Source organism: Pseudarthrobacter sp. CC4 (genome assembly GCF_048957775.1).
Classification (GTDB): domain Bacteria; phylum Actinomycetota; class Actinomycetes; order Actinomycetales; family Micrococcaceae; genus Arthrobacter.
The window spans coordinates 169516-214961 of record NZ_JARCCZ010000004.1; the positions used below are offsets into that span (position 1 = coordinate 169516).

The 45446-nt window shown below is 67.1% G+C and carries 46 protein-coding genes, 2 tRNA genes and 1 pseudogene (1 of these 49 running past the window's edge); 27 read left to right on the forward strand and 22 right to left on the reverse strand.

Going from position 1 to position 45446, the window contains the following annotated elements:
• The 3 genes in view from PV768_RS05200 to PV768_RS05210 are tightly spaced (at most 34 nt apart) and all read left to right on the forward strand, a layout consistent with a single transcriptional unit that may run on beyond the window.
• Positions 1–35: the end of a winged helix-turn-helix transcriptional regulator gene (locus tag PV768_RS05200; protein WP_421092447.1), read on the forward strand. It extends 457 nt beyond the left edge of the window; the window shows 35 of its 492 coding nt (coding positions 458–492); its start codon lies off the left edge, out of view; the stop codon is at positions 33–35.
• A complete protein-coding gene (locus PV768_RS05205; RefSeq protein ID WP_421092448.1) occupies positions 32–1339 on the forward strand; it encodes an MFS transporter in 1308 nt (435 codons plus the stop codon). Before PV768_RS05200 ends, PV768_RS05205 begins: the two co-directional genes overlap by 4 nt.
• 34 nt (positions 1340–1373) lie before the next feature.
• Positions 1374–2144 carry an SDR family oxidoreductase gene (locus PV768_RS05210; protein WP_421092449.1) on the forward strand — a complete coding sequence of 257 codons (771 nt, stop codon included), beginning with the start codon at positions 1374–1376 and terminating at the stop codon, positions 2142–2144.
• Positions 2145–2218: 74 nt separating this feature from the next.
• Here PV768_RS05210 and PV768_RS05215 read toward each other — a convergent pair whose 3' ends face one another.
• Genes PV768_RS05215 through PV768_RS05225 form a run of 3 tightly spaced genes read right to left on the reverse strand, consistent with a single transcriptional unit; the run spans position 2219 to position 5605 of the window.
• Positions 2219–3757, reverse strand: coding sequence for an APC family permease (locus PV768_RS05215; protein ID WP_421092450.1), 1539 nt, complete (start codon positions 3755–3757; stop codon positions 2219–2221).
• 13 nt (positions 3758–3770) lie between these two features.
• Complete coding sequence (locus PV768_RS05220) at positions 3771–4982, reverse strand: glutathionylspermidine synthase family protein (RefSeq protein ID WP_421092451.1); 1212 nt, start codon at positions 4980–4982, stop codon at positions 3771–3773.
• A gap of 2 nt (positions 4983–4984) precedes the next feature.
• On the reverse strand, positions 4985–5605 hold the full coding sequence (locus PV768_RS05225) for a Tat pathway signal protein (protein WP_421092452.1): 621 nt from the start codon (positions 5603–5605) through the stop codon (positions 4985–4987).
• A 195-nt stretch (positions 5606–5800) separates the two neighbouring features.
• On the opposite strand from PV768_RS05225, the gene PV768_RS05230 reads away from it, so the two are divergent.
• From PV768_RS05230 to PV768_RS05265, 8 genes are all read left to right on the forward strand, one after another.
• The gene (locus PV768_RS05230) at positions 5801–6457 is read left to right on the forward strand and encodes an MOSC domain-containing protein (protein ID WP_157241570.1); all 657 of its coding nucleotides are present in this window, start codon (positions 5801–5803) and stop codon (positions 6455–6457) included.
• A gap of 405 nt (positions 6458–6862) precedes the next feature.
• Positions 6863–9007 carry a DEAD/DEAH box helicase gene (locus PV768_RS05235; RefSeq protein ID WP_157241571.1) on the forward strand — a complete coding sequence of 715 codons (2145 nt, stop codon included), beginning with the start codon at positions 6863–6865 and terminating at the stop codon, positions 9005–9007.
• 248 nt (positions 9008–9255) lie between these two features.
• Positions 9256–9327, forward strand: a tRNA-Thr gene (locus PV768_RS05240).
• A 61-nt stretch (positions 9328–9388) separates the two neighbouring features.
• Positions 9389–9462, forward strand: a tRNA-Met gene (locus PV768_RS05245).
• 153 nt (positions 9463–9615) lie between these two features.
• Positions 9616–10209 (forward strand): acyltransferase family protein, encoded by a 594-nt coding sequence (locus tag PV768_RS05250; RefSeq protein WP_421092453.1) that lies wholly within the window; start codon positions 9616–9618, stop codon positions 10207–10209.
• 2 nt (positions 10210–10211) lie between these two features.
• Positions 10212–10811 carry an acyltransferase family protein gene (locus PV768_RS05255; RefSeq protein WP_421092454.1) on the forward strand — a complete coding sequence of 200 codons (600 nt, stop codon included), beginning with the start codon at positions 10212–10214 and terminating at the stop codon, positions 10809–10811.
• A gap of 70 nt (positions 10812–10881) precedes the next feature.
• A complete protein-coding gene (locus PV768_RS05260) occupies positions 10882–11439 on the forward strand; it encodes a dihydrofolate reductase family protein (protein WP_157241573.1) in 558 nt (185 codons plus the stop codon).
• A gap of 16 nt (positions 11440–11455) precedes the next feature.
• Positions 11456–12106 (forward strand): NAD(P)H-binding protein, encoded by a 651-nt coding sequence (locus tag PV768_RS05265; protein WP_157241574.1) that lies wholly within the window; start codon positions 11456–11458, stop codon positions 12104–12106.
• Between the two features lie 6 nt (positions 12107–12112).
• Here PV768_RS05265 and PV768_RS05270 read toward each other — a convergent pair whose 3' ends face one another.
• Positions 12113–13318, reverse strand: a complete 1206-nt coding sequence (locus PV768_RS05270; protein ID WP_421092455.1) for an ROK family protein — start codon at positions 13316–13318, stop codon at positions 12113–12115.
• 96 nt (positions 13319–13414) lie between these two features.
• Here PV768_RS05270 and PV768_RS05275 point away from each other — a divergent pair, with 96 nt between their 5' ends.
• From PV768_RS05275 to PV768_RS05290, 4 genes are all read left to right on the forward strand, one after another.
• Positions 13415–15127, forward strand: coding sequence for a glycoside hydrolase family 13 protein (locus tag PV768_RS05275; protein WP_421092456.1), 1713 nt, complete (start codon positions 13415–13417; stop codon positions 15125–15127).
• On the forward strand, positions 15127–16068 hold the full coding sequence (locus PV768_RS05280) for an aldo/keto reductase (protein WP_421092457.1): 942 nt from the start codon (positions 15127–15129) through the stop codon (positions 16066–16068). The genes PV768_RS05275 and PV768_RS05280 overlap by 1 nt, the downstream gene beginning before the upstream one ends.
• Before the next feature lie 167 nt (positions 16069–16235).
• A complete protein-coding gene (locus PV768_RS05285) occupies positions 16236–17099 on the forward strand; it encodes a CoA ester lyase (RefSeq protein ID WP_323056974.1) in 864 nt (287 codons plus the stop codon).
• A gap of 103 nt (positions 17100–17202) precedes the next feature.
• Positions 17203–17427 carry a DUF3188 domain-containing protein gene (locus PV768_RS05290; RefSeq protein ID WP_370460627.1) on the forward strand — a complete coding sequence of 75 codons (225 nt, stop codon included), beginning with the start codon at positions 17203–17205 and terminating at the stop codon, positions 17425–17427.
• On the opposite strand, the gene PV768_RS05295 is transcribed toward PV768_RS05290, so the two are convergent.
• The gene (locus PV768_RS05295; RefSeq protein ID WP_421092458.1) at positions 17415–19088 is read right to left on the reverse strand and encodes a SulP family inorganic anion transporter; all 1674 of its coding nucleotides are present in this window, start codon (positions 19086–19088) and stop codon (positions 17415–17417) included. The two genes, PV768_RS05290 and PV768_RS05295, sit on opposite strands and share 13 nt — an antisense overlap.
• Positions 19085–19465, reverse strand: a complete 381-nt coding sequence (locus tag PV768_RS05300) for an ArsR/SmtB family transcription factor (RefSeq protein ID WP_321214103.1) — start codon at positions 19463–19465, stop codon at positions 19085–19087. Before PV768_RS05300 ends, PV768_RS05295 begins: the two co-directional genes overlap by 4 nt.
• Positions 19466–19585: 120 nt before the next feature.
• On the opposite strand from PV768_RS05300, the gene PV768_RS05305 reads away from it, so the two are divergent.
• The 5 genes and pseudogenes from PV768_RS05305 (at position 19586) to PV768_RS05325 (ending at position 23910) form a co-directional block, all read left to right on the forward strand.
• Positions 19586–20047: an FAS1-like dehydratase domain-containing protein gene (locus tag PV768_RS05305; RefSeq protein WP_321214102.1), complete on the forward strand. Its 462-nt coding sequence runs from the start codon at positions 19586–19588 to the stop codon at positions 20045–20047.
• 2 nt (positions 20048–20049) lie between these two features.
• The gene (locus PV768_RS05310; protein WP_421092459.1) at positions 20050–20487 is read left to right on the forward strand and encodes a MaoC family dehydratase; all 438 of its coding nucleotides are present in this window, start codon (positions 20050–20052) and stop codon (positions 20485–20487) included.
• A 39-nt stretch (positions 20488–20526) separates the two neighbouring features.
• A complete protein-coding gene (locus PV768_RS05315; protein ID WP_321214100.1) occupies positions 20527–21594 on the forward strand; it encodes a UDP-N-acetylmuramate dehydrogenase in 1068 nt (355 codons plus the stop codon).
• 233 nt (positions 21595–21827) lie between these two features.
• Positions 21828–22783 (forward strand): annotated as a pseudogene (locus tag PV768_RS05320) (winged helix DNA-binding domain-containing protein).
• 164 nt (positions 22784–22947) lie between these two features.
• On the forward strand, positions 22948–23910 hold the full coding sequence (locus PV768_RS05325) for a hypothetical protein (RefSeq protein ID WP_421092460.1): 963 nt from the start codon (positions 22948–22950) through the stop codon (positions 23908–23910).
• Positions 23911–23994: 84 nt separating this feature from the next.
• Here the strand turns inward: PV768_RS05325 and asd are convergent, their stop codons facing one another.
• From asd to PV768_RS05380, 11 genes are all read right to left on the reverse strand, one after another.
• Positions 23995–25137 (reverse strand): aspartate-semialdehyde dehydrogenase, encoded by a 1143-nt coding sequence (gene asd, locus PV768_RS05330; protein ID WP_421092461.1) that lies wholly within the window; start codon positions 25135–25137, stop codon positions 23995–23997.
• Positions 25138–25218: 81 nt separating this feature from the next.
• Positions 25219–25656, reverse strand: coding sequence for a hypothetical protein (locus PV768_RS05335; RefSeq protein ID WP_323056982.1), 438 nt, complete (start codon positions 25654–25656; stop codon positions 25219–25221).
• A gap of 1 nt (position 25657) precedes the next feature.
• A complete protein-coding gene (locus PV768_RS05340) occupies positions 25658–26320 on the reverse strand; it encodes a hypothetical protein (RefSeq protein ID WP_421092462.1) in 663 nt (220 codons plus the stop codon).
• A gap of 19 nt (positions 26321–26339) precedes the next feature.
• Entirely contained in the window at positions 26340–27296 is a 957-nt protein-coding gene (locus tag PV768_RS05345) for a hypothetical protein (RefSeq protein WP_323056984.1), read from the reverse strand.
• Between the two features lie 114 nt (positions 27297–27410).
• Positions 27411–27629, reverse strand: a complete 219-nt coding sequence (locus PV768_RS05350) for an NF038396 family protein (protein WP_421092463.1) — start codon at positions 27627–27629, stop codon at positions 27411–27413.
• Positions 27630–27632: 3 nt separating this feature from the next.
• Positions 27633–28217, reverse strand: a complete 585-nt coding sequence (locus PV768_RS05355; RefSeq protein ID WP_421092464.1) for a dihydrofolate reductase — start codon at positions 28215–28217, stop codon at positions 27633–27635.
• Positions 28214–29017: a thymidylate synthase gene (locus PV768_RS05360; protein WP_421092465.1), complete on the reverse strand. Its 804-nt coding sequence runs from the start codon at positions 29015–29017 to the stop codon at positions 28214–28216. The genes PV768_RS05355 and PV768_RS05360 overlap by 4 nt, the downstream gene beginning before the upstream one ends.
• Before the next feature lie 44 nt (positions 29018–29061).
• Complete coding sequence (locus tag PV768_RS05365) at positions 29062–30030, reverse strand: NUDIX hydrolase (RefSeq protein ID WP_321214093.1); 969 nt, start codon at positions 30028–30030, stop codon at positions 29062–29064.
• Positions 30031–30041: 11 nt separating this feature from the next.
• Positions 30042–32291 (reverse strand): RNA degradosome polyphosphate kinase, encoded by a 2250-nt coding sequence (locus PV768_RS05370; protein WP_321214092.1) that lies wholly within the window; start codon positions 32289–32291, stop codon positions 30042–30044.
• A gap of 128 nt (positions 32292–32419) precedes the next feature.
• Complete coding sequence (mshD, locus tag PV768_RS05375) at positions 32420–33391, reverse strand: mycothiol synthase (protein ID WP_157241587.1); 972 nt, start codon at positions 33389–33391, stop codon at positions 32420–32422.
• 33 nt (positions 33392–33424) lie between these two features.
• Entirely contained in the window at positions 33425–34123 is a 699-nt protein-coding gene (locus tag PV768_RS05380; RefSeq protein WP_157241588.1) for a winged helix-turn-helix transcriptional regulator, read from the reverse strand.
• A gap of 339 nt (positions 34124–34462) precedes the next feature.
• Here PV768_RS05380 and PV768_RS05385 point away from each other — a divergent pair, with 339 nt between their 5' ends.
• The 5 genes from PV768_RS05385 to PV768_RS05405 all read left to right on the forward strand — a co-directional run bounded on the left by PV768_RS05385 (position 34463) and on the right by PV768_RS05405 (position 39201).
• Positions 34463–35230, forward strand: a complete 768-nt coding sequence (locus tag PV768_RS05385) for a permease (RefSeq protein ID WP_370460630.1) — start codon at positions 34463–34465, stop codon at positions 35228–35230.
• A gap of 172 nt (positions 35231–35402) precedes the next feature.
• The gene (locus PV768_RS05390) at positions 35403–36011 is read left to right on the forward strand and encodes an FABP family protein (RefSeq protein ID WP_321214090.1); all 609 of its coding nucleotides are present in this window, start codon (positions 35403–35405) and stop codon (positions 36009–36011) included.
• Positions 36012–36111: 100 nt separating this feature from the next.
• Positions 36112–37197 carry a YgfZ/GcvT domain-containing protein gene (locus tag PV768_RS05395; RefSeq protein ID WP_421092466.1) on the forward strand — a complete coding sequence of 362 codons (1086 nt, stop codon included), beginning with the start codon at positions 36112–36114 and terminating at the stop codon, positions 37195–37197.
• The gene (locus PV768_RS05400) at positions 37194–37628 is read left to right on the forward strand and encodes an ankyrin repeat domain-containing protein (RefSeq protein WP_157241589.1); all 435 of its coding nucleotides are present in this window, start codon (positions 37194–37196) and stop codon (positions 37626–37628) included. The genes PV768_RS05395 and PV768_RS05400 overlap by 4 nt, the downstream gene beginning before the upstream one ends.
• 49 nt (positions 37629–37677) lie before the next feature.
• Positions 37678–39201, forward strand: coding sequence for a DHA2 family efflux MFS transporter permease subunit (locus PV768_RS05405; protein ID WP_421092467.1), 1524 nt, complete (start codon positions 37678–37680; stop codon positions 39199–39201).
• On the opposite strand, the gene PV768_RS05410 is transcribed toward PV768_RS05405, so the two are convergent.
• From PV768_RS05410 to PV768_RS05430, 5 genes are all read right to left on the reverse strand, one after another.
• A complete protein-coding gene (locus PV768_RS05410; RefSeq protein ID WP_157241590.1) occupies positions 39163–39879 on the reverse strand; it encodes a GNAT family N-acetyltransferase in 717 nt (238 codons plus the stop codon). The two genes, PV768_RS05405 and PV768_RS05410, sit on opposite strands and share 39 nt — an antisense overlap.
• Before the next feature lie 82 nt (positions 39880–39961).
• The gene (locus PV768_RS05415; protein ID WP_104998653.1) at positions 39962–40987 is read right to left on the reverse strand and encodes an ATP-dependent 6-phosphofructokinase; all 1026 of its coding nucleotides are present in this window, start codon (positions 40985–40987) and stop codon (positions 39962–39964) included.
• Positions 40988–41148: 161 nt separating this feature from the next.
• Positions 41149–41406, reverse strand: coding sequence for a PspC domain-containing protein (locus PV768_RS05420; RefSeq protein WP_104998652.1), 258 nt, complete (start codon positions 41404–41406; stop codon positions 41149–41151).
• 3 nt (positions 41407–41409) lie between these two features.
• Entirely contained in the window at positions 41410–41709 is a 300-nt protein-coding gene (locus tag PV768_RS05425) for a hypothetical protein (protein WP_421092468.1), read from the reverse strand.
• 1 nt (position 41710) lies between these two features.
• Positions 41711–43216: a PspC domain-containing protein gene (locus PV768_RS05430; RefSeq protein ID WP_421092469.1), complete on the reverse strand. Its 1506-nt coding sequence runs from the start codon at positions 43214–43216 to the stop codon at positions 41711–41713.
• Between the two features lie 124 nt (positions 43217–43340).
• Here PV768_RS05430 and PV768_RS05435 point away from each other — a divergent pair, with 124 nt between their 5' ends.
• Together PV768_RS05435 and PV768_RS05440 are read left to right on the forward strand one after the other, a co-directional pair.
• Complete coding sequence (locus PV768_RS05435) at positions 43341–44690, forward strand: ATP-binding protein (protein ID WP_157241593.1); 1350 nt, start codon at positions 43341–43343, stop codon at positions 44688–44690.
• Complete coding sequence (locus tag PV768_RS05440; protein WP_157241594.1) at positions 44687–45376, forward strand: LuxR C-terminal-related transcriptional regulator; 690 nt, start codon at positions 44687–44689, stop codon at positions 45374–45376. The genes PV768_RS05435 and PV768_RS05440 overlap by 4 nt, the downstream gene beginning before the upstream one ends.
• Positions 45377–45446: the final 70 nt, after the last annotated feature.

Genomic DNA, 45446 nt, shown 5'->3' on the forward strand with positions numbered 1-45446 from the left:
CGGAACCGGTCCGGCTCGCCACGGCCGCCGCATGAGGGAAACCAACAGCCGCCGCCTGCACCCCGCGTGGATCGTGGCCGCCGTCGCCTTCCTTGCGCTGGTGGGAGCCGCCGGATTCCGCGCCGCCCCCGGTGTCCTGATTGTTCCGCTGCAGCAGGAGTTCGGCTGGTCCACCACGGTGTTGTCCGCGGCCGTGAGCATCAACCTCGTCCTGTTCGGGCTGACGGCACCGTTCGCGGCCGCGCTGATGGAGCGGTTCGGCGTCCGGGCAGTAACAGCCACCGCGCTGGTGCTGATCGGCACCGGCAGCGCCCTGACGGTGCTGGTGAACCAGTCCTGGCAGATCCTGCTGACCTGGGGCCTGCTCATCGGGCTTGGCACCGGATCCATGGCGCTGGTGTTCGCTGCCACGATTGCCAACACCTGGTTCGTCAGGAGCCGCGGGCTGGTGATCGGCATCCTTACCGCCGGCAGTGCGGCCGGCCAGCTGGTCTTCCTCCCGTTCATCGCCTTGCTGGCGCAGGATCCGGGCTGGCGCCAGGCATCATTGCTGATCGCCGCCGGTGCGCTGGCTGTGGTCCCGCTGGTGCTGAAGTTCCTCAAAAACTCGCCGGCCGACGTCGGGGTCCTTCCGTACGGCGAACCCGCGCTGGCAGGGGGAGTCCCCGCACCGGAGCCTCCCTCGCACAGCGGCCCTCGCAGCAATGCCGCCGTGCGTGCCCTCCAAGTCCTCCGGCGGGCCAGCCGCGTCCGGACCTTCTGGGCCCTCGTGGCCGGTTTCGCGATCTGCGGCGCCACCACCAACGGGCTGATCGGCACCCACTTCATCCCCTCCGCCCACGACCACGGCATGGCCGAAACCACCGCCGCCGGCCTGCTTGCCGTCGTCGGAATTTTCGACATTGTGGGCACCATCGCCTCGGGCTGGCTGACCGACCGGTTCAACCCCCGCATCCTGCTGGCCGTGTACTACCAGTTCCGCGGGATCGGCCTGCTGGTGCTGCCCCTGTTGCTGAGTGCCGAAGTCCAGCCGAGCATGATCGTTTTCGTCGTGATCTACGGGCTTGACTGGGTGGCCACCGTGCCGCCAACAGCAGCCATCTGCCGGGAAACGTTCGGCGGGGACGGCAGCGTGGTCTTCGGATGGGTGTTCGCCGCACACCAGCTCGGCGCGGCCGCCGCCGCCCTGGGCGCCGGTGCCATCCGGGACGCCACCGGCCAGTACACCTACGCCTGGTTCGGCGCCGCCGCGATGTGCACCGTCGCGGCGGTCATCAGCGCCACTATCCACAGGCACGCGGTCGCCCGCGAGCCCGCCCCGGCCGGAGCGCCTTCCTGACAGCGCCCCGGGACGCCGCCGCTAGGCTGGTCCCATGGAGACCCCACCCGAAGTTCCCGTCCGAAACGTAGCCCTCGTGACGGGCGCGGGCCGCCTTGCCTCCATCGGCGCGGGTATTGCCCGGCAGCTGGCGGCGGAGGGCTGGGACCTGGTGCTGGCCTACTGGCAGGACTACGACGCCCGCATGCCGTGGGGAACTGAACCGGACGACGTCGTCCGCCTGACAGCCGAACTGGAAGCCATCGGAGCCCGGGTCCACACCCTGCCGGCGGACCTGGAGGACCCTGCCACGGCGGAGAAGCTGGTGGCTGACGCCGTTCAGCTCGCGGGCCCGCTGCACGGCATGGTGCTGAGCCACGCAGAGTCAGTCGATTCAGGGATCCTGGATACCAGCCTTGAATCGTTCGAGCGGCACTTCGCCGTCAACACCCGTGCCAGCTGGCAGCTGATTGCCGCCTTCGCGCGGCAGGCAACGGACGACGGCGGCGCGATCGTTGCGCTGACCAGTGACCACACAGCGTTCAACCTGCCGTACGGCGCCTCGAAGGGTGCGCTGGACAGGATCGTGATTGCCGCCGCCCGGGAGCTCGGGCCGCTGGGCATCTCGGCGAACGTGCTGAACCCGGGGCCGGTGGACACCGGCTGGATGGACGACGCGGTCCGCTCGGCTGTCCTGTCCCGGCAGCCCACGGGCCGCCTCGGCACACCGGCCGACGTCGCCGGCACTGTGGCGTTCCTGCTCTCACCCGCCGGCCGCTGGGTCTCCGGCCAGCTCATCAAATCCGACGGCGGCTTCTCGGCATGACCCCTCTGCGCCCTTGGCCCAACTAGGTAGCGCTAAGTGTCGTTTTGACCCCTCAAAACGACACTTAGCGCTACTTACTTGGGGGAGGGGGCGGCGGTTTGGCCTGGGACGTTGGTCCCGGTGAAGTAGCCGCGGGTGGACGGCAGGAAACGGCAGACGACGGCGAGCACCACGCCCAGGGCCAGCAGCAGCACCCCGCTGACGAACGCGCCGCCGACGCCGAAGATCTGGGTGTCGCCGTACGCGGGGTCCCACATCTGGACGGCCGAGACGAAGAAGGCGGCGGTCAGCAGCAGGGCGCCAACGAGCGGAAGGATGCCCCGGAACCACAGATTCCGCCCCGACTGCCGAAGGGTGCTGCGGAAGTACCAGAAGCAGGCAAAACCGGTCAGGGCGTAATAGAACGCGATGAACAGGCTGATGGCGCTGATGGAGTCGGAGAGCAGGTTTTCGCTCAGGAAGCTCATGGCCACGTAGTACGCGATGGCCGCCGCCCCCATGACCTGGGTGGAAAAGCCGGGCGTCTGGTTCTTCGGGTGCACCTCGCCGAACTTGGCCGGCAGTGCGCCGTGGACCCCCATGGAGAGGGTGCCGCGGGCGGTGGGCAGGATGGTGGTCTGGGTGGAGGACAGAACGGAGGCCAGGACCGCGACGACGATCAGCCAGCCCCACGGGCCCAGCACCACGTCCCGCATGGCCAGGAAGACGTCGTCCTGGTTGGCCTCGTTGCCCAAACCGATGCCTTCGGTGCCCACGGTGGCGTACATCATCACCAGCAGCGCGACGGACACATAGATGGCCACCAGGATGAACGCGGAAATCACGGCACCGCGGCCGGGGGTGGTGGAGGGGTTCTCGGTTTCCTCATTCACTGCAAGGCAGGTGTCCCAGCCCCAATAGATGAACAGGGCAAGGAGCACGCCGTGGACCACTGCTCCCGGATCCGCGAACGCACCTGCCGGGCTGAACCACTCGAAATCGAAGGGCTGGATGGTGGTCTCGCCGCCCGCCGAGCCCCGGACAATCCCGACGACGATGGCCAGGGCGAAGATGCCCAGCGCAATGTACTGCACATACGTCAGGACCCGCTGGACGTGCTCGCCCAGCCGGATGCCGCGGTAGTTGACCAGGGTCATGACGGCGATGAACAGCACGCCCGTGGCCGTGACCACTGCCTTGTTCTCTGCCAGGGAACCGTCGCCCACCAGGAGCCATAGATACTGTCCGGCCACCTGTGCAAGGTTTGCCAGGACCACAATGCCCGCGAGCGCCACGCCCCAGCCGCCCAGCCAGCCCGCCCAGGGGCCGAAGGTGCGGCGTGACCACGTAAAGGTGGTTCCGCAGTCCGGGATGGCACTGTTCAGCTCGCGGAACGCATAGGCGATGAACAGGACGGGGATGAAGCCCAGCAGCAGGATCAGGGGAGTGTAGTTCCCGTTGACGGCCACGATCAGGCCTAGTGTTGCCGCCAGTGAGTACACCGGCGCCGTGGAGGCAAGGCCAATCATCACGGAGTCGCCGAGATCCAGGATGCCGGCCCGGAGTCCCTTGGCCGGAACTGTGGTCCCGTGCGCGCCGCCCGGGCCTCCCGTCGTCGTAATCTCCGTGCTCATGCTGTCACCGGGTTCATAGTGCGATACCTGCCTTGCTGGAGGATGCCCCGGCCGAAAGCGGCGCCGGCGCGTCGATGGTGTTGGGCACGAAGCGGCAAAAATAATCCGTGACCGGCCCGTCCGATTCCCGGATGCCGCAGCCCACGGACTCCCCGTCCACCACCCACAGGCCGAGGACGGGATGGTTGCCGTCGAAGTCGGGCAGTTCCTGGTACTGCTGGTAGCACCAGCCTTCACGGCCGTAGCCGCCGGGCTGCTCCAGGCTGATGCCCTGCGCATGGATCTTGATGTTGTCGCCTTCGCGGCCGTGCAGGGGCTTGGCCACCCATTCCTTCAGCGGCCCCGGCTCGTTGAGGTACGCGGGCAGCAGGTTGGGGTGCTCGGGGTAGAGGTGCCACAGCGCGGCCAGCAGGGCCTTGTTGGAGAGCAGCATCTTCCAGGCCGGCTCGATCCAGCGGGGGTTGTGGGCGCGTTCCAGCAGCCGGTGCCCGAACGGTTCCTTCATCATCAGCTCCCACGGGTAGAGCTTGAAGATGGTGCTGATCATGAAGTTGTCCAGGTCCACGAAGCGGTTGAGGTTGGGGTCCCAGCCGATATCGGACATGTTGATGCCGATGGTGGTCCAGCCCGCCTGGCTGGCCACGTCCCGCATGTAGGCCGCCGTCATCCAGTCCTCGCCGGACTCCTCGACCTCCGAGTGGGCAACGTGCAGGGTGCTCATCCCGGTGCGGTACTGCACCTTCTTCCACTGCCGGATCAGGGCTTCGTGGATGCCGTTCCACTGGTCCTTTTCCGGAAAGACGTCCTGCAGCCAGAACCACTGCGCCACCGCCGCTTCGATCAGGCCCGTGGGGGTGTCCGCGTTGTATTCGAGCATCCTGGCCGGGCCGCCCTGCCCGTCATAGATGAAGTCGAACCGGCCGTAGACGTCCACGTCCCCGGCCTGGAGGGATTCCGCGGCCAGTTCGAGAGCCTGCGGGCCGATGCCGATGTGGCCCATGGCGCCGGTGGCCAGGAACTTGGCCGCTTCCAGGCACATCTTGTGCACGTTTTCGGCCGTCGCCTCGAGGGTTTCCACCTCCTCCATGGTGAATTCGTAGTACGCAGACTCGTTCCAGTACTCGATCCGGCGCCCGTCCTCCATGGTGGTGGTGGAGAACACCAGGCCCTGCTCTTCGATTTTCTGCTTCCAGCCGGGACGGGGCTCAGACGTCAACCGCTTCACGCTCAGCCCCCCGAGACCTTGCTGCCGCCACCGCTGGTGCCGCTTTTGGCGCTGGTGCCGAAGCCGCCGCGGCTGACCGTTCCGCCCTTGGTGCTGTACCCCGTGGACGCTTTCGCGCCGCTGGGAACAGTTTTGGTGTAGCTGGGGGCTGTGGAGCGGTTCTGGCCGATGGCGGGGACGTACGCGCCTCGGGAAAAGAAGTACCAGGCATAGAGGCCGCCGCCCCTGCCGGCGGAGCTGTTGCAGTTCGTGTCTTCCACGCGCTCGCCAGTTTCGTCGTTGAAACACACCTGCGCGTACTCGGGATCATCCTGGTTGCTGGCCACCACGGCGGTGATGGTGCCGGCGAGCAGCGCCGTCACACCCAAACCCACGACGACGGTGCGCCGCTGGGAGCGCTTCTTCCGGGAGGCTTCCTCGTTGAGCTGCCGTTCGCGGTCCCGGGCGAACGGGTCCACGGGGGTAACCGGCTCGTTGAGCAGTTCGGGGCGGAGCTCCGGCTTGGGTACCTGCCAGGGAGGAGGCTTGGCGCCGCTGTGCCCGTCTCCGGCCGGCGGGACGCCCTCGCCCGCAGGCCGGTCGCTGCCGGGTCGCCCGGGGTCCGGGTCCTTGTTCGGGTCCATGGTGTCCCCCTCCGTTGTCCACGTGAATTGGGCACAGCGCTGCACCCCCATTGCAATCCTTAAATCAGCGTAGTCCCTGCCGGTGCCCGCTGGCCGAAGCAGCTCGCATTAAACGTCGCGAAACCGCTGTTTGGCGCCATTAAATGCGAGCCGGTTGGGTGTGGGAGCTGGGAAGGGGAGCCATACACTGGAGCCATGGAAACCGCCTCCGTCCTCGCCGTGTGCCGCGTCCACCAGCTCCTGCCGGATGCCTCGAACGTGGGCGTCACCGCCATCGACAAGCGCCCCGTCGAGGGCCCGGTCAAGGTGCACCGGCTGGGCCTCCAGGGCGACATCCAGGCGAACCGCGTCCACCACGGGGGACCGGACCAGGCCCTGTACGCCTACTCCCAGCAGGATGCGGACTACTGGTCCCGTGAACTCGGGCGGGACCTGCCCCCGGGGAGCTTTGGCGAAAACCTGCGGGTGGCCGGGATCGATGTCACCGGCGCCGTGATTGGTGAGCGCTGGCGGATCGGCCTGGACGTCGAAGTGGAGGTGACCTCGCCCCGTACCCCCTGCGCCACCTTCCAACGCCGGATGCGGGAGCCCCACTTCGTCAAGAGGTTCACGGAGGAGGGCCGGGTGGGAGCCTATCTCCGCGTCATCAGGACCGGGAGCATCCAGGCGGGAGACCATATCCACCGGCTGTATGTCCCGAAGCACGGCATCACCGTGGGCAAGTGGTTCAGCGAGCCGGACCTGGAGGCAATGGAAGCACTGCGCGACGCCGACGCCGACGGGGAGATCCGCCTGCAGCAGCCGGAGTTCGAGCAGAAGTTCGAGGCGCTGGAACGGCAGCTGGGCCGGTAGCCGCAGGCTGAAGCGGTCGGCAGGGGAGCGGTGTGCGCAAGCTCACCGCCGCCGTCGTGCCCTCAATTTCCGCTGGAGCGGGCGCGTGCCCTACACTGGAGATATCCCCCACTCCGGAAATCCCTTATTCCTGCCCAATTTTTGAGGCAGGACTGGCAAGTGTTGGGGCCCGCGCAAGCGATGCGGGCATTTTCATAGGGAGAGCCGGCTAAAGAAAACGCTGTACAGACTGCTGGGATAGCAGCCAAGAGATGCAGCGGGAAGTCCTGCCACGGGATTGCGAAAGCGCCGGACTTCTGTGACCGGCCGGTCAACGTTTGCCCGGCACCTTTGGTCACACGTACTGCGGCTCCGCTCACCTCGGGTAGTGCCGCCTGGCCCCCTATGGATGAGGAATATTCCCCTATGCCCGAAAATCACAACGACGCCGCCGCTGACGCAGCAACAGCCAGCATCGAATTCACCGAGCCCGCTGCTCCCGCAGCCGAGGCCGCAACGGTTCCCGCCGAAGCCCCTGCTGAAGCGCCGGCCGCTCCCGCCGCCCAGGCTGACGAAGCTCCCGCCCCCAAAGCTGAAGATGCTCCCGCTGCCAAGGCTGAGGAAGACGAAGAAGAAGGCGTCAAGTTCGCCGACCTCGGCATCGACGGCCGCGTCCTCGCCGCCCTCCAGGACGTCGGCTACGAGAAGCCGTCCCCCATCCAGGCAGCAACCATCCCGCTGCTGCTCGAAGGCCGCGACGTCGTGGGCCTCGCCCAGACCGGCACCGGTAAGACTGCAGCATTCGCAGTACCGGCACTGTCCCGCCTGGCCGAGCTCCACGACCTCAACGGCCCGTCCCGGAAGACCCAGGCACTGGTCCTGGCTCCCACCCGCGAACTGGCGCTCCAGGTTGCCGAGGCCTTCACCTCGTACGCCAAGCACATTGACGATTTCACCGTCCTCCCCGTCTACGGCGGTTCCGCCTACGGCCCGCAGCTCGCCGGCCTGCGCCGCGGCGCCCAGGTTGTTGTCGGTACCCCCGGCCGCGTGATCGACCACATCTCCAAGGGTTCCCTGGACCTGTCCGAACTCCAGTACCTGGTGCTGGACGAGGCCGACGAAATGCTGCGCATGGGCTTCGCCGAAGACGTGGAGCAGATCTTCCAGCAGACCCCGTCGGACCGCCAGGTGGCACTGTTCTCCGCCACCATGCCGAGCCAGATCCGCCGCATGTCCAAGCAGTACCTGAACAACCCGGCCGAGATCTCCGTCAAGTCCAAGACCACCACCGGCGCCAACACCCGCCAGCGGTACCTGCAGGTCATGGGCCCGCACAAGCTTGATGCCATGACCCGCATCCTCGAGGTCGAAGAGTTCGACGGCGTCATCGCCTTCGTGCGCACCAAGATGGCTACCGAGGACCTGGCTGACAAGCTGAAGTCCCGCGGTTTCCAGGCCGCCGCGATCAACGGTGACATCCCGCAGCAGCAGCGCGAGCGCACCGTTGACGCCCTGAAGGAAGGCCGCATCGACATCCTCGTGGCCACCGACGTCGCCGCCCGTGGCCTTGACGTGGAGCGCATCAGCCACGTCATCAACTACGACATCCCGCACGACACCGAGTCCTACGTGCACCGCATCGGCCGCACCGGCCGTGCAGGCCGTTCCGGCGATGCCATCCTGTTCATGACGCCGCGGGAGAAGTACCTGCTGCGTTCCATCGAGAAGGCCACCCGCCAGCCCGTGGAGCAGATGCACCTGCCCACCGCGGAGACCGTGAACACCCTCCGCCTGGGCAAGTTCGCAGAGCGCATCACGGAGACCCTCGCCTCGGAGGACGTGGCGCCCTTCCGCGACCTCATCGCTTCCTACGAGGAAGAGCACAATGTTCCGGCGTCGGAGATCGCTGCAGCCCTTGCCGTAATGGCCCAGGGCGGACAGCCGCTGCTGGTGAAGGAACTGCCCGCAGCGCCGGAGTTCCAGAAGCGCGAGCGCTCCAAGGACGGCTTCGGTTCCCGCGGACCGACCCGCACGCTCACCGAGGGAAATGCCACCTACCGGATCGCCGTGGGACGCCGCCAGCGCGTCATGCCCGGTTCCATCGTGGGCGCCATTGCCAACGAGGGCGGCATCTCCTCGGCACAGATCGGCGGCATCGACATCCGCTCGGACCACTCCCTGGTGGAACTCCCGGCGGACCTGAGCCCCGAGCAGCTGCGTGCGCTGTCCCGCACCCGGATCGGCGGCGAGCTGATCCACCTCGAGCTGGACAACGGCCGCAAGCCTGCCGGCGACCGCGGCTCCTACCAGGGCAACCGCGGCGGTGACCGGGGAGGCAACTTCAAGGGCAACGGCGGCTTCAAGAAGGAATTCCGCAAGAACGACGGCGAGCGATCCTCCGCTGACCGCGGCGGCCGCTCCTACAGCGAGCGTTCCTTCAGCGCTGACAGCGGTGCCAACCGCGGCCAGGCCAGCGACTCCCGCTTCGGCGGCCACGGTGACGGCTCCCGCAAGCCCCGCCACGGCAACGAGGGCGGCCAGCGCGACTTCAACCGCAAGGGCAAGTGGTAACCGTCAGCTACCCTGACGCAGTTCCCCCGGTGGGCCGGCTTTCGAGCCGGCCCACCGGCGTTTAACGCACGACGGCGGGACCGGCGTGTTCGCTTCGTCACACCTGTTTCACTGCGGGCCCTGCCGGCCCTGCATCGGCGCACCGAAGGCTCATTGAAGCCCGGTTTTCTGCGCTTTTAAGGGGCCAGGGCTGCGCTGGAGCGCCGATTTGTTGGTGGGAAAATCTTCCGGTAGAGTATTTACTCGTTGCCCCCCTAGCTCAGTGGTAGAGCGCGTTCTTGGTAAGAACGAGGTCACCGGATCGATTCCGGTGGGGGGCTCTGGATGAGGGCCTGTGTCAAGGCGGTTTTGACCGGCTTGGCGCAGGTTTTTCTCATTCGTGGCGGTGTAGCTCAGTTGGTTAGAGCGCACGACTCATAATCGTGAGGTCGGGAGATCGAGCCTCCCCACCGCTACAGGCTAAGCCCCTGGAATCCCCAAGATTCCGGGGGCTTTTCTGTGCCCTTTTTGCGTGGCACCCACGGAAGGTCCTTTGGCTCTGGTGCCGTGGGTGAGACGGGCCACGATGGAGTCAGAAGCAGCAACGGTGGCGGCAGGGAGGGTTCAGGATGTCCCGAGCAGCAGGGTCCGGCGGGCCCGCCGCTGTGTCCGCCGGGACAGGGCGGCTGGCCTTCGTGGATGTCCTGAGGGTGCTGATTATCTCCATGGTGATCATCCACCATGCAGCCCAGGCGTACGGACCCACCGGCGGCTTCTGGCCGGTGGAAGACCAGGCCACCAGCGACTGGTTCGTGCCGTTCTACACGGTGAACGCGGCCGTGGGCCTGGGCCTGTTGTTCCTGGTGGCCGGCTATTTCCTGCCCGGATCCTATGAGCGCAAAGGTCCGCGCCGGTTCCTCAAGGAACGGTGGGCCCGCATCGGGGTGCCGCTCGTGGTCTTCGTCGCGGCGGTCAACGTTCCACTCGCCTATCTGGCATCCGGAAGTCCCGAGCCGGGGGAGTTCGTCAGGTCGCTGTATGACGACGCCTGGCAGGGCGCCTACTTCCACCTCTGGTTCCTGGCACACCTCCTCCTTTATACGGCCGCCTATGTCCTGCTTGCGGAGCGGGTCCGCTGGTTGCGCCCGGCCTCACCAGGGACCCCGCGGCAGATGCTGCCGCCGCCCGGCCACGGCGCATCCTGTCTTACGCAGCTGCCCTGATCGTGGTTACGTGGGTTGTCCGGTGGTGGTTTCCCGTCGATGACTGGGTACCACTCTTCTTTGTCATGCCGGCAGAACCCGCAAACCTCACCCAGTATGTGAGCCTGTTTGCCTTGGGCATCCTCGCCTACCGGAACGACTGGTTCCGGCGGATTCAGCGCCGCGTCGGCTTCACCTGGCTGGCTGTGGGCCTTGTGGCGTCCGCGGCCATCTTCTCCCTGCAGGCACTGGGACTCTGGGGCGCTGCCACGGCGACGGGCGGAGTGGACTGGCGTTCGCTGGTGCGGGTCGCCCTGGAGACGTTGGTCTGCGCCGGCCTGGGAGTGGGCCTGCTGGTCACGTTGCGCGAGCTCTTCCGCCGGCCGGTGCGGCTGGTGTCAGCGATGGCCACGGCCAGCTATGCCGCCTACATCCTGCACATCTTCGTCGTCGTGGGCCTCCAGGTGGCGATCCTGCAGGTTGCCTGGCCCGCCGGGGCCAAATTCCTCCTGGTCGCCGTGCTCGGGCTCCTCCTTTCCTTTGGCCTTGGCCACGTTTCCCGCACGGTGCCGGGACTGCGGGTGCTCCTCGGCACGGGCCCGGACCACCGGCGGACAGCCTGACCGCGCCGGGGAACTGCGCGCGGCCCCTGGCGGCTTCCAACTGCCTGCCTTCGCGGCCACAATAGGGACCATGGGCCAGCTCATTTACACCTGCATCACCTCCCTGGACGGATACGTGGCGGACCGCAACGGCAATTTCGACTGGAGCGCCCCCGACGAGGAAGTCCACGCCTTCGTCAACGACCTCGAACGGGACGTCGGGACGTTCCTGCTCGGCCGCAGGATGTACGACGTTATGGCGGTCTGGGAAACCATGGGCGGCCCCGGAGACCCGCCGGTGATCCAGGACTATGCCCGGATCTGGCAGGGGGCCGACAAGGTTGTCTACTCCTCTTCGCTTGCTGTCGCTGAGACGCCCCGGACCCGGATCGAGCGCACCTTCGACCCGGCTGCCGTCCGGGCGATGAAGGACGCAACGGACGGGACGATGAGCATCGGCGGTGCCAACCTGGCAGGACTGGCATTCGCGGCAGGACTGGTGGACGAGTGCGGATTCCTGATCAATCCGGTGGTGGTCGGGGGAGGCCTGCGGGCCCTGCCGGACGGCCTGGAATCAAAGCTTGAGCTCCTCGACCTGCGCCGTTTCGGCAACGGCGTGGCCTACCTGCGCTACCGCGTCCTGCGGTGAAGGGCAGAATGGGGGCATGACGCGAATCGCAATCATCGGCGGCCACGGCAAAGTGGCCCTTCACCTGTCCGCCCTGCTCACGGAAGAAGGCCACAGCGTTACCTCGTTCATCCGCAACCCGGACCATGCAGCCGACGTCGCCGCTACGGGGGCGGTGCCGTCGGTCCTGGACGTTGAGAATGCGACGACGGCGGCACTCGCCGAAGCGTTGAAGGGCCATGACGCGGTGGTCTGGTCCGCCGGTGCGGGCGGCGGCAACCCGGCACGCACCTATGCGGTGGACCGGGACGCGGCCATCCGTTCGATGGATGCGGCCGCCGAAGCCAATGTGGGCCGCTACGTGATGGTGTCCTACCTGGGCGCCGGCAAGGACCACGGCGTGCCGGAGGACCACTCCTTCTTTGCGTACGCCGAGGCGAAGGCCGCCGCCGACGAGTACCTGCGCGGCACCGGCCTTGCCTGGACCATCCTGGGCCCGGGGGCGTTGACGGACAGGCCGGGAACCGGGCTGATCGACGTCGATCCCGCTCCCGGGGGCAGCCGGGAAACCTCGCGGAGCAACACGGCAAGCGTCGCGGCCGCCGTGCTGGACCTGCCGGAAACCGCGGGCAGGACCATCGAATTCTGTGACGGCACACTGCCCATCGCCGCCGCCCTGCAGCCCTAGCGCGGACTAAGCGCGGGGGACCAGCTGCAAGTCGAGGGAATGCTTCTCCACGTAGTCCAGCGCGCCCCGGACGGCCCCAACGGTCACGATCGAGTCGCCCAGCGGCGAGACCGCAATCCGCGGGGGAGTGGCGGTGAAATCCTTCAGCCGCCGTTTGATCGGTTCGAGCAGGACGCCTGCGGAGTTGGCCACTGCACCGCCGATCACCACAAGCTCCGGGTTGAACACCGTCGCCACCGCGCCAATGACCCGGGCCAGCCGGTCCGCCAGGCGTTCAAGAATGCGCAGGGCCACGGCGTCGCCTTCAGCAGCGGCCGCGAAGACGTGCTCAGCCTCCGCCCCGCCTTGGGCTGCATGATCCCGGAGGGATGTCCGGGTTTTGCCGGCCAGCGCCTCGGCCGCCCACGTCCTGGCGAGGCTTGCAATGCCGAAGGTGTCCCCCACACCCTCGACCTGGTCCAGGAAGGCGAGTTCACCGGCGCCGCCGCGGCTCCCGTGCAGCAGCCGCCCGCCGTCGATCACCCCTGAACCGAAACGCTCACTGGCAAGGATCACCACGACGTCGTCCACTCCCGCCGCCGCACCCCGCCAGCGGTCGCCGAGGGCGGCAAGGTTGGCGTCGTTTTCCAGCAGGACCGTCCAGCCGTGCCGGTCCCGCATGGCTGCCTTCAGGCCGACGTCGAACAATCCCCAGAAATGCTGGGCCACCAGCACGTCACCGTTGCGGTCCACCGGGGCGGCAATGCCGGCGCAGACGGCGAGGACCGACTCCGGGGCGGCGCCCACGCTGCGAAGTGCCGTCATCGCAGCCCGGTCGATGACGGAGATGCGTTCCCCGGCCGAAATTTCGGCTTCCGCGAAGGGCAGCGTGGACCGCCCCAGCACCTGCCCGCGAAGGTCCGACACCACCACCGTGGCCTTGGAAACCCCCACGTCCATGCCCAGTACGTAGCCGGCACGCTCGTTGAGTTGGAAGCGGCGGGCGGGCCGGCCCTTCCGGTACCCGCCGGATGCACGCTGGTTCTCCAGTTCGCGGAGCCAGCCCCGCTCCTTGAGGTCCTCGCAGACGGAGATGGCGGTGGCGCGGGTGAGGCCGGTGGCTTCCATGACTTCGGTGACGGTGACGACGCCGGAGGAGCGCATGAAGTCCAGTACGGCGCCGGCGCTGACACGGCGCAGCAGTTGGGGGGTGGCGGCGGTGGTTTCAGCCATGCTGTTGACCTTTCCGTGCAACGCGCCAGATAATGATCGGGCAGCTAAATTTAGAACCAAAATAAATATAGTCGACAAGCAGCAAAGGATCACCCCTTGTCCACCACCGCCACTCTGGCAACCCTTTCCGATTCCGACCGCCTGGCCGATCCGAACTGGTGGCGCCAAGCCTCTGTGTACCAGATCTATCCGCGCAGCTTCGCGGACTCCAACGGCGACGGCATCGGCGATCTCAAGGGCATCACCGCCAAGGTCCCGTACCTGAAGTCGCTCGGGATCGACGCCGTCTGGCTGAGCCCGTTCTACCCCTCGGCGCTTGCCGACGGCGGCTACGACGTGGACGACTACCGCGACGTTGACCCCAAGCTGGGCACGCTGGCCGATTTTGACGAGATGGCCAGGGCGCTGCACCAGGCCGGCATCAAGCTCATCGCCGACATCGTCCCCAACCACTCCTCCAACCGGCACGAATGGTTCAAGGAAGCGCTCGCCTCGCCCAAGGGATCCCCCGCACGGGACCGGTACATCTTCCGTGACGGCAAGGGCCCCAACGGCGAGTTTCCGCCGTCGGACTGGGACTCCGTCTTTGGTGGGCCCGCCTGGGAACGCATCACCGAGCCGGACGGCACCCCGGGCCAGTGGTACATGCACATCTTCGCCAAGGAGCAGCCGGACCTGAACTGGTCCAACCGGGAAATCCGCGAGGACTTCCTGAAGACCCTGCGCTTCTGGTCCGACCGCGGCGTGGACGGCTTCCGGGTGGACGTGGCGCACGCGCTCACCAAGGACCTCACCGAACCGCTGCTGTCCAAGCTGGAACTGAGCGCGGCCAACACCGGCGTGGACGGTTTCGACGACGGCACGCACCCCTTCTGGGACCGCGACGAAGTGCATGAGATCTACGCCGAGTGGCGCGAGGTGTTCAACGAGTACAACCCGCCGCGCACCGCCGTCGCCGAGGCGTGGGTCCACGCGACCCGCCGGGCCCGCTATGCCAGCCCCGAGGGCCTCGGCCAGGCCTTCAACTTCGACCTCCTGCAGGCCGACTTCGATGCGGCGGAGTTCCGCGAAATCATCACGCGCAACCTTGCCGAGGCAGCTGCCACGGGGGCCTCCTCCACCTGGGTCTTCTCAAACCATGACGTTGTCCGCCACGCCACCCGGTACGGCCTGCCGCAGGTCTCCAAGGGCAAAGAGCGCACCAAGGGCCAGGACGGCAAGGACTGGCTGCTGGCCGGCGGCCCCAAGGAGGAGCTGGACGTGGAGCTCGGCGAACGCCGTGCCCGCGCCGCCACCCTGCTGATGCTCGCCGTCCCGGGCTCCGCCTACCTGTACCAGGGTGAGGAGCTGGGACTCCAGGAAGTGGCGGAGATCCCGGAGTCCGAACGCCAGGACCCCTCGTTCTTCCGCAACAAGGGTGTCGAAATCGGCCGGGACGGCTGCCGGGTGCCCCTGCCCTGGAAGGTCGAGGGAACCTCCTTCGGCTTCGGCGACGGCGGCGCGCACCTGCCGCAGCCTGACTGGTTCAGCAAGTACGCCGTCGAGGCGCAGGACGGGACCGAGGGTTCCACGCTGGAGCTCTACCGCAAGGCCCTGAAGCTCCGCCGCGAGCTGCAGACGGACGAAGCGCTGGAATGGGTGGAAACCGGCAACCCGGAGGTCCTCCACTTCCGCCGCCCCAACGGCTGGCAGTCCGTGACCAACTTCGGGGACACCGCCGTCGACCTCCCGGCAGGCACCGTCCTGGTCAGCAGCGACGTCCTGGAGGACGGCAAGCTGCCCGCCAACACCACGGCATGGCTGCGCTGATGCAGGAACTGATTTATGGCTGCATGGGCCTGGGCGGCAGCTGGTCCGACGAGCCGCATGCCACCGAGCATGTTGACGAGGCCGCTGCCGCCGTCGAGGCTGCCCTGGGCGCGGGAATCACCCTGTTCGACCACGCGGACATCTACCGCAGGGGCAAGTCCGAGGCAGTCTTCGGCGAGGTGCTGGCGTCCACTCCCGGGCTGCGTGACCGCATCCGGCTGCAGACCAAGTGCGGCATCAGGCTCGGCGAACCCGGGCTGCCCGGGCACTACGACCTCAGCCGCGAGGCCATCCTGGAGCGCGTCAACGAAAGCCTGAAGCGGCTGCGGACAGACTACGTGGACATCCTCCTGCTGCACCGCCCGGATCCCTTGGCGGACCCGGCGGACGTGGCCGCCGCCGTCGGGCAGCTGATGGCCGAAGGCAAGGTGCGGCAGCTGGGTGTTTCCAACATGTCCGGGGCGCAGATCGAGGCGCTGCAGGACCGGCTGGAAACCCCGGTGGTGGCGAACCAGCTGGAAATGAGCCTGCTCAAGCGGGCGTGGCTGGAGAGCCAGGTGCTGGTCAACCACGCCGAGCACCTGGACTACAGTTTCCCGCACGGCACCCTGGAGTACTGCGTCCGGAACTCCATCACGCTCCAGGCCTACGGCTCGCTCGCCAGGGGCCTGTACACGGGCGCGGAACCGGAGAGCCCGACGTCGGCGGAGGCAGCCACCGTCGAGCTCGTGGCGCAGCTGGCGGGGGAGTACGGCAGCTCCGGGGAATCGGTCCTGCTCGGGTGGCTGATGAAGCACCCGGCCGGCATCGCGCCGGTGATCGGGACCGTCAACCCGGGCCGGATCCGGGCCTGTGCCGACGCCGCCCGCGTGGCCCAGGCGATGACCCGGACGGACTGGTACCGACTCTGGGTGACTGCGCGCGGCAGCAACATCCCCTGACCCACCCCAACTGACTGGCAGCAGGTGTCGTTTTGGCGCCCCGAAACGACACCTGCTGCTACCTACTTTCGCTGCCCGGCCGTCATATCCCGTTTAGTTCGTATTGAACCTCCCGTGCTGGCCGTTTTTGTGCCCCGTGCCCCTGCCCGGGCGGATACGGTAGATACATGACGTCTACCATCGCCACCGAGACCGTAAGGCCGGAACGCAATATCCCAGCAGAGATCGCCCGCTCATGGCTCCTCGTGAATGCCATGAAGACGGAGCTCTTCGACCAGTCGGCAATGTCCCGCGCCGATTCGATCATCCTGGATATTGAAGATGCCGTGGACCCCTCCCAGAAGGACCAGGCCCGGAACAACGTCATTGACTGGCTGACCGCCGGCGGCAAGGCCTGGGTCCGCATCAATGACGCCACCAGCCCGTTCTGGGCAGCGGACCTGGCCGGACTCCGCGGCACGCCGGGCCTGCTCGGCATCATGCTGGCGAAGACCGAATCCGCGGACCAGGTCACTGAGAGCTTCCACCGCATGGACGGCAATACGCCCGTGATCCCGCTGGTGGAATCCGCCGTCGGCATCGAGGAAGCCAACAACATCGCCAAGGCGCAGGGCGCCTTCCGGCTGGCCTTCGGTTCCGGCGACTTCCGCCGCGACACCGGCATGGCCGCCACCCCGGAAGCCATGGCCTACCCGCGCGCCAAGCTCGTTGTCGCCAGCCGCGTCGGCAACCTGCCCGGGCCCATCGACGGCCCCACCGTCGGCACCAACCACCCCATCCTGCGGGAGCAGACCGGCATCACCGTGATGATGGGCATGACCGGCAAGCTCTGCCTGGCCATCGACCAGACCCCCGTCATCAACGAGGTCATCAGCCCCACACCGTCGGACGTCGCCTGGGCCACCGACTTCATGGCCGACTTCGAAGCCAACGGCCGCGTGATCCGTGACGGTTCCGACCTGCCCCGCCTGGGCCGCGCCGAAAAGATCATGAAGCTCGCGGTAGCCTTCGGGGTGCAGCCCGCCCTGTAGGACCTTGCAACGCGCGACGGCGGGCTTCCGCAACAGGTGCGGTCAGCCGCCAAGGCATGGCGCCCCGGGCTGAGCGGCTGAGGTTGCCCGGTAGACTTTCAGGGTGCTGAACGAATTCTGGGCCACCGCGCCCACCCGCTACAAAGTCCTGGTTTTCAGTGCGATGGGACTGATCGCCGTCGGAATTATCCTCAACCTGGTAGGCAACACCAGCGGCAACTCCGGCCTGGTCACGGCCTCCCTCCCGCTGATCGGGCTGGGCCTGGTCCTGCACATCGCCGGGATTGTGGTCCGCGGCCAGGCGATCCGGAAGGGCTACAAGCGGTAGGCGGTGTTACGGCGGACGTGGCTGCGGGCGTGTTCCACTGCGTCCCCGAGGTGCCCGAACAGGTGCTTGTGGTGCCGCAGGGACCGGATCACTCCCACGTTCGTCACCAGCCGCAGGTGGTCCGGCCGGACGCCTTTGAGTAGAACGGTGATTCCCCGGAGCTCAAGCGCGGAGACCACCTCCACCAGTGCATGCGCGCCCGTGGCGTCCAGCATCCTCAGCTGGGAAAGTCTGATGATGGCCACCTGGACGTCCTTGACCTGGCTGATCTCCTGCAGGATCCGTTCGGCGGCGCCGAAGAACATGGCCCCGTCCAGCCGGAGGACGGCGATGTGCTCGTCACCCTCGGCGCGCGGACCGGGGATCTCCTCCCGCTGCACGCTGCTCAGCGAGGCGAACGTGCGCAGGGCAAAGAGGGCTGCCGCCGCGAGCCCTATCTGGATGGCAACGATCAGGTCGAACGCCACCGTGATGATCGCCGTCAGGATGAAGACGGCGGCGTCGGACCTGGTGGAGCGGAGGATCGCCGCAACGGTCCGCCGGGACACCATCCGCACCGCAGTGACCATCAGGACTCCGCCGAGGGCTGCCAGCGGAATCCGGCTGACCATGCCTGAGGCGAGGTAGACAATCGCGAGCAGCACCACGGCGTGGACAGCGGCAGCCAGGCGGGTTTTTGCACCTGAGCGGACGTTCACAGCCGTCCGTGCGATGGCCCCGGTGGCGGGCATGCCGCCGAAGAGGCCCGCAGCGATTGACGCCAGGCCCTGGCCTGTCAGTTCCCGGTCCGGGCTGTACGGTCCACTCGGTCTGCCGTCCGGCCCGGTCATTCCTGCCGCAACCCGGGCGGACAGCAACGACTCGATGGCCGCAAGGCAGGCGATGGCCACCGCGGGCATGGCCAGGCTGCCCAGCAGATCCAGGTCAAAGACGGGAACCGCGGGGGCGGGCAGGGAATGCGGCAGGGGGCCGATCCTGGGGATGTCCAGCCGGAACAGCTCGGCGGCCGCCGTGGCGAGGAGCACCGCGATCAGGCTGGCGGGCAGGGCCTTGAGCAGCTTCTGCACCAGGACCATCACGACGGCGATTCCCGCCACGACCGCGAGGGTCAGCAGGGCAGCCGGAACCGTTGCGGCGGATGCGGCTTCCACTGCAGCGATGAGGGTGTTGTGGCCCGGGACGCCGGATGTTCCGGTGGCGGGCGGAACCTGCTGGAGGAAGATAATGGCGGCGATCCCCAGGGTGAAGCCTTCCACCACGGGCCAGGGGATGAAAGCGACCGCCCGGCCCAGGCCGCTGAATCCCAGGACGCAGACCAGGAGCCCCGCCATGAGTGACAACGGGGCCACGCTGCCGGCGCCGTGGACTGCCACCACAGGGGCCAGCACCACAACCATGGCACCGGTCGGGCCGGACACCTGGACGGGTGATCCGCCCATCACGGCTGCCACCAGGCCGGCGACGATCGCCGTGATGAGCCCGGCCTCCGCACCCACTCCCGAGCTGACGCCGAACGCCAGGGCCAGCGGCAAAGCAACAATGCCCACCGTGATGCCGGCCAGCAGGTCAGTCCGCCACGATGCTCCAAGTCCCGCGTAATCCAGTTTTGAGGGCAGGAACCGGCCGGGGTGCCGCCTGTCAGTGCTTACGCCCGGCTTCACGAGGCGGGCCCGGCAGCGAGGTGCCCCGCAGGCAACTGCTGCGCCAGCCGGAGCTGTTCGTTTGAATCGGCAAGGTTGTCCAGGAGGAATGTCCGCGCGATGGCAAGCAGTTGGGAAATCCCGGGGTGCGCCAGCCGGTAGGTCACGGCATTGGCGGTGCGCACAGAGGTGACCACCTTGTGCTTGCGCAATGTGGCCAGGTGCTGGGAGAGGTGCGAGGCTTCAAGCCCGGTCTCCGCCAGGAGGTAGCTCACTGCTGCGGTCTCCTGCGGCGACGCTGCCAGCAGCTCAAGGATGCGGATCCTTGCAGGGTGCGCCAGCCCCTTGAAGAGGTTGGCCTTGATTTCGTACAGCGGAGCCTGGGCGGAAGGCAGCACGGGAAGCTCCTCGACGTGACACTGACGGCCAATGCGCCAGCGAATTGATGGATTGATAAATTCATCATATCAAGGTGGTGCAAGTCCCCTGCCGGGCGGGGCAACGATAGGCTGGAACCCATGACTATCAATCCGGACCTGCAGGGCCGAAGCTACCCTGCCGCAGAGGTGTACGACGTTGGCCGTGAGAAAATCCGCGAGTTCGCCCGCGCCGTGAAGGCCACCCATCCCGCGCACTTCGACGTCGACGCCGCCAAGGCCCTGGGCCACGCGGATCTTGTTGCCCCTCCGACGTTTGCCATCATCATCGCCCAGCGCGCCGACGCCCAGCTCATCGAGGATCCGGAAGCGGGCATCGACTTCTCCCGCGTGGTCCATGCAGACCAGCGCTTCACCCACCACCGGCCGATTTTCGCCGGAGACCGCCTCGTGGCGGAACTCCACGTCGACGGCGTCCGGGCCATGGGCGGCGGGGCAATGATCACCACGCGTTCGGAGATCTTTGCCCTCGGCACGGATGATTCCCGTGACCCCGTCACCACCACCACGTCGTCCATCCTGGTCCGAGGAGAGGGACAGTAACCATGAGCCACAGCATTCACGACCTCAGTGCCGGCCAGGAGATCGGCAGCCGCACCATCGAGGTCAGCCGCACCGACCTGGTCAAGTACGCCGGCGCATCCGGCGACTTCAACCCCATCCACTGGAACGAAGCCTTCGCCACCAGCGTGGAACTGCCCGGCGTCATCGCCCACGGCATGTTCACCATGGGCTCGGCCGTGCAGCTGGTCACTGACTGGGCAGGCGACCCGGCCGCCGTCGTCGACTTCCAGACCCGCTTCACCAAGCCCGTCCTGGTCACGGACACCACGGGCACCGACCAGCCCGGCGCCACCATCGAAGTCAGCGGCATCGTTGGCAAGCTCGACGCCGAGGCGAACACCGCACGGGTTGACCTCACCGTTGTTTCCGCGGGACAAAAGGTCCTGATGAAGGCCCAGGCCGTCGTCCGGCTCAGCTGAGCCGGGAAGCGTGTCCCACTTTGCCGATAGGGTTGTCTGGTGACTTCCACCCTGCTTTCCCAGCTCACAACGGCCGCCGTCGGGGGCCCCGCCGGCACCTACATCGAGGCCCGCACCGAGGCTGAGATCATCGAGGCCGTCCGGTCAGCCGACGCTGCCGGGGAGCCCCTGCTGATCATCAGCGGAGGCTCCAACCTGCTGGTTTCCGACGACGGGTTCCCGGGTACGGTGGTGAAGATCGCCTCGGAAGGCTTCACGGTCAACGCGGAGGATTCCTGCGGCGGCGTGGCCGTGGTGGTGCAGGCCGGCCACAACTGGGACAGGCTGGTGGAATACGCTGTTCTGCACGCGTGGTCCGGGATTGAGGCCCTCGCCGGCATCCCGGGCTCCACGGGGGCCACCCCGGTGCAAAACGTCGGCGCCTACGGCTCCGACGTGTCCCAGACCATCGCCGCCGTCCGGACCTGGGACCGCGAGCGGAACGCCGTCAAGACTTTCACGAACTCGGAGCTGAAGTTCGGCTACCGGGACTCCATCCTCAAACAGACCACCACCAATGGCTCGCCGCGTTACGTGGTGCTGACCGTGGAGTTCCAGCTGCCCATCGGCCGGATGAGCGCTCCCATCCGGTATGCGGAGCTGGCCCGCTCGCTGGGCGTGGAGCAGGGCAAGCGGGCCTACTCCACGGACGTGCGCCGGGAAGTGCTGCGGCTGCGGGCATCAAAGGGAATGGTGCTGGACCCGGCGGACAGGGACACCTATTCCACGGGGTCGTTTTTCACCAATCCGATCGTCCCCGCTGAAATCGCCGCAGCCCTTCCGGAAAAGGCACCCCGCTACCCGGCGGGCCATGACGGGATGGTGAAGTTGTCCGCGGCGTGGCTCATCGACCAGGCGGGCTTCGGCAAGGGCTTTGGGCTGGAGCCGGGCAGTGTGAGCGGGGGCCGGGCGTCCCTGTCCACCAAGCACACCCTCGCCATTACCAACCGCGGCTCTGCCAGCGCTCAGGACGTGCTGGCGGTGGCGCGGGAGGTGCGCGCCGGCGTCGAAAGGCGCTTTGGCATCCGGCTGCACCCGGAACCACTGCTTATCGGCTTGGAGCTTTAGCCCGGGCGGTGTCAGGGTCATCCACCACCCCGGGCCAGGCGCGCGGGCGGGCGGCCCGGAACCGGGCCTAAGATGGGCACATGGCTGTCGACCTGCACCGGCGCAACCCCAAAATCCTGGGCCGCCTGAGGATGGTTTCGCAGGGCCTCGCAGGGGGAACCCACGCGTTCGGCGCGGTCGCCGAAGCGGTGCGTTGGATGACCGCCATGCAGGCCCAGGACCTCCAGGCAGCCATGTGGGCTGTGGGCGCCAGGGTGTCCGGATGCGGCCTCACCGATGTCCGGTCCGCCATTGATTCAGGTGCCGTGGTGCGGTCCTGGCCGATGCGCGGAACGTTGCACCTAGTGGCTCCGGAGGACCTGCGGTGGATGCTTGACCTCACAGCGGACCGGCTCACAAGGAGTATTGCCGCGCGGCACCGGGAACTGGAGATCACGTGGGCGGACATCGAGAAGTGCCGGGACATCGCGCTGGAGCATATTGCCGGGGCCGGTCCCGCCAGCCGCACCGAACTGTTCGCCGCCTTCGACGCAGCGGGGCAGCCGACCCGGGGCCAACGGGGCATCCACATCCTGGGGCCCTGTGCCGGCACGCGTGGCTGGTTCAGGGGCCGCTGGCCAAGAACCAGCAGTTGCTGGTGCCCTTCGAGGAATGGATACCCGTTTCGCGCAGCCTGGAGCGGCAGGAAGCCGTCGCGGAGTTACTGCTGCGGTACCTCCGAAGCCACGGCCCTGCCACCCTTCGTGACTTCGCCTGGTGGACCCAGCTTCCCCTCACCGAGGTTCGCGCCGCCTTTGAGGACGCCAAGCATGAGTTGGTTGAACTGGAATTCCGGGGCACAACCTATTGGCTGTCGGCTGAGACAGCATCTCTCCTTGACGGCGGCCTGCCCGGACAACGGTCCGTCCTCCTGCTGCCCGGCTTCGACGAGTTCCTGCTGGGCTATGCTGACCGGCGCGCGGTCCTGCCGCCCGAGCATTCCGACAGGATCGTGCCCGGCGGCAATGGCGTCTTCAAGAAGACACTGGTGGCCGGGGGAGAGGTGATCGGCACATGGTCCCGCGACGGCGCCGGCCCGCATGCCGCCGTCGTGCCCGAACTCTTCGACGCCACCAAGCCGCTGGGGCCGGCCGCCAGGGCAGCGTTCGCCAAAGCCGCCCAACGCTACCTCACGTTCCTGGGCAACTGACTCTGCGGCCCTGCTCGCACGAGCGGTGCTGCCCCGCACAAGCGGTGCTGTGCAAGACCGCTCGTGCGGGGCAGAGCCGCTGTCGGGTATCAGGTCGTGGCGACTGTCCACATCCTGCTGCGGCCTGCTTCCGCCAGTGCGCCATGGCGGACCACTCTTGGACCATGAAACCTGACAAGATCCGGGAACTGCTGGACGAGCGCTGGCCCGAGTTCCCTGTGGCAGCAACTCAGCAGTTGTCGCGCGCGGGCCTCGAAGACAGGATACTGACGGCGGCAGTGCGCACGGGACTGGTCATCCGGCTGCGTCGGGGTGCGTACGTCCGAAGCACCTACTGGCACGGTTTGAAGCCATGGGTTCGGGATGGCCTGCTGGTGCACGCCCACCACTTGTCCACGGGCGGGGCGTCACGGTACAGCCACGTGAGCGCAGCCAGGTTGCATGAATGCCAGGTCTGGGGCGCGGGGCCACGGGTGCATGTCACCACGGGCTACGCCAACTCGCGAAAGAGTGCCGGCGAAGACGTCAGGACGCATCGGGCACGCCTCGGCAGCACGGATCTCACGTCGTTCCTGACCAGTGACGGAAGGGAAATTCTCGCAACCAGCCTTGCGAGGACCGTCCTGGACTGTGCCCGGACCCTGCCACTTGAGCAGGCCGCCGTCATAGGCGACCACGCTCTCCGGAAAGGAGCCGACCTGCCTACGTTGCGCCGGCTCCTCGACGAAGGGCCGGAAAAGCGGGGGAGCCGGCGCGCGCGTCTTCTCCTCGACTCGCTTGACGGACGCTCAGAATCGGCAGGCGAAACGCGAACCAGGCTACTGCTGCATTCCCTTGGCAGACGAAACTTCACACCCCAGGTCGAAATACTAACGTCCGTCGGGCTCTTCCGCGCTGATTTTGCCGACCCTGGATCGAAGATCATCATCGAGTTTGACGGCGCCGGCAAGTACACGGACTACCGGTCCACGGACGAGGTGTTGCTGGCCGAGCGTGGGCGGGAGACCGCGCTGATCGAGGAGGGGTGGTTGGTTCTTCGGCAGGTGTGGACGCACCTTGATCGCCCTGCCGAGCTCAACCGTCGCATCCAGGCCATGGCAGAGCGCTCCCGGAGAAGGTCCGCCTGACAACGTGGACGGCCCTGCCCCGCAGGAACGGTGCCGGTCAACACCGTTTGTGCGGGGCAGGGCCGCTCGAGGGCAGCGGAAGCGTTACAGGTTTCCGGTGGCGATGTTGAGCATGCGGCGGAGCGGCTCGGCGGCGCCCCAGAGGAGCTGGTCGCCCACGGTGAAGGCGCTGATGTACTGCGGGCCCATTTCCATCTTGCGGATGCGGCCCACCGGGATGTCCAGGGTGCCGGAGGCGGCGACGGGGGTCAGGTCGGCCATGGAGGCTTCCTTGGTGTTCGGAACCACCTTGGCCCACTGGTTGTCCTCGTCGAGCAGCTTCTCGATCTCGGCGACGGACAGGTCCTCGCGGAGCTTCAACGTCAGGGCCTGGGAGTGGGAGCGCATGGCACCGATCCGGACACAAAGGCCGTCCATGATCACGCGGTTTTCCTCGGAGGTGCCCAGGATCTTGTTGGTCTCCACCCCGGCCTTCCACTCTTCCTTGGACTGGCCGTTGCCCAGGTCCGCGTCGATCCAGGGGATCAGGGAGCCGGCCAGCGGCACGCCGAACTGGGTGGCATCAATGTCAGTCCGCTGGTGGGCCAGGACCTTGCGGTCAATGTCCAGGATGGCCGACGCCGGATCGTCCAGTTCCGTGCTGACCTCGGCGTTGAGCGTGCCGAACTGGCTGAGGAGCTCACGCATGTGCCGTGCGCCGCCGCCGGAGGCAGCCTGGTAGGTCATGGAGGTGCCCCACTCCACCAGGCCGTTCTTGAACAGGCCGCCGAGGCCCATAAGCATGCACGAGACCGTGCAGTTGCCGCCGATGAAGTCCTTGGTGCCGTTCACCAGGCCCTTGTCGATGACGTCCCGGTTGATCGGGTCCAGCACGATGATTGAATCGTCGTTCATGCGCAGGGTGGAGGCGGCGTCGATCCAGAGGCCGTCCCAGCCGCGGCTGCGCAGCTCGCCGTGGACCTGCTTGGTGTAGTCGCCGCCCTGGGCGGTGACAATAATGGGCAGCTTAACCAGCGTGTCGACGTCGAACGCGTTTTCGAGCTTGCCGGCGCTGCCTGCTGCTGTTCCAGCAAGCGTCGGCGCGGCACCTCCCGCGTTGGACGTGGAGAAGAACACCGGGTTGATGTTGGCGAAGTCGCCCTCGTCCTGCATGCGCTGCATCAGGACGGAACCGACCATGCCGCGCCATCCGACCAGGCCGACGGAAGGGGTAGCTGCTGTAGTCATTCGTCCAGTTTAGACTTCGGAACCGGGACGGCGCAGTCGGTTACGTCACTGCCCGGTCCGGCAGTCACAACCGGCGGGGTGCTACCTGTCGAACTGGCGGGCAGTGGGCTCGGGAACTCCCCGTTCCGCGCGCAGGCGCTTGGCCCGGGAAGCCACGCTCGCCATCCGCCCGGCGTACAAGACACCGCCGATTCCGGCAACGGTCAGGATCAGGGCGCCCCACAGCGGGTCCTGGCCGCGGCTGGTGGGTCCGGCCACCAGCATGACGGAAAAAACCGCCACGGCCGCGAAGAAAGCGGCCATCAGCAGGAAGCCGCCGGCGGACCGCACCTGCGGGTGTGAGCTCGCCGTGACCACGCCGAGCTCTTCCCTGGCATAGCTGTGAAGCCTGCCCTCCGCGGTTCGGAACAGGATCCGCTTCTCACCCTGTGCCAAGGCCTGGTCGTGGTAGGCGCGGACCTGGTCGTCGGAGCCGGAAACGTTGCCCGGGTTGTTGCTGGCTGGAATGCCGTTCTGCACGCTAGTCCTGTCGGATTGATCGGATGTGGTCCAGCACCTGGCTGTCGGTGAGGCCGTCGATTTCCCGGATGGGCTCCGCAGGGGCATCGATAATGCCGTATCCCACGGCCCAGCCCTGGCCGCTGCGCTTGACCAGCAATTGCTGCCCGGCCCCGTCCACCAACAGCCGGATGGTGGCGCCGCCGGAGGGGTTCTCTTCGAGGTGCTTGCGCACAATGAAGAAGTTGACTTCCGCCGGCGTGGAATCGGGGCGCTGGGCCATGGCGAACCAGCTAAGGTACGCGCGCGGCTGCAGCAGGATCCGGTATGCGGGCGACTCCACAGACAGGACGTTGTCCACGGAGTCTGCAGTCAGCAGGTTGATCTGCACCCGTTTGGTTGCCTCCGCCAGTGCGCTGGTGACCGCGGCGACCGGGCCGTCTACGGACAGCTCACCACCCGGTTCAACGGTGGCCGCACCGCGGGCCACCAGGGAGGAAGCGCCGGCAGAGAGAAGCGGGGCGTCGTCGAGTTCACCCTCCAGCCGGAGCGCTTTCGCGGATGCTTCGGCGCCCGGGCCGCGCCGGAGGTTCAGGAGCACCAGGAGTTCTGCGAAGCCAAAGCCGATGGCGTCCGGAAAGCCCCCGGCGGTTAAGGACCTGGCTGTGGTTGTTGTCTCAGTCACTGAATGTTCTCCTCAGTTTTCAGAAGCCAAAGAAATCGCCGACAGCGTCCACGCCGTCGCCGACAGCGTCGCCAACGGCCTCTGCCCCGTCAGCGATCTTATCGCCTACGTAGTTGACGGAGTCGTGGATGACAGGCACGTTGTCGTAGAGGGCCAGCGCGCCGCTGGCCACCATGCAGGCCGTGCCGATGGGAGGAGGAGCGAAGGAACCGGCGCCCAGCAGGGCCTTGGTGGTGGAGTACGCGGCAGAACCATAGTCGCCCTCCTGGAAGTTGTTGAAGGCGTCGAGGGAGTCCAAGCCCACGCCCACGACTCCCAGGCCCTTGCTGAAACCATCAAGGTACTTGAACGCGTTGCCTTCCTTGGCAAGGTTGAGTACCTCATGGAACTTGCCCTCGAACAGGTTGTTGGACATGTTGAAGAATGTGCTGAAGGCGTTGGAGTTCTGGAAGGCCCGCCAGGCCACCGGGTCCATGAAGTCACCGACACGTGACTTATGGAGCATCGCGCCAATGTCGAACAGGCCCGCCCGCAGGTTCGGGAAGGCCTTGATAAGGCCGTAGATGTCCCACCCGTCCCGGAACGGGGAATCCGGATCTGCCAGCCAGCCGGGGCCCCAAGGGTTGCTGCTGCCTTGTCCGGGGACAGTCCCGCCCGGACCGCCGCCACCCGGGCCACCTGTCCCGGGCCCGCCGGAACCGCCGGCGCTGCTCGCCCTGTCCTGTTCATCGGCGTTTGTAAGCAGGAGCTTTGATTCCTGCTTGAGGCGCGCCGCCGTCTTCTGCAGGAGCGCCCGGTGGTTGCCGTTCCAGTCGGAACGGAAATGTTCAGCATCCCGGCCCTTCCAGGAGGGCGTGTTGTTGATCTGGCTGCTCAGCTGTGTGGACTGCTGCAGCAGCAGGTCCGCCGTTGTGCCGAACTGCTTCGCGAGCGTCCGCAGCTGCTCAACGTCGGCGCCCCACAAGTTTCCTGCCACCAGGCATCCCCCAATCTTTTGAAACAGCCGTCCCTGACGCTGCAGGCCCCAGCCTAGTGAACAACCCGGGACGTGCGCGATGGGGTGTCCTCCCCATCGGCGGACACAAGGCCACTAGCGAGTGTCGGATTCCTCCCGCACAGCGGCTTTTCGGGCACGCAAGGCGAAGAACGCACCGAACGCGAAAACCTGAGTCACCGCCACCAGCACGATGGCTCCGGCGATCTTGTTCCCGCCCAAAATCATGGTGAGCCCAACAATCGCGGACAGGAGGGCCAGGAGGGGGAGAAGCATGTACCCCAGGACAAACAGGGTTTCCGGTTTCTTGAGCATGTCCTAGCCCTCGGTCCTTGACCATTTGGTGAACCTGTAGCGCGTGCCGTTGGCGGCCGTGAGCCACCCGTCGGGCGGGACGGAGACGGACGCCTCCCAACTGGTGCCAAGCTCCGGGGCGAACGTGTCGCCGTCGGCCTCGACATCGATGGTGGTGACCACCGCAACGTTGGCGAGCTCGGTGGCCTGGCGGAATATCTCGCCGCCGCCCAGGATCCAGACCGTGTCCCCGCCGTCCACGAACTGCGACTCCAGCAGCGCGTCGTCAAGGGAGGGAACCACGACGGCGCCCTTCGCCTCGGGCGTTTCGGCCCAGCCTTTCTGCCGGGTGACCACGATGTTGGTGCGGCCGGGCAGGGGGCGGTATTTGTCAGGGAAGGACAGCCACGTTTTGCGGCCCATGATCACAGGGTGGCCCATGGTCAGCCGGGTGAAGTGCTTGAGGTCCTCCGGCAGGTGCCACGGCATGTCGCCGTCCTTGCCGATGACACCGTCCGGGGTCTGCGCCCAAACCAGGCCAACGCCGGTCACGGAGGCGGCAAGTTCCTCAGTGAAGGACTGCGGGTCAGTGAAGTTCTCGGTGCTCATACGGCGATCGGGGCCTTAATGGTCGGGTGGTGTTTGTAGCCCACCACTTCGAAGTCTTCCAGCGTGTAGTCGAAGATCGACGCCGGCTTGCGGGCGATCCTCAGCTGCGGGTACTCGTACGGCTCCCGCTCCAGCTGCTTGAGGACCTGGTCCATGTGGTTCTCGTAAATGTGGACATCTCCGCCGGTCCAGATGAACTCGCCGGGCTCCAGCCCCACCTGCTGCGCCACCATGCAGGTGAGCAGCGAGTAGGAGGCAATGTTGAAGGGGACGCCCAGGAACATGTCCGCGGAGCGCTGGTACAGCTGGCAGGACAGCTTGCCGTCAGCCACATAGAACTGGAAGAAGGCGTGGCACGGGGGCAGGGCCATGTCCTGGAGCTCGGAGACGTTCCAGGCGGACACGATGTGCCGGCGTGAGTCGGGGTTGGCCTTCAGGTTGTCGATCAGCTCCGCGATCTGGTCAATGTGGCCGCCGTCGGGAGTGGGCCAGCTGCGCCACTGCACACCGTAGACAGGTCCGAGGTCGCCATCGGCGTCGGCCCATTCGTTCCAGATGGTGACGCCCTGGTCCTGCATCCATTTGATGTTCGTCTCACCGCGCAGGAACCACAGGAGCTCTACTGCCACGGACTTGAAGTGCACCCGCTTGGTGGTGATCAGCGGGAAGCCCTTCGTCAGGTCGAAGCGTATTTGGCGGCCGAAAACGCTGGTGGTTCCGGTTCCGGTGCGGTCCGATTTGTGCGTGCCGGAAGCCAGGACATCGCGGAGGAGGTCTTCATAAGGCGTTGGGATGCTCACGGCTAAAGTCTACTTGGCCGGTCCGGGGAGCCGCTGCGCGACATTCAGTCGTCGAACGGCTTGAACTGCTCCACGGCCACGACCCGACCCTGCCCGCCTGGAGCCACGTGGCACACCACCAGTTCGCCGGGGGAGAGGTATGGCTCCTTGGCCGGCAGGAGCGCGCGCAGGTGCGCCGGCATGTGCCGGCCGAGCTGGGTGAACACGGTGGGCAGCGCGGGGCGGTGCGTGCAGATGACCACCGGCCGCTGCTTGTCGAAAAGGCCCTCGATGACGGCGGCCGTTTTTTTGGGGCTCCGCTGGTGCCGGTGCTCCGTGAGCGGCTCCGCGAGCTTCACCTTCGCCCCCGCCGCCTTCGCGTAAGGCGCCACTGTTGCCACGCACCGCAGCCAGGGGCTGGTCACCACGCGGAGCGGCTTCCAAGCGTGCAGCAGCCTGCTGACGGCCTGCGCCTGCCGTGTCCCCGTGGCGGCAAGCGGCCGCTCGCCCTCTGCCTTGCTCCAGGATGAACGCGGCTTGGCCTTGGCATGCCGGAGCACCACGAGCGGCCACGTGTCCAGCTCCCCGCGCCTGTGCGCGTCGTGCAGGTACTGAAGGGGCACGACGTCGGAGGGATTGGACAGCAGCGCAGCCGCCTTCTCGGGGGTGCACCACATGACGCTGTCCACCTCCTTCCCGTCCGGAAGCATCCTGACCCCGTTTGCCTTGACGGCCCAATAGTGGACCACCTTGAGGCCGGAGGCCACGTGGTAGTGGATGGGCGGCAGCGGGATGCCCAGCTGGGCGATGAGCCCGATTTCCTCCTGCACCTCCCGGACCGCGCACTCCGGCACCGTCTCGTCGTCGTCGATCTTGCCCTTGGGCCACGACCAGTCGTCGTAGCGCGGGCGGTGGATCAGCAGGACTTCAAGCTTGTCCTTCACCACGCGCCAGGGCAAAGCGCCGGCAGCCGTTACGGCTACTGGTTCCCCCGGGTGGTCTGTCTGGTCTGCTACAAGTGCATCGCTCGACAAAACAGTGGCCCTTAGCGCCGGCTCAGGCTGCGCTGCCGGGGGCGGGAGGCCAACAGCCAGGACTGGACGTCTTCAAGGGGCGTGCCGTCGTCGGACAGGTGGTGCCGGGTCCAGACCCCTTGGTTGTCGAGGTGCCAGCTTGCGGTTTCGGGATCCATGTAGCGCTTCAGCAGGTCAAGGACGTAGGTGATGTCGTCGGCGCTGGCCAGCTGGACCAGGGCCTCCACCCGGCGGTCCAGGTTGCGGTGCATCATGTCCGCCGAACCGATGTACACCACCGGATCCCCGCCGTTGGCGAAGGCGAACACGCGGGAGTGTTCCAGGAACCTGCCCAGGATGGAGCGGACGGTGATGTTGTCGCTGAGGCCCGGCACTCCCGGGCGGAGGGAGCAGATTCCGCGGACCACCACGTCCACTTTCACGCCGGCCTGCGAGGCCCGGTACAGGGAATCGATGATGGCCTCATCCACCATGGAATTGACCTTGATCTGCACGCGGCCGGGGATTCCGGCACGGGCATTGCGGATTTCGGTTTCAATGCGGTCGATCAGCCCCGAACGCACGGAACGGGGTGCCACCAGCAGCCTCTTGAACGTGGATTTGGGTGCATAGCCGGAGAGCTGGTTGAACAGCTTGGACAGGTCTTCGCCCACCTGCTCGTTGGCGGTCAGCAGGCCCAGGTCCTCGTAGTAGCGGGCAGTCCGGGGGTGGTAGTTGCCGGTGCCGATGTGGCAGTAGCGGCGCAGCCCGTCAACCTCCTGGCGGACCACAAGCGAGAGCTTGCAGTGGGTCTTGAGTCCCACGATGCCGTAGACCACGTGCACGCCGGCCTGTTCCAGCTTGCGCGCCCAGGAGATGTTCGCCTGCTCGTCAAACCGCGCCTTGATCTCCACCAGGGCCAGGACCTGCTTGCCGGCCTCGGCCGCATCGATCAGCGCGTCGACGATGGGGGAGTCGCCGGACGTGCGGTACAGGGTCTGCTTGATGGCCTGGACCTTGGGGTCCGCGGCCGCCTGCTCCAGGAAAGCCTGGACGGAGGTGGAGAACGAGTCGTAAGGGTGGTGGAGCAGGATGTCCCGCCGGCGCATGGCGGCAAACACGTTCGCGGCCTTGGACGTCTCCGACTCGTTGAGGTACCGGGAGGTGTGCGGAACGTGCTTGGGGTAGTGGAGGTCGGCACGGTCGATGCCGGCAATCACGGACAGCCCGCGCAGATCCAGGGGAGCCGGAACGGAGTAGACCTCGGATTCCTCGACCCCCAGCTCGCGGATCAGCAGCGCGCGGATGTTCGGGTTGATGTCGTTGGTGACTTCAAGCCGGACAGGCGGGCCGAAACGGCGGCGCAGGAGTTCCTTTTCGAGGGCCTGCAGGAGGTTCTCGGCGTCGTCCTCCTCCACCTCAACGTCCTCATTCCTGGTGACGCGGAAGGTGTGGTGCTCGAGGACCTCCATCCCCGGGAAGAGCTTGTCCAGGTGGACGGCAATGACTTCCTCAAGGGCGATGAAGCGGGCGACGCGCCCGGCCACCGCGCCGGCACGGGGACCGTCGATGGAGATCAGGCGCGGCAGCTGGTCCGGCACCTTGACGCGGGCGAAGAGCTCCTTGTCGCTGACCGGGTTGCGGACCACCACGGCGAGGTTGAGCGAGAGCCCCGAGATGTAGGGGAAGGGGTGGGCCGGGTCCACCGCCAGGGGCGTAAGGATGGGGAACACCTTCTCGGCGAACATGACACTGAGCTGCTGCTTGGCGGTCTCATCCAGTTCGTCCCAGTGCATGAGGTGGATGTGTTCATACGCCAGGGCGGGGCGGAGCTGCTCTGCATAGACCCGCGCGTGCCGCTGCTGCAGCCGGTGGGCCTCTTCGCTGATCCGTTCCAGCACCTCCACGGGGCTGAGGCCCGCGGGGGAGGGGACAGCCAGGCCGGTGGCGATGCGCCGCTTGAGGCCTGCAACCCGCACCATGAAGAACTCGTCCAGGTTGGAGGCGAAGATCGACAGGAAGCTGACGCGCTCCAGCAGGTGGAGCGTGGCGTCCTCGGCCAGTTCCAGCACGCGGGAATTGAAGCTGAGCCAGCTGAGCTCCCGGTCCAGGAAGCGGTCCGGCCGGATGTCGCCCTCCGGCTGCAGGTTCGGCGCGAACTCCGGGATGTCAATGCGGTCCTGGGTGGCGCGCGACGCCGGAACCTCCGAGGAGCCGAAGCGGGCACGCACCGGCACTGCAACATCCTGTGACGTGGCTGATCCGGAAGGTTCCGGGTTCATGGCATCTCCTTTACCTGGCGGTTGATGCTGGCGCTTCCGGCCTGCGCGGTCCTGCTTCAACCTTACAAGCATTCAGCAGGCCGAAGACCGCTGATTTTCGGCCCGCACCTGATACTCCGCTTGCAGGACTAGCCCGCTGCCACCGGCCCGTACATGACGTCCATGTCCCAGCGGGTGAACCCCAGCCGCCGGTACAGCGAAACGGCAGGGGCGTTGTCGGCATCTGTGTAGAGCATGACCGCGTGCAGCCCCAGGTCCTGGAGGTACCTGATGCCGGCCACGGTGAGGGCTTTGCCGAGGCCCATGCCCTGGGCAGCAGGCGCAACACCTACTGCGTAAACCTCACCGATGGCGGGGTGGGGGCCGTGCTGGGGGTGGACCTTGGTCCAGTGGAACCCAAGCAGCCTGCCCTGCCGGTCCTCGGCCAGCAGGAAGCCTTCGGGGTTGAACCAGTCCTCGGCCATGCGCGCCTCAAGGTCGGCCCGGGTCAGGCTGCCCTGTTCGGGGTGGTGGGCGAAGGCGGCCCGGTTCACGGCCAGCCAGGCTTCCTCATCCTGGCCGGGGACAAAGGCGCGGATGGACACCCCCTCCGGCAGGACGGCCTCGGGAAGGTCCGCCCCCGCCGTCGTCATCCTCATTTTCCAGAGCTCACGGACGGGCCCAAATCCATAGCGGGCGGCCAGTTCCGCGGCGGCCTCGTGGTTGCCGTGGGACCATGCCTTCAGCCCGTCCAGCCCGCGGCTGTCCTTGAGCGCGCCCACCAGGCGGTCCGCCACGCCCTGGTTCCGGTAGCTGGGGTGGACGGCGATCTCCAGCACTCCGGTGCCGTCAGGGGATTCCACCACCACGGCAAATCCGGCGAGGTCCTGCCCGCTGGCGGGATCTGAGTCCTCGTCCGGGGCATAGAGCGCCAGGGTCAGCACTGAGTGCTCCGCCGAATCGCCGGCCCGCATGGTCACCTGGGTCTGCTCCGAAATGGAGGGATTGCCGTCCGATTCCTCTGCCGCGGCCAGGAGGTCCCGGCAGTCCTTCAGCAGCTGCTGGTCAACCGCGCCCCGTTCAGCATGGACGGGCCACTTCTCTGGGTGCGCTGGAGTCATGAGGCAAGGCTATACGGGAAGCGGCTCGGGCGCTCAGGCCTCGGTGAGCTCATCCTCCTGCTGCCGCACCAACGTCAGGCGGTAGCCCACGTTGCGCACGGTGCTGATGAGGTTCTCGTGATCGGCGCCCAGCTTCGCCCGCAGCCGCCGGACATGGACATCCACGGTGCGGGTGCCGCCGTAGTAGTCATAGCCCCACACTTCGGTGAGCAGCTGCTGGCGGGTGAAAACACGGCCGGGGTGCTGTGCCAGGTATTTGAGCAGCTCAAATTCCTTGAAAGTCAGGTTGAGCGGTGCGCCGTTCACGCGGGCGGTGTAGCTCGCTTCGTCGATGACGACGCCGGCGGCCCGGATCTCCGTTGGCGTGTCCTCCTGCTCGGGGACGGCGCGGGCCACAGACAGCCTGATGCGGGCTTCCACTTCAGCGGGCCCGGCGGAGTCCAGCACGATGTCGTCCACGGCCCAGGCCGACGAAACAGCCGCCATGCCGCCTTCGGTCAGGATCAGCACCAGCGGCGCGCTCAGGCCGGTGGCCTTGAGCAGCTGGGTGAGGGAGCGGGCGCCCACCAGGTCCTTGCGGGCATCCAGCAGCACGATGTCGCAGGGATCGGTCTCCAGCAGCGCGGTGGGCTCGGCGGGGAGGATGTGGACCCGGTGGTTCAGCAATTCCAGGGCAGGCAGGATGTCTACCGAAGAGCCAGGGCTGTTCGTCAAGAGCAGGATGTGCGACATTGTTCCTCCAAGGGCCGTCCGCGCATCATTGGGCGACTGAACCGGGTTTCCACCGGCCGGTACTGGCTTCCTGCTCGGGTCTTGGGCCATTGTTCAGGGCGCCGGCCGGCCACCTCAGCAGGGAGCGTAGCTGAGCTTTGAGTATACCCGGCGGGGCCTTCGCAGCCATGGATTCGGCGCGGATGAGGGGACGTTTTGCGACATATGCCGTTCATATAAGGCAGGATTGAGCCAAGGGCCCCGACGCCCTCCGCGAAGGGCGGCCCGCCTTTCCAGGTCGACGCCAGGATGGGATTGCAGCGCAGTGAGTGCAGAAACTAAGTCCAGGCCGGGTTCCGCGTGACGGCGGAACTGCAGGCGCCTGCGCGGTCCTTGGGCTCGTGGACCATCGGCGTGGCGGGAATGGCCGGCCTGGCCGCGATCATTGCCGGGGTGTATACCTCCCGCGAGGTGCTCGTAGGCGTTGCGGTGGCGATCGCCGCCGCCATCGGCGTCGGCTGGCCGCACTTCCTCCGTATTCCTGCCAAGAAGACCCTGGCTGCGGTGATTGCCGTGCCGGGCGCCGGAGCCGCGGTTGGCGCCGGCCTGGCTCCCGCTCCCGGGTACCTGGACTGGACCCCCGCCTTCATCGCGCTGGGCATGATCGCCGTCTTTGTGGTGCAGCTGATCCGCGGAACCGGGCAGGCGCAGCGGCTGGAATCCACCCTGGGATGCTGCGCAGGGGTGCTGCTCGCCTGCCTGGGCTCCGGCTGGATAGCGGGCGCTCGGTTCAACGGTGTCCGGGAGATGCTCCTGGTGGCGGCCATCAGTGCCGCGGTTGCCCTGCTGGCCGGGCTGATCCGCTGGCCGGACAGCGTCGTGGCACCCCTAGGAATCGTGATGGCCGGCCTGGCCGGGCCCCTTGCCGGACTGGTGTTCTCGGACATTGCGGTCCTGCCGGCCGCCATCTTCGGCGTCGTAGTCGGGGCGGTGCTGGCAAGCTTCCGGCGGCTCGTAACGCTTCGCGGTGCACCCCTGAACATCCAGGCTGCCCTTAGCATGGGCCTTGCGCCTGTCTCGGCGGTGGGTTCCCTGGCCTACTTCATAGACAAACTACTCATCTACTAACGCGTTAGGATGGCACCATGTCCGTACTTGCATTTGAAATCTTCTTCCTTGTCCTGCTCGGCATCGCCAGCCTCGCCATGGCCTGGTTCGCCGGCTTCGTGGTCTACCGCCTGTTCAAAGGCCAGAAGTAGTCCCCTTTTTCCGGAGCTAGCCGTTTTCCGAGGTAATCGCAGTGCCCATTGAGATTCCTACAGACCTGACTCCCGAACTTGTTCCGCTTTCCTGGCTCATTGGTGAGTGGGAAGGCCGCGGCCGCCTCGGCAGCGGGGACGAGGACTCGGAGCATTTCCTGCAGCACGTGTCCTTCACGCACAACGGGCTGCCGTACCTTCAGTACCGCGCGGAGAGCTGGCTGACGGACGACGACGGCACGCGCCTGCGGCCGCTCACCGTCGAGACCGGCTTCTGGGCGCTGGAGCGCAAACAGCTTGATGCCGACGGCGGCCCGGGCCTGATCCCCGCGGACATCGTTCCGGCGCTGAAGAGTGCCGACGAAGTGGAGGCCCTGCGCAACAGCGAGGGCGGGTTCGACATCTCGGTGTCCATTTCGCACCCCGGCGGCATTTCCGAGCTCTACTACGGGCAGATCAAGGGCCCGCAGATCCAGCTCACCACGGATATGGTCATGCGCGGCAGCCACTCCAAGGACTACAGCGCTGCCACGCGCATCTTCGGCCTGGTGGACGGAAACCTCCTGTGGCGGTGGGACGTCGCCGTTGGCGGCAAGGACGGAAAAGGCCTGGAAGCGCACGCCTCGGCCTTCCTGAAAAAAGTCTCCTGACCCCTCCCCGTCCTTCGGCGCTGAGGGCGCAGGCGGCGGGATCCCGCGTCGATTTGCAAGAATCCGGAATACCGCCGAGCCCCAAGGACTTCTACTACATATGACTACTCCCAGCCCCCTGCTGTCGCGCCCTGGCGCCGTCGAGGCGGCCGGTGCCGACGCCGGCGTTGCCGCCCACTACGGTGAGCCCCTCCGCGAGCAGCGCGCCCTCGCGGCCGGAACCGCCGTCGTCGACCTCTCCTCCCGCGGCGTCGTGACGGTGACGGGTCCGGACCGCCTCAGCTGGCTCAACACCCTCTCCTCGCAGCAGGTCACAGGCCTGCAGCCGGGCGAGTCCAGCGAACTGCTCCTTTTGAGCGTGCAGGGCAGGATCGATTTCGACGCCAGGGTGATTGACGATGGCGGCACCACCTGGCTGATCGTCGAGGCCGCCGAAGCCGCCCCGCTGGCAGAGTTCCTCAACAGGATGAAGTTCATGCTCCGCGTGGACATCGCGGATGTCTCCGCCGACTGGGCCGTCATCGGCAGCACGAAGGCAGTTCCCGAATGGTCCGGCCTGCTGGCCTGGCAGGACCCGTGGCCGCACGTGGGCGCGGGGGGTTACTCCTACGCCACTGTCCCGGAGTCGGGCCATCCCGGCCTGGAGCGGCCGTGGTTCGAGTACCTGGTGCCGGCCGACGAGCTGGAGCGGACAGTGGGAGAGCGTCCCCTTGCGGGCGTCCTCGCCGCCGAGGCGCTGCGCGTGGCAGCCTGGCGCCCCCGGATCGGGGCCGAGACGGACGACAAGACCATTCCGCACGAACTGGACCTCCTCCGGACCGCCGTGCACCTGGCCAAGGGCTGCTACAAAGGGCAGGAAACCATCGCGCGGGTGCACAATCTGGGCCACCCGCCCCGGCGCCTTGTCTTCCTCCAGCTGGACGGCTCGCAGCACACGTTGCCCCAGGCCGGCAACCCCGTGCTGGCGGGGGAGCGGAAGGTGGGGACCGTGACGTCAGTGGCGCAGCATTATGAGATGGGCCCGGTCGCCCTGGCAGTCATAAAACGTTCGGTTGCGCCCGATGAGATACTGACGGTCCTGGATGGCGACGAGCCGTACCCCGCTGTCCAGGAAATCATCGTTGCCCCGGACGCCGGCCAGGTCGTGGGGCGCCAGACCGGATTCCTTAGGGGGCCACGTTCATGACCGAAGACGCCGGAACCAGCGCAGCGCCGTCTGGCACAGCACCACCCGGCCCGGCGCCCGACGACGAGACGCTGGCCTTGGCGCAGACGCTCTTCCAGGCGGCACGGGAGGGGGAGACGGCACTGTTGCGTGCCTACCTCGACGCCGGCGCTCCCGCCACCTTGACCAACGCGGCGGGTGATTCGCTTCTCATGCTGGCCGCCTACCACGGCCACGCGGAGACCGTCCAGCTCCTCCTGAAACACGGTGCCGAGGCCAACTCCGCGAACGACCGGGGTCAGACCCCGCTCGCCGGAGCAGCGTTCAAGGGTTACACCGGCGTTGCCCGGGTACTGCTCGACGCCGGCGCCGATCCGGACGCAGGTTCGCCGTCCGCCCGCGCAGCCGCCCAAATGTTCGCCCGCCAGGAGATCCTGGACCTCCTGGGCTAGCACCACCGGGTCCCGCCCGGCGGATCACAACCTGAGGAAGGATTGCCCAGTGGAAAACGTGGCGAAGCCGTGGGCGGCCCTCTGGTCCCTGGTGATCGGGTTCTTCATGATCCTGATCGATACCACCATTGTGTCCGTGGCCAACCCCCGGATCATGGAGGGCCTGGACGCGGACATCAACTCGGTCATTTGGGTCACCAGCGCCTACCTCCTGGCCTATGCGGTCCCGCTGCTGATTACCGGCAGGCTGGGGGACCGCTTCGGGCCCAAGAAGCTCTACCTTGCCGGCCTGGTGGTCTTTACCCTGGCTTCGCTGTGGTGCGGCCTGTCGGGCCAGGTGGAGGTGCTGATAGCGGCACGCGTGCTGCAGGGCCTCGGCGCGGCCATGATGACGCCCCAGACCATGGCAGTGATCACCCGGATCTTCCCGCCGGACAGGCGCGGTGCCGCCATGGCGATCTGGGGTGCCACCGCAGGCATGGCCACCCTCGTGGGACCCATCCTGGGCGGCGTCCTGGTGGACGGGCTCGGCTGGGAATGGATCTTCTTCATCAACGTGCCCATCGGCATTGCAGGCTTTGTCCTCGCGCTGCGCAACGTTCCGTCCCTCAGTACCCACCCGCACCGGTTCGATATTCCCGGCGTGGTGCTCAGCGCCGTCGGGCTCTTCCTCCTGGTGTTCGGCATCCAGGAGGGCGAAACCTACAACTGGGGCACCATCACCGGTCCCGTCACGGTGTGGGGCCTGATCGTCGCCGGCCTTGCCGTGCTGGCTCTCTTCGTGGTCTGGCAGCGGTTCAACAAGGGTGAGCCGCTGCTGCCCCTGGGGCTCTTCCGCGACCGGAACTTTTCCCTGGCCAACATCGGAATCACCACCGTCGGCTTCACGGTGACGGCCTTCAGCCTGCCGCTCATCTTCTACTACCAGTTGGTCCGGGGCCTCACGCCCACCCAGTCCGCGCTGATGATGGTTCCCATGGCGCTGATCTCCGGCGGCCTTGCTCCAGTGGTGGGAAAGGTCATCGACAAAGTCAACCCCAAATTCCTCACTGCCACCGGCCTGGTACTGATGGCCGTGGCCCTGGTGTGGAACTCAGTCCTGATGCGGCCGGACACCCCCATCCTCCTGTTCCTGCTGCCCAGCGCCGTCCTGGGGTTCGCCAACGCAGGCATCTGGGCTCCGCTGGGCACCACCGCCACCCGCAACCTCCCGCCGCGGCAGGCAGGGGCCGGGTCCGGCGTGTACAACACCACGCGGCAGATCGGTGCCGTGCTGGGCAGCGCGGCCATTGCCGTGCTGATCCAGGCCCGGCTCGCAGCCGAGCTTCCGTCCGGCGGACCCGGCGGGGCGGCCGGGGAAGGAACGGGCTTCTCCGGAAGCCTGCCGGAGGCCCTCCACAGCGGGTTTTCGACGGCTATGGGCCAGTCCATCCTGCTGCCCGCCGGGGTGGTCCTGGTCGGGGCCGCCGTGGCGCTGTTCTTTGCGAAGGCGCAGCCGGTTCAGGACTGGGGCGGGCGCGGGGCCGTTCCGGGGTCAGCCAAGGTGGACGCTGGTCTGGATTCCGCCGGCTGACAGGCCGAGCTTCCGGGCCAGCGCCACGGCTCCGGTGTTGCTGACGTCCGTCCGCCATTGCAGCGTAAGCCCTGCGGCCAGCGCCTCGTGCGCCGCGATGGAGGCGGCCAGCGTCCCCAGGCCCCGCCGCCGCCATGCCGGGTCCACCAGGACACCCAGACGGGCCAGCAGGCCCTCCCACTCAGAGTAGGCTCCGCAGGCAAGCGGCACCCGGCGGCCCTCCATTTCGTGGACGATCGTGTAGCGGTTTTCGAGGTCCGACAGGCCCACTTCGTTGACGTCGTCCGGCGGGCAGTTGCCCTCCAGTTCGATGGCCTCCGGGTTGCCGTGCGAAACGGTCATCTCTTCCGGGGGCTGCTTCAGGGGAAGGTCGTCCGCGAAGAACAAGGCCGCGGCACCCAGCCCATGGCCGCCGTGGGACCGCGTCAGCGTCATGAGCGTTACATGCTGGGCCATCTCCTCGTCGGCGATGCCCTCCGCGGCGTCGATGACCCACTGCGGGCCCACCAGGGCTGAGCTGCCAAAGAGCCGGACAAATTCCACTGTGCGGGCGTTGTCGTCCGCGCGGACGATCCGTTCCCCGGACGCCAAGGCGGATCCGAAGGCGTCGTCGTCGAGTCCCAGGTGCCGGGCCCACGCGAGCTGGATGATGGCTGCGGAACCGGGGTCAAGTGTCATGCCTCCAGCCTAGGGCGGGCAGCGCGCACCGCTGAACAGGACGCCGCGGCAGCATGGGAGGACACGGCCTCCCGGCGACAACTCAGCCGAACAGGACGGCGGCCTCGTCGTAGCGTTTCTGCGGGACGGTCTTGAGCTGTCCGAGGGCATCCTGGAAGCCCACGTGCTCGATGTCCGTTCCCTTGAGCGCCACCATGGTGCCCCAGTAGCCTTCCACCACGGAGTCGATGGCCGCCATGCCCAGGCGGGTGGCCAGGACGCGGTCGAACGCGGACGGCACGCCGCCGCGCTGGATGTGGCCCAGGATGGTGGCGCGGGTTTCGATGCCGGTCCGGGCTTCCAGTTCCGGGGCGAGCTGGTCCGCGATGCCGCCCAGGCGGGGGCGGCCGAAGGTGTCCAGGCCGCGCTCGGAATGCGGGGTTTCCATGTGCTCCGGGACGAAACCTTCCGCCACCACCACCAGCGGGGCACGGCCACGGGAATGGGCTTCCTTCACCCATTCGGTGATCTGCTCGATGCTGACCTTCTGCTCCGGGATGAGGATGGCGTGCGCGCCGGCGGCCATGCCGGCGTGAAGGGCGATCCAGCCGACATGCCTGCCCATGACTTCGGCAATCATGCAGCGGTGGTGGGACTCACCGGTGGTGCGGAGCCGGTCGATCGCTTCGGTGGCGATCTGCACAGCGGTGTCGAAGCCGAACGTGTAGTCCGTGGCGTCAAGATCGTTGTCCACCGTCTTGGGGACGCCAACGATCTTCAGGCCCGCGTCCGTGAGTCGCTTCGCCGCAGCGAGGGTACCCTCACCGCCGATGGCGATGATGGCATCAATTCCGAGCCGGTCCATGTGGGCTTTGATGACCTCGGGACCGCCGCCGTTTTCGAACGGATTGGTGCGTGAGGTGCCCAGGATGGTGCCGCCCTGCTTGGCGATGCCGCGGACCATGGTCCGGGGGATGTCGATGATGTCGCCCTCAACGACGCCGCGCCAGCCATCGAGGAAGCCAACGAACTCGTGGCCGTGGATGGCGATACCTTTGAGGACCGCGCCGCGGATGACCGCATTCAGGCCGGGGCAGTCGCCACCGCTGGTAAGAATTCCAATTTTCATGTCTCGCTCAAATCCTGGGGAGAGGGTTTACAGGCAGAGCGCCACGCTGAGCTCACATAGATTCTAGTGGCGTGTGTGGGGTACGACACAAACTGGTTACACAAGGCCCCCGCTCCGGTGCAGCTGGAGCGGGGGCCTTGTGGTGCTGTGTCAGGACGGGTTCAGGGACGGTTCAGGGACCGCCGCTCGAGGAACACCTGGAGCGGGATGACGTCCTTCTGGTCCGGCAGGATCACCCAGGCCAGGAGATAGAAGATGACGGCCGGGCCGGGGAGCAGGCAGAAGACCAGGAACGCGATGCGGACGAAAGCAACGTCCACATTGAGCTTGGCCGCGATTCCTCCAAGCACGCCTCCAAGCCACCGTTCCGGTCCGCGTTTCAGGCCGAGGCCCCTGACGATGCTGAAAAACTTGTCCATGGTTCAAGACTTCCGTGTTGTAGGGCCGTTGTCACGTTTCCGGGCGGAGAGGAGGCCGCCGAGCACCAGGGCCGCGCCTGCCCCAATCATCAGTCCGATCAGGACATAGGTCCCGTTGAGCGTGACGATGCCCAGTTGGGCGATGATGATCAGCGCGGCGAGGGCCACGATGATCAGGCCCCAGACGATGGTTCCCACGCGTGCCCCGGAAGGCGGGGCAGAAGAGGCGCCTGCCGCCGTCGTGCCGCCCTGCGCATAGGGATCCGGAATGTACGGGTTTGAGCCCGGAGTTTGGCTGCTCATGTCAGTTGCCTTCCTGGATGGTGACGTTGCTGACGGTGCCGTTGATCTGGATGACCAGGTGGCTGCCGGGCTTGTCGGTGTTGTAGCTGCTCTGCCGGGTGGTGATGCCGCCCCGCTGGTTGCCGCGTTCGTTCAGGTTGCCGAGGGTCATGTCCGCCTTGATGTCCACGGGCACGTCGCCCGGGATGATTACTGTGACGTTGCTGGCCGTGATGTCCAGGGGGACGCGGACCTCCGAGGTGAGCGGGGCATCCAGGGACATGGCCGTAAGGTCAACGGTTCCGCTGCCGGCCGTGATGTCGAATCCGCCGCTGGCCTGCTCGATGCTCGTCGGTGCCCAGTCAACCTGCTGGAAGCGGACGCGGTCTCCGTTGTTGCCCACCACGTTGAAGATTCCTCCTATGACGAGGGCCGCCACGGCGAAGAACGAGAGGATGCCGGGGGTCCGGCCGCGGAGGCCAAGAATGAGGATGCCAATGCCCAGGACGGCTGCCGCGCTTGCCCAGGCAACCGCGTTGGCGGAGTTACCGAGGTCGATGACGTTGGTGAGGTCCAGGGCTTTCACGCCAGCGCCCACCAGCAGGGCACTGCCGGCAGCTATTGCGACGGCGGGAGTGCCGGGACCTGCGGCGCGCACCCTGGGAGCGGGCGGCGGAACCGGCGACGGCCGGCTTCCGGAGTATCCACCGCTGCCCCATCCGCCACTGCCGGAACCGCTGCCAGTGCCCCCGCTACTGCCGCCGTCGGGGTTGCCGGCAAACGGACCGCTGCCTGCGACGTCTGAGTACGGCGGTGTGGTTGGGGTGGACGTCCCGGCTGAGTAGGCAGCCGTGCCGGCCGCTGCTGCACTGGTCGGCGTGCCGGCGGCTGTCTTGTTGCGCTGCACCAGGTAGTACACCAGGTAGATGGCGCCGCCGACCCACAGCAGGGACCACAGGAAGGGGCCCACACCCCGGTTGCCCCAGCCCCAGAAGCCGTTGCCGAGCCCGCTGAATCCTGCCACCACCGCGATCAGTGAACCCGTCATGCCGGTGGTCCAGCGCCCCGCGCCGGCTTCCTGGACGTGGATGCGCCCGTCAGGCTCGGGCAGGAACGCCCAGGCAAGCCCGTAAAGAAGCACGCCGATCCCTGCGAAGAGGGCAAGGATGATAAAGACGCCGCGGACAATCAAGGGGTCGACTCCCACACGCTGCGCGATGCCGCTGGAAACGCCGCCCACCCAGCGGTCCTGGCCGCGGCTGATTCCCTGGCTGCGGACCCAGGTGAAGAAATCGGTCTGCTGGCCCGGGACTCCGGCATAGGAGTAACTGCTGCCGGCGCCGGGGGTTTCATGCGTCGGGCCCGGGGTTGCGGAATCCCGCGGCGGCGCGGAGGCAGAAGGAGGCGGCGCCAGGGGCTGGGTGGGGTTTTCCCGCCCGGGGAGGGGCTCCGTGGGGTTCTCATTTTTCGGGCTGGCCGGGGGTTCTTCCGGCGTGCCGTCATGGGGGTTCGGGGTTAGCGAGTTCATACTTCGATCCTGCCGCTCCCGGCCGGGCGGCTCTACCGGGGGACACCCTGAGCCGTCCCTGAGAGGCCCCCGGTTCCCGTGCCAACCCGGTCCGGGAGACCCTGATCCGTGCTTGGATTGGACCATGACATCCGCGCCCGCCCGCCCGCCGCTGGTCCGAAGCAGCGACCGCTTCATTGCCGGGGTCTGTTCGGGCCTCGCCGCGCATCTTGGGCTGCCGGTGAACACTGTGCGTGTGGGAATGGTCCTGGCTTCATTCGCCGGAGGGGCCGGCGTCGTGTTCTACGCCTGGCTCTGGATCATGGTGCCCACCGCCTACGAAAGCGCCCGGCGGCAGGAACGGCGGCCGACGTCGCCCATTGCTCCGGCCGTGATGGGCGGCACCGCTACGGGCACGCCGTCGGCGAACACCGGCCCCGGCATGGTGCCGGGCGCCGGAGTGCCCGCGGAAGCGGCGCCGGCGCCTTGGTTCCGGTTCCGCGAGATGAGGTACGGCAAGGAGATCCTGCTCGGCGTCGGGCTGCTCCTGGTGGCGGGCATCCTCGGCGCCCAGCTGCTGGGGATGGACGTTCCGTTGGGGACCATCATCCCCGCGGCTGCGGTCCTGGGCGGAGCCTCCATCGCCTGGATGCAGCTTGATGAGACCCGTCGGGCCGGGCTGGTGGATAAAACCAAAGCGAACCAGGCAGGCGGCTGGGCACGGCTTGCCGCCGGCCTGGCGTTGGTGGTGGCGGGCGTCCTGGTGATGGTGTCCGGGTCCGGTTCCTGGGAGCAGACCTGGCTGGCGCTGCTGGCGTCCGTGGCCGTCCTCGGCGGCGTGGTACTGGTCCTGCTCCCGTGGGCGCTGAAGTTCTGGCGAGACCTCGAAGCTGAACGCGCCGGCAGGATCCGCGAGACTGAACGAGCGGAAATCGCGGCACACCTTCACGATTCGGTCCTGCAGACGCTGGCACTCATCCAACGGCGCGCCGCCAATGAGCACGACGTTGTCCGCCTCGCCCGTGCGCAGGAGCGCGAACTCCGGGGCTGGCTGTTCGAGGACCCGGGAAAGGACGCCGGGCAGCTCTCGGACCGGATCAAGGCAGTTGCCGCGGAAGTGGAGGACCTGCTCGGGAACGCGGTGGAGGTGGTCAGCGTGGGAGACACCGAGGTCACCGAAGGCCATGAGGCGCTGATCCAGGCCAGCCGCGAGGCCATGCTTAACGCCTCGCGGCACGGCGGCGGTGCAGTATCGGTCTATCTTGAGGTCACCGGCGGGCGCGCCGAAGTGTTCATCAAGGACCGGGGTCCCGGCTTCGAACTCCAGGACGTCCCCGAAGACCGGCTCGGCGTGCGGGAGTCCATCATCGGCCGGATGAACCGGCACGGCGGCACGGCCAACATCATCAGCACCAGTGAAGGCACGGAAGTCCGGCTGGGATTCCCGGCCGCGCAGGCGGAGAAGCAGACGCAGAACACGGAAGGCAAACCATGAACCCAGCACAGGGAGCCGGCAACGGGACCAACCGCGCCACACAGTCTGTCCGGGTGGTGCTCGTGGACGATCACGCGATCTTCCGTTCAGGCCTGAAAGCCGACCTCGATCCCAGCGTCCAGGTTGTGGGCGAGGCCGCCACCGTGGAGCAGGCCATCGCCGTGATCGCGAAGGAGCGGCCGGACGTGGTGCTGCTCGACGTCCACCTTCCGGGCGGCCTCGGCGGCGGCGGCCGTGAAGTGATCGCCGGCTCGGCGGCACTGCTGTCCACTACGAGGTTCCTGGCGCTCAGCGTCTCGGACGCGGCGGAGGACGTTGTCGCGGTCATCCGGGCTGGAGCCCGGGGCTACGTCACCAAGACCATCTCCGGGGCCGAAATCACCGACGCCGTCTACCGGGTGGCCGGAGGGGATGCCGTCTTCTCGCCGCGGCTGGCCGGCTTTGTCCTGGACGCCTTCGGCACGGCCCCGGCGGACATCGCCGATGACGAACTGGACAGGCTCTCCGCGCGGGAGCTCGAGGTGATGCGCCTCATCGCCCGCGGCTACAGCTACAAGGAGGTGGCCAAGGAGCTCTTCATCAGCATCAAGACGGTGGAAACCCACGTCTCGGCAGTGCTCCGCAAACTCCAGCTGTCCAGCCGGCACGAGCTGACCAAGTGGGCCGCCGAACGCCGCCTCCTCTGATATGTAGGTTTGGTTGTCAATAGCGCGTAGGTGAGCGGCTCCTGGATTGTGGTTCCGGGGGCCGCTCATT

What these genes read in the sequence shown, in the direction of transcription:
- PV768_RS05440 (WP_157241594.1), top strand. Translation starts at nt 44,687, where the DNA reads ATGAACCCAGCACAGGGAGCCGGCAACGGGACCAACCGCGCCACACAG.
- PV768_RS05230 (WP_157241570.1), top strand. Translation starts at nt 5,801, where the DNA reads ATGGAAACCGCCTCCGTCCTCGCCGTGTGCCGCGTCCACCAGCTCCTG.
- PV768_RS05415 (WP_104998653.1), bottom strand. Translation starts at nt 40,987, where the DNA reads ATGAAAATTGGAATTCTTACCAGCGGTGGCGACTGCCCCGGCCTGAAT.
- PV768_RS05430 (WP_421092469.1), bottom strand. Translation starts at nt 43,216, where the DNA reads ATGAACTCGCTAACCCCGAACCCCCATGACGGCACGCCGGAAGAACCC.
- PV768_RS05285 (WP_323056974.1), top strand. Translation starts at nt 16,236, where the DNA reads ATGACGTCTACCATCGCCACCGAGACCGTAAGGCCGGAACGCAATATC.
- PV768_RS05205 (WP_421092448.1), top strand. Translation starts at nt 32, where the DNA reads ATGAGGGAAACCAACAGCCGCCGCCTGCACCCCGCGTGGATCGTGGCC.
- PV768_RS05225 (WP_421092452.1), bottom strand. Translation starts at nt 5,605, where the DNA reads ATGGACCCGAACAAGGACCCGGACCCCGGGCGACCCGGCAGCGACCGG.
- PV768_RS05410 (WP_157241590.1), bottom strand. Translation starts at nt 39,879, where the DNA reads ATGACACTTGACCCCGGTTCCGCAGCCATCATCCAGCTCGCGTGGGCC.
- PV768_RS05325 (WP_421092460.1), top strand. Translation starts at nt 22,948, where the DNA reads ATGAAACCTGACAAGATCCGGGAACTGCTGGACGAGCGCTGGCCCGAG.
- PV768_RS05435 (WP_157241593.1), top strand. Translation starts at nt 43,341, where the DNA reads ATGACATCCGCGCCCGCCCGCCCGCCGCTGGTCCGAAGCAGCGACCGC.
- PV768_RS05280 (WP_421092457.1), top strand. Translation starts at nt 15,127, where the DNA reads ATGCAGGAACTGATTTATGGCTGCATGGGCCTGGGCGGCAGCTGGTCC.
- mshD (WP_157241587.1), bottom strand. Translation starts at nt 33,391, where the DNA reads ATGACTCCAGCGCACCCAGAGAAGTGGCCCGTCCATGCTGAACGGGGC.
- PV768_RS05350 (WP_421092463.1), bottom strand. Translation starts at nt 27,629, where the DNA reads ATGCTCAAGAAACCGGAAACCCTGTTTGTCCTGGGGTACATGCTTCTC.
- PV768_RS05265 (WP_157241574.1), top strand. Translation starts at nt 11,456, where the DNA reads ATGACGCGAATCGCAATCATCGGCGGCCACGGCAAAGTGGCCCTTCAC.
- PV768_RS05310 (WP_421092459.1), top strand. Translation starts at nt 20,050, where the DNA reads ATGAGCCACAGCATTCACGACCTCAGTGCCGGCCAGGAGATCGGCAGC.
- PV768_RS05420 (WP_104998652.1), bottom strand. Translation starts at nt 41,406, where the DNA reads ATGGACAAGTTTTTCAGCATCGTCAGGGGCCTCGGCCTGAAACGCGGA.
- PV768_RS05395 (WP_421092466.1), top strand. Translation starts at nt 36,112, where the DNA reads ATGACTACTCCCAGCCCCCTGCTGTCGCGCCCTGGCGCCGTCGAGGCG.
- asd (WP_421092461.1), bottom strand. Translation starts at nt 25,137, where the DNA reads ATGACTACAGCAGCTACCCCTTCCGTCGGCCTGGTCGGATGGCGCGGC.
- PV768_RS05235 (WP_157241571.1), top strand. Translation starts at nt 6,863, where the DNA reads ATGCCCGAAAATCACAACGACGCCGCCGCTGACGCAGCAACAGCCAGC.
- PV768_RS05215 (WP_421092450.1), bottom strand. Translation starts at nt 3,757, where the DNA reads ATGAGCACGGAGATTACGACGACGGGAGGCCCGGGCGGCGCGCACGGG.
- PV768_RS05210 (WP_421092449.1), top strand. Translation starts at nt 1,374, where the DNA reads ATGGAGACCCCACCCGAAGTTCCCGTCCGAAACGTAGCCCTCGTGACG.
- PV768_RS05380 (WP_157241588.1), bottom strand. Translation starts at nt 34,123, where the DNA reads ATGTCGCACATCCTGCTCTTGACGAACAGCCCTGGCTCTTCGGTAGAC.
- PV768_RS05270 (WP_421092455.1), bottom strand. Translation starts at nt 13,318, where the DNA reads ATGGCTGAAACCACCGCCGCCACCCCCCAACTGCTGCGCCGTGTCAGC.
- PV768_RS05305 (WP_321214102.1), top strand. Translation starts at nt 19,586, where the DNA reads ATGACTATCAATCCGGACCTGCAGGGCCGAAGCTACCCTGCCGCAGAG.
- PV768_RS05425 (WP_421092468.1), bottom strand. Translation starts at nt 41,709, where the DNA reads ATGAGCAGCCAAACTCCGGGCTCAAACCCGTACATTCCGGATCCCTAT.
- PV768_RS05250 (WP_421092453.1), top strand. Translation starts at nt 9,616, where the DNA reads ATGTCCCGAGCAGCAGGGTCCGGCGGGCCCGCCGCTGTGTCCGCCGGG.
- PV768_RS05400 (WP_157241589.1), top strand. Translation starts at nt 37,194, where the DNA reads ATGACCGAAGACGCCGGAACCAGCGCAGCGCCGTCTGGCACAGCACCA.
- PV768_RS05370 (WP_321214092.1), bottom strand. Translation starts at nt 32,291, where the DNA reads ATGAACCCGGAACCTTCCGGATCAGCCACGTCACAGGATGTTGCAGTG.
- PV768_RS05260 (WP_157241573.1), top strand. Translation starts at nt 10,882, where the DNA reads ATGGGCCAGCTCATTTACACCTGCATCACCTCCCTGGACGGATACGTG.
- PV768_RS05355 (WP_421092464.1), bottom strand. Translation starts at nt 28,217, where the DNA reads ATGAGCACCGAGAACTTCACTGACCCGCAGTCCTTCACTGAGGAACTT.